Source organism: Aquirufa aurantiipilula (genome assembly GCF_019923745.1).
Taxonomy (GTDB): domain Bacteria; phylum Bacteroidota; class Bacteroidia; order Cytophagales; family Spirosomataceae; genus Aquirufa; species Aquirufa aurantiipilula.
Map to the genome: position 1 here is coordinate 115,343 of NZ_JAANOG010000002.1, position 57,671 is coordinate 173,013.

Sequence of the window (57,671 nt, forward strand, 5' to 3'; positions counted from 1 at the left end):
ATTATTTGGGTAGAAGTTCTTACCTGTTACAGCAAGGCAAGTTTGTAGCGGATATTCTGTATTACTATGGAGAGAATACGAACATTACCTCCAACTTTACCCAATCTTTACCTACCATTCCTTCAGGTTATGAGTATGACTTCGTCAATGCAACTGCTCTAAAAAATGTTATTTCTTCGAGCAATAAGAAACTAACGAATCCAAACGGGGGACAATATGCAGTTTTGGTATTAGATCCAACTGCCAAGCAAATGACATTATCGGTGTTGAATCGTATTTTGCAGTTGGCCAAGTCTGGTGTTCCGGTGGCGGGGCAAGCTCCAGAATATACACCTAGTTTGGTCGATAATGAACAAGAGTTTGCAGGTCAATTGGCTCAATTGAAAAAATTACCTAATGTGCATTTTGGTAAGAATCTGAAAGAAGTACTAGCTAATTTACAGATACAGGAGGATGTTCAAATCAGCCAGCAAAAGGCGGAGATATTATTTGTTCATAGGTCATTGGCTGACAAGCAAATATATTGGTTGAATAGTCGATCTGAAGGGGCTAATTCAGCTCAAGTGTCCTTCCGTGTAACTGGAAAAGTTCCATCTATTTGGAACCCAGAAACAGGAGAAGTGACTAAAGTAGGATATGAGATCAAAGGCGGTAGAACTACATTGAAATTAGATTTTAGCCCATGGGATGCCTATTTTGTGGTTTTCGAAGGAAAGGCTATGGCATTAAAGGTTGATATAGACAAACCGCAAGTGGTAAAAACTCAAGCGATAGATGGACCTTGGAAAGTTCAATTCCAAAAGGATAGAAGTGCACCTGTTGAAATTACATTGAATACCTTGATGCCATTGAATAAACATGAAAATGAGGGGGTTAAATATTTCTCGGGAGTGGCGACCTATAGCAATAAGTATGAATTGCTAAGTATCGCTCGAGGGGAAAGTATTCATCTCGATTTAGGGGATGTAAAAAATTTAGCGGAGGTGTATGTTAATGGAAACAAGGTGGCGACTTTATGGAAAAAGCCATTTGTGGTAGATATCACCTCTCCATTAAAAATGGGTAAAAATACGATTGAAATAAAAGTTATCAACTCTTGGGTAAATCGCTTGGTAGGTGATGCTCAGCCAGGAGTAAATAAAATAACCTTTACTTCTTTCCCTTTAATTCGTCCGAATAGTCCAACCGAGGAATCGGGATTGTTAGGGCCAGTAAAGGTCTCGACTTACAAATAAAATGATAAATGATTGCTTAAAAATCCCCGGTCTTTCCGGGGATTTTTTTTGTGCTTAAATTTTGATTTACAGTGCTATATTCAAAGACGTTGTTTTCTGACTTTGCACTACAATGGCGCTAATTTGCTTTTCTACGGTTACTAAGCCAGTAGCAGTTTCAGAGACAACAATTAAATCATAACTCCCTGCGGCTAAAAAAGCTAAAGTATAGGCTCCTGTTGAACTTACCTTGCTACTTGAAATGGCATTCGCGAAACGTACATTTTCACCGGTTGGTTCAGCACTTTCACTGGCAGTATATTTGTCTTTTTCATAGGTGTAAACCACATATTTTTTGTCCGTTGCCAAATTGCTCACTAATCCTGAAATTGTTCCAGATTGATTATTTACAGCAATTTTAATAGTTGGATTTAAAATGTAGGTACTTCCTGAACCTGTAACCACAATGGATTTTCTCAAGTCGAAGTCGGCCGTAACTTCAACTACCCCATTGATGGGTACAGAGAAGTTTCCGTTTGCCTTATATCCTGATGAAGCACCACTTGGTACAAATAAGGGCATTTTTTCGCCAGTGATTAGTTCAACATAACATCCTGGATTGGAAGGATTATTAGTTCCCTTAGTAGGAGCATCTAATTTGAAGCGTAAACCAGTGTAGTTACCTGATTTTAAAGTGTAATTTCCTAAAAGTGAAGTTTTTCCATTTTGTAAGTCAAGAATATTAACTACTTGTGGGCCTGTAAAATCGGTAGCCGTTTCCCAAGAACCTCCACTATTTTGGTATTCTAAACCTGTGAAGGTAACATAAACGGCTTTGACATTTGCGGCATCAATAGGTGCATCTGTGACACTGAGGGCAAGCTTTCCTGTGCCATTGGTGAGATCATCATTTTTACAGGAAACAAACAAGGCAGAAACGATTAAAAGTGCTGAGAGTTGATTAGAGAGTTTCATTGTTTTTTATAGTTTTAAAATTTCCTATCTAACGCAATCTTGACTGTTAAATTTCATTAAAAAATACTAAATTGTATCAAATAACGCATTTTTGAAGCCTCAATTAGGCATTTTATCATCCCTTTAGTTTTAGTTACAGTCGTCATGAGTTCACTGGTCGTTTTATTACTATTCTTGGCAATAATCGCATTTCTTTATTCATCGGTAGGGCATGGTGGGGCCAGTGGATATTTAGCCGTTATGGCCATGATGGGGGTAGCTCCAGCCATCATGAAACCATCAGCTTTAGTGATGAATTTAGCCGTATCACTCTTTTCATTCATTGGTTTCTATCGTGCAGGTCATTTTAGACTCAAATTATTTTGGCCTTTCGCCTTGGCATCTGTGCCTTTGGCTTATTTAGGTGGAACAATGACTCTTTCTGATTCGATTTATAAGAAGATTTTGGCTTTATGTATTCTGATTTCCATTTTTAGATTAGTCTTTCAATTTCGTCAAGAAAAAGAAGAAATCAGACCTATTTCTATTACTTCAGGTCTAATTTCTGGAGGAGCTATTGGTCTATTATCTGGAATGATTGGAATTGGGGGAGGTATAGTGTTAAGTCCCTTGATGCTTTTGATGCGCTGGGCTACATTAAAACAAACAGCAGCTGTATCGGCCTTATTCATTTTTGTTAATTCACTTTCTGGTTTATTTGGACAAATTCAAAAGGGTGGAATTCAAGTGACCGAACATTTTCAATGGGCCGTAGCGGCAACCGTTCTAGGAGGACTGCTTGGGTCATATTATGGAAGTCAAAAATTCAATGTTCCGACGCTTCGTTATCTTTTAGCCCTTGGTCTTGTCATCGCAAGCGCAAAATTGATTTTTACTTAAACAAATCTTTAAAAGTGGCTTTTGAGGTAACCAACATTGATTTTAAATCTTTGTTACTTCTTGGGTATTTCTAGATATTCAAAATTCATTTTTCAGAAGCTTTCATTTTTTTTAATCTTTTTTTTGAAAATCCGATTTTCGCCTTACATTCGTATATTAATCTACTAAAAAGATAGAGATTATAGGATATAATAAATTAATGAAATAAGATTTTTGAATTATTGTCATCCTTCGACGATTTTGAGCCCTTTTAACGCTACCCTCTATATGATTGTGTTTTATACTGTTTCTCTATAATTCCATTTTTACCTTACCTGCTAGGATAGGCTAGCGGGGGGTAAAGATTGGTGGGGTTTCAGTTTAAAGCATTTGAAATTGAATAAGGAGGTCAAGGAATAGGTCCTGCCTCCTTTTATTTAAGAATAATTATAATTGAATTCTCTCTTTTACAAGGAGGATACATTTTTAATAATGGTTGAAGGTTATAAAACCGCCTTGTTCTACGAGGTGGTTTTATTTTATACTACTAGTATATATACAAGATATCAAATTATTTTAGGTCCGTGTTATTGGGTAGTTTGATCAAGTTTTTATTTTCCATTCATCATATTTCTGCCATTCTTGGATGATTTCTCCAATGAAATACCTAAATTTTTGATTCAACAAAAACGTAAATCGAATGGCGGAAATTAAAATTACAAAAAGCGATATTCTGTCTGATAATTGGTACATATTGCGTAAAATCACTTATGAGTATAAGCAGGCTGATGGCACAGTACAAATACATCAAAGGGAGGCATATGATCGAGGGAATGGGGCTACAATTTTATTGTATAATAAGGAATCAGGTACCGTTATTTTAACTAAGCAATTTCGCTTACCGACTTACATCAATGGAAACAAAGATGGCATGATGATTGAAGCTTGTGCAGGTTTATTGGATCAAGATAATCCAGAGGATTGTATACGTCGGGAAACTGAGGAGGAAACAGGCTACAAAATTACTGAAATACAAAAAGTATTTGAAGCTTATATGTCGCCAGGTTCCGTGACCGAGATCTTGTATTTCTTTATAGCGGCTTATTCTAAATCTATGAAAGTGAGTAATGGGGGTGGAGTGGAACATGAGCAAGAAAATATAGAAGTGGTGGAAATTCCCATCCAACAAGCTTTAGTGATGATTCAATCAGGGGAAATTAAAGATGCTAAAACCATCATGCTTTTGCAGTATATAAAACTTCATGGGATTTTGTAAAAATTATCCATTGGATAAAAAGGAGTTTACTCATTTACCCATTAAAGGTAATTTGTAGTTCAGAAAGGCGTATATTGGAAGGTTGTTATGGATTAATGACACTCCTGTATGTGCTTATATCGAACTCGATTTTGTTTATTTTGGATATTCATCTTATTGTCGTCTGGGCTTAAGGCTCAAACAGAGTATCGTTGGCTAAGTAGACCCCATGCCATCAAAAGTTTGGACAGTCTGTTGCATCAAGCACCTAGCATGGCATTAAAAGCAGATTTTTATCCACATGGTTTTCTAGATTCTTTATTATTAATACCAGCTAAGTCCAGACAATCCATAGATTCCATTAGCTTAGAAAAGAAAATTCAATATTTGGCTCAGTCTTTTTTTGAAGATCTCACTTTCGGGAATCCACGTCCTTCATTTAAGTTTCAAGGTTATGTATGTGAATTACGGAAGAATGAGATTGGTCAATTACTTCATTCGTATTTGGAAAAGCAATCAGTTGTAAATTTAGTTAAATATCTAAATGAATCTTCCTTTGAAGTTAAAACCTTATTGACAATACTTCAGTCAAAGCAAGATAGTGTCATGAATCCATCAAAATTGGCTCAATTGACCTTGTCGATCAACCATTATCGATGGTTACATCACATTCGAAAAAATAAAGTAGTTAGCGTGGTCAATATCCCTGCCGCCCAATTGAAAGTTTATCAGGGTAATCAGATTGCCTTACGAATGAAAGTGGTTGTTGGTAGGCCTGCTCGACCTACTCGGGTATTGACTGCCCAAATTAAAAATATCATTATCAACCCAAATTGGTATGTTCCTCGGAGTATTGCCACGGAAGAATTGTTGCCTGAGATACAAAAGAACCTACGGTATTTTTATGCCAGTCATTTAGATCTTTTAGATCGGAATAATCAGCTTGTAGATGCAAAAACCGTGAATTGGAAAGCTTTAAGTAAGAATTATTTTCCATATACTTTCCGACAAAAAACCGGTGTTTGGAATACCTTGGGAATCTTAAAAATACCCTTTGAAAACCCTTATCGATTGTACTTACACGATACCTCAGAAAAGAAACTATTTTCTTCATCTAAACGATTTTTCAGTCATGGTTGTATCCGTTTGGAGGACCCAATTCGATTTGGGAAAATGCTTTTGGGACCTAATTCTCGGGCTATGGATACTTTAAAAATTGAAGGGCCTTATTATAATATTCCTTCTAAATGGATTAAAGTTAATAAACCAGCGCCACTGATTATTTGGTATAACCTGATTGATTTTGACGAGAAAGGCGAGGTGGTTTATTTGGAAAATGTATATAAATAGTTGTTAGTTATTAGGGGTTAGTTATTAGAATGCGAATTGATACTCAGGCATTTCTACTATATAACTACCTCCTAATAACTAATCCCTAATCCTTAAATACTAAACCTTATAATACTGCTCCCAACCTTTTCTTGGAGCGGCGCCTTTCAATAATGAATTGGCCAATGTGTTGTTGGTAATCTGTTTGGTTTTAGGATCAAAAATCAATTTGGTATTTAATTTCTGTGCCATACATCCCAAGGAGAATACCTGACTTAAAGGCCCTGCAATGGCAAATGGTGAACGAGTTTCCTCTTGTCCCATGCAGGCTTTCAAGAAATTAGCATAATGGTTAGAAGGGCTTTTAGGTACTTCTGGTAATTTAGATGCCATATCCTTGGCTTGTTCTGGTGGGATAATGGACAAGGTACTACCATGAGATCCCCCTTTGAAAGTCAAGTCTTTGGAATAAATGATTTTACCTGGATTCAATTTAGCAGGTTGTATCTTTCCATTACTAGCTGGAGGTATATTAGGATCTAATTCTGTAACGCCATACCCTTGAGGTACCGGTGGGATATTATTAACCCCATCATACCAAGTAATATCTACTGGTGGCATGTTACCTCTTTCAGGAAATTTAAATAAAATCGTAGAAGATTGAGGGTAGAAATAAGGATTATGTCCATCAGCCCTCAACATATTGATTTCTGTAGGTAATCCCAAATCTAAAAATTGGTGAGCAGTATCTATAATATGTGCACCCCAGTCACCCAAAGCTCCTAATCCATAATCAAACCAGCATCTCCATTGACCATTGACAAAATCTTTGTTGTAATCGTGTGGTTGTGTAACGCCCATCCAGATATCCCAATCTAAGGTACTTGGGATGGCTTCTGCAGGAGGAAAGCTCTTAATTTGGGTATTCCATCCATGCCATCTGCGAGCAGAGTTCATATGCGCCGTGATGGCAGTAACATCCTTGATGATACCGGCATCTTTGTAAGCTTTAAATTGGAAATAATTAGCTTCGGAGTGTCCTTGGTTACCCATCTGCGTCACCACTTTGGAATGCTTTTTGGCTGCTTTCATCATCAATTCAATCTCATTGAATGTTCTAGCCATCGGTTTCTCCACATACACATGCTTCCCTAATCCTAGGGCCATCATGGTAATGGCAAAATGGGCATGATCGGGAACTCCAATGGCAACTGCATCAATTTGATTGCCCATCTTATCGAACATAGTTCGGAAGTCTTGGAATCTTGGTACATCTGGGAATTTTTGCAGTACTTCCAAAGTTTGAGGTGCACCCATATCCACATCACAGAATGCCACAAAATTGGCTAAACCCGTTTTATGAAAGGACATTACATCGGAACCTCCTTGATTCCCGATTCCTATACAGGCTAAATTGACTTTATCTCCCGCTTTTTTGGTCGGGATAAATGAAGAATGCTTTTCTGAATTGGTCCAAATGTATGGAAATGCAGAAGCTGCTGTAATTAATCCTGTGTTTTTCAGGAAGGTTCGACGGTCTTGATTTTTTTTCATAATGGCTTAGTTTATCCAAATATATCATTAATTGACCAATACCCATGCGGTATTATCAGGATTGAATTTGTATTTCCTTATCAAGTATTTTCTATTGAGAATCTACTCATTTTAAATTTCCTCATTGTAGAATAGATCCAATTCTCACGAATATCAATGTGGTAATTAAAAAACTAGACCAATAAATTAAATTTTTTTAACAAGTATACATATTCACGTTACGTATATGTCAAACCGTTAACTAAATCAACGCTGAAAAATAGTGCAAATAATGAATTTTTATTGACGTAAAATTTAAACTTTTCATTACAAACTTAATGTACATTTAATAATTTTTTTTAGGAATAATAGGATTTGATTAATATCATTGGCCATTAACTAATCCTATAAAAACCAGTAAAATGGTCAAACTATGCAAAAAAAAATACTCATGTCGTATCGACAAATGAGCCTGAAAGCTGCGTTTCCTATATGGGGCCTTGCACTTACTTGCTTTAGTATGATGCCAGCGCAGGCCGCCCTAGCAGAAAGGGTAGGAGGGCTAAAAGAAACTAAATTGATCAAGGTTGCAGATATCTCTGTTACCGGTAAAGTGACTGATGAGACGAACGCTGGAATCCCAGGTGTCAACGTTATGGTCAAAGGAACAACCAAGGGTGTCATGACAGATGCTAATGGTAGTTACAAGATTGTGGTAGCCGATTCTAGATCGGTTTTGGTATTTTCAGCCATAGGATATATCCAGCAGGAAATTGCCGTTGGTAATCAATCCACTATTAATATCAATTTAAAACCAGATAATAAATATTTGGATGAGATTGTTGTTATTGGTTATGGTACCCAAAAGAAATCAGATTTAACAGGGTCTGTAAGTTCCATTAAAACGGATCAATTATTAGAGCGTCCTGCTACTTCATTAAACCAGGCTCTCTCTGGTAGAATGGCCGGTGTACAAGTTAGTACTAACTCAGGTCGTCCAGGTGGGCGTACTACCGTTCGTGTCCGTGGATTTAGTTCCATTAACTCTTCCAATAATCCTTTGTATGTAGTTGATGGAGTTATGCTACCTCAAGGAACCATGAACCAGTTTAGTTCAGCTATTGATTACCTAAATCCCAATGATATTGTCTCGGTTGAAGTCTTGAAAGATGCTTCTTCTACAGCTATTTATGGAGCAAGAGGAGCCAATGGTGTAATCTTGGTGACCACTAAAAAAGGTAAATCAGGTGAAGGAAGTGTAACTTACAATGCAGACTTTAGCGTCAATGTAGCAGGTCCCAATAAGCCACAAGTTTTGAATGCCAAGCAATATATGGCAGTTGAAGATTTAGCCTGGGCCAATATGGCGAAATATGACCCTGCCGGATGGGCTGCAGGAAGATGGGCCTACCTGAATCCTAAATTGAGAAGAACAGATCCACGTGTATTTGATGCTAGTGGAAATCCATTGTTTGATACAGATTGGTTTGAGGAGTCAACTCAAAATAAATTATCCCAAAACCATCAATTAGGATTCAGTGGCGGTAATGATCGTACTCAATATTCCTTCTCATTAGGTTACAGGGATGATCAAGGTTTGATTAAAACAACCTATTTGAAGCGATATTCAGGTCGATTCACCATTGATGATCAAATCAAAAAGTGGTTGAAAGTTGGGGGAACCTTGGCATACAACAATCAAACAGAAAACCTATCAGATGTCAATGATGCCGTTTCAAGACAGATTGTAGAAGATTTTCCTTTCTTACCTGTGAAATATGCTGATGGAACCTACGCGAATAACCGTGATTTCCCTTTTGCTGAAGGAACCATGAGTTCTGTTCACCGTTTGATGGGTCGTAAGTACATTTTAAATACACAAACGACTACAGGAAGTGTGTATTCTAACATCACCTTAATGAAAGGTTTGGAGATGAAAACCATCTTGGGAGCCAATATCATGACTCAAGAAAACAACCAATCTCAGACGAGAACATTGAACATTGGTGGTCAAGGAAATGCTTCAGCAACCAACCAAACAGAAACGTTTTGGTCATTGGAGAACTTCTTAACCTATACTAAGGATTTCAATGAAAATCACTCCATTAATGCTTTATTAGGTATTTCTTGGCAACAAACTGACTTCTTTAATATTGGAGCGAGTGTGAATGGATTTGCTACGGATTATTTTGGATTCAATAACTTAGGTGCGGGTGCTGTTAACCCAACTGTAGGTTCAGGAGCTTCAAAATTTGCATTTAACTCGTATTTTGGTCGTGTAAATTATACGTTCAAGAATAAGTATTTAGCCACAGTGACTGCTCGTGCCGATGGTTCCTCTAAGTTTGGAGAGAATTACAAATTTGCGATTTTCCCATCTGGAGCTTTGGCTTGGAGAGTTTCTGAAGAGGATTTCTTGAAAGGTAATGCGACCATTTCTAATTTAAAAGTTAGAACTAGTTATGGTTTAACTGGTAACTCTGAAATTCCAGCATACTCATCACTTTCTTTATTGAGCTCAAACTACTCAGCGGTTTACAATGATGGTCGTGTTTCAGGAACGGGTATTTCTAGGTTAGCTAACCCCGATTTGAAGTGGGAGAAAACAGCTCAAACTGATTTTGGTATTGAATTAGGGTTATGGGGAGGTCGCGTTAACATTGAGGCGGATTACTATTATCGTTTGACTACAGACATGTTATTGGATGCGCCAGTACCTCAAACTTCAGGTTATGCGACCATTCGTAGAAACGTGGGTTCAATGGAAAATAAAGGATTTGAATTTTCGATTAATTCGACGAATATCAAATCGAAGGATTTTCAATGGAATACCCAATTCAATATTTCATTCAACCGTAACAAAGTGTTGACATTAGCCACTCCATCGGATATTTTCAATGTGGGAGGACCTAACTTTACAAACCCAACCAACATCATTCGTGTTGGTGAGCCGGTAGGTTCGTTCTGGGGTTTAACTCGTCTGGGTATTTGGGGAACAGCAGAAGCTGAGGAGGCTGCAAAATGGACTTCTTACCGAAATGGTCTTAAGATTTTACCAGGCGATATCAAGTATAAGGACTTCAACGGCGACCGTGCTATTACGGATGCAGACCGTTCCATCATTGGAAATGGTAGTCCAGATTTCTGGGGAGCTATTTCCAATTCCTTCAAGTACAAGAGCTTTGATTTAACCCTTGAAATGCAGTTTAACTACGGAAATGAAGTTATGTTGATGAACCTTCACCCAAGTGAAGACCGTCAAGCTTTAGCCAATAGTTATACATCAGTGTTAAATGCTTGGACTCCAACTAATCAAAACACCATGATTGCTGAAATCCGTGATACGCGTGCTGGTTATGTGACCAACGTGGATACTTGGTGGATCAAAGATGGTTCATTCTTGCGTGGCAGAAACTTGATGTTGGGCTATAATGTACCAAGCAACGTGGTTAGCAAATTGAATTTGAGTCGTTTGAGAGTATATGCAACTGCTCAAAACTTCTTCCTTTTAGTAAAAGATCCGATTGTTGGCGATCCTGAAGTTACTCCAACCAACCAAGGTGGAGGAAACTCAGCGTTCTCACAAGGTATGATTTGGCACAACTACCCTAAGCCTACGATATACATGTTAGGATTACAGGTAGCATTTTAATGAAGGAAAATTTAAAAATGAAACGTAATATGAAATTCAAAATAAATTCCAAAATAAAGAAAGTGGCCCTAGGTGGGGTGCTTTTATTGGGGCAGTTTGGTTGTTCAGATTTCTTGGTTGAAAAAGCACCATCCAATCTAACTCCAGATGCTTTTTATCAAATTCCTGATCACGCAGAAGCCGCATTAGCTTCCGTGTATGCGGATACTCGATTCATGGGTGGTGGTGCAGGTATATTTTCATCTAACTGGCAGTTATTAGAAGCTTTAACGGGTACTTCTACTACTGAAACAGCTCAGAATTCTGACCTAAACAACTTGTATGGTTTGGTACATGATCCAAATACCATTCACGTAGTGAACTATTGGAATGGTTTATACAAGGTTATTGCTCAGGCGAACCAAGTATTAGAAAAGGTGCCACCTATTACTCCTATGGATGAAAACCAAAAGAAGAAAATTTTGGGAGAGGCACGTTTCTTGAGATCATGGGCTTATTTTCAAGCTGTGAGATTATGGGGTGATGTACCTTTAATTACCAAGCCTCAAACGGCTGGATCTGAAGATTTCTTGCCATCCAGAGCTACTTCGGAAAGCGTTTACAAATTAATTGTGGATGACTTATTAGAAGCAGAAAAAGCAGGTTTACCTTGGATGGATGCGAGTGGTCGTGTTTGTTTGGCTGCAGTAAAAGCGCAGTTGGGTAAAGTTTATTTAACGATGGCTGGTTTTCCATTAAATAAAGGAGCAGCTTATTATAAATTATCGGCTGATAAATCTTTGGAGGTAATTACTTACGCGAATGCCAATCCATCCGTTATTAATTTGTTCCCAACGTACAAGGATGTGCATACCGAAGGATTAAAAAACCGTGTAGAGCATTTGTTTATGATTCAGTGTAATACCTTGGTAGCAGGTAATTTTATGGGAAATTTCTTCCCTAACTTTAAGCCAGTTACATATTCTGGTCCTGGAGGAACAGGAAGTTCTGTTCCAACCATCGCTTTTTATAATTCATACGAAAAAGGTGATTTAAGAGCGAAGAATCAAGAGGGGTATTTTTATACTAGCTATTTTACCAATGGTAATGGTGCAGCATTTGATTTAGGGGCTCCTTATGTATTCAAACATTTTAATCAAAAGGCCAATGGTTCTGCTGGTGTAGCTGGTACACGTTTAGATAATTTGAATGTTCCTCAGATTCGCTATGCCGAAGTATTGTTGAATTTCGCTGAAGCTCAGAATGAGGTGGGTGGTCCCTCTCAAGCTGCTTATGATGCATTCAAACGAATTCGTGATCGTGCTACTTTGGAAACTCCTGGTTTAGGAAGCTACACTGCTGCTAGTTTTAGAGAAGCCGTTTGGGTAGAGCGTTGGCATGAATTATGTTATGAGCAGATTACTTGGTTTGACATGGTTCGTTTGCGTAAAGTTTACAATGAAACAACGGGTAAATTTGATAATTTCGTTGGTCACGTAAACTTAAGCTCTAACCGTCCATTGCAAGAAAAGCACTTGTTGCTTCCATTAGGAAAGCAAGAAATGCTGAATAATCCGAATTTGAAACCTCAAAATCCGGGTTATCCTAACTAGATAGTAGATTTTGAGTGGATTGGAAAAAGGAGGGCATTTGCCCTCCTTTTTTTATTTATTTGGTACAAAAAACGCCTAGGATATTCCTGCTAAGCGATGATATAAGTATCTAAACAGATAAATTACCAACCTTTTCTATATTTCCTTTGAATATATTGATTGGCTAATGGGTAATTAGGGAACTTCATTTTTTTGGCATCCCAAAGAAGTAATTGATCTGGAACGCGTATAGCCACTGTTCCTAAAAGTACGGCTTCCGTCATAGGGCCCGATTGAGCAAAATGGGATTCCGTTTTTTCTCCTCCCAAGCAGGCATCCACAAAATGGTGGTAATGGTTTCTATCCGGCTTCAGGGGTGGAGTATATGACTTGAATTTGGATTCTGGAAGCAAAACAGGCATTTTTTGATGCGGAATTAATAAGGCCCCTTCTGTTCCAATAATCATGGCAGACTCTGCTGGATAATCTGTTTCAGAAAATAAGGCTCTAATTTCTTTTGGTGGATAAAATTCCCCATCAAACCACTCCACGGTCAACTTATCCGCTGCTGTTTTCTCATTTCCAGGGAAAGTCCATGTGATGTGATTTCCTTGCGGCCAAGTATCTGCTCTTCTTTCGGGAGATTCTTGCCAAGATTTTTGTACCTCTGCTACCACCGAAATGGGATTTTTCATATCTAAGCCTTTCCACACAGCATCAAATATATGGCAACCGATATCGCCTGACCAGCCAGTACCAAAGTCCTGCCAAGTTCTCCATATTGCTTGATGGTAAATGTTGGGAACATATGGGCGCATAGGTGCTGTGCCTATCCAATTGTCCCAATGCAAATGACTCGGAGGGCTTTCTATACCTTCCGTAGGTCGAGGTCCTACATGTCGATATTTAGCGACAGCACCAGGTCTATTGGAACATAAATAAGCATGTTTCACCTTACCGATGATTCCAGATTTTAAAATTTCTACACCCGTTCGGTCACCTGCCGTAGAGGCAACTTGAGTGCCTAATTGAGTAATTACTCCAGCCTTTGTCGCCTCCAAGGTAAGAATTCTAACTTCGGCAACATCGTGGCACATCGGTTTTTGACAATACACGTGCTTACGTCTTCGAATCGCTTCAATCGCTATGACAAAATGATTGTGGTCGGGAACTGAGACATTCACCGAATCAATTTTGTCACTTTCTTGTTTGAACATCTCACGCCAATCCGTATACGTTCGGGCGTTGGGTAAGATCTCAGATGCTCTCTTAAGATTCTTTTCATCTACATCGCAGATGGCGACTATGTCCACTTGTGCATGTTTTTTGAATTGGTTGAGGTCTCCCCAGCCCATTCCTCCTACACCGATACAAGCATGCTGTAATCGACCACTTGCAGAAGCGGCTTTTGCGGGTTGCCCTAATAAAACGGGAGCAGCTAAAGCAGCAGTAGCGGCCTTCAGAAGAAAGTGTCTTCTGGAGTCAAATTGATTTTTGTTTTTCATTAGTTTAGAGATTATAATTCTTGATTTCAAGGAAATCATTGTATCTCTAATAATAGAAAAAAAGGAGGAATAATTTATACTTTTCTGTGAGTATTTTGTGCCAAATTTCAAAAAAAATAGGGATAAATCTGGTTTCTATCCTAAAATGTATCCCTATCTAAATTTAGTTTTTGCTAATCGTAAATTGATCGTGGATTTCTCCATCACTACCAAGCCAAACTGCTTCCAATTTGTTTTTGCTGATATCTAAAATCATGGATCCTCCCAATTTATTATTGGAGTAAATGGCAGATTTTAATGGAAAACCATCTCGTTGACCACCTAATTGCCCTCCCGATCCATTGACAATATATATGACTCCTTGCCCTTCTTTTCCAACTGTATATTGATTTGGGGCACTGGTTTTTTCTACCACATGTTTTGCCGGATCAAAAGTTGCATTGATACCATAATGTCCTCTTAATGGATGCGTACGTTCATACACGTGGCTATGTCCTGCCATCACAATATCTACCTTGTATTTTTCAAACAAGGGATTTACATGTTGTCTCATTTTTAACATGTCCTTCTCCGTATCCGAATCATGTGAACCCTTAGAATAAGGTGGCTTATGAAAATAAACAATGGTCCAAGGTAATTTATTCGCTGCTAAATCCTTTTCTAACCACTCGTATTGTGCTCCTTTTCCATCCATTACTTGTAATCCTGAAGGCTCCATAAGTTCAGAATCAATAGAAATTAAATGTACCTGACCATAATTAACGGAATAATAGGACTCATTTCCAGAAGGTAAGCCACCCAATTCACCTTGAACAGGCATATTGAATATTTTAAAATAGGGAGGTTCAGATGGGTCATGCTTCCCCGCATAATCATGATTACCTGGAGCTGGATATAAGTTTAAATTTTGGAAAAACTCATCTTGATAAATAGGGAAAACCTTCTTTTGGTATTCCTCATCCAAACCCTTGCTGTAGGCATTATCTCCTAACCAAATCCATGCGTCTGGTCGATGGTCTTTGGTATATTTTACTACTGCATCTTTTACTTCTAACTGGTTTTTAGTACCCGAGCCAAAATCACCTAAAGCCCATATTCTCACAGCCTGGGTAGAACCTAATTTGGGGGCAGTCATAAGAAATCTTTTTTCTGATGCAGCTTCCATGCTTTTGCTAGAACCAATGGTATAATAATATTTTTTGTTTGGTTTCAAACCTGTAATAATGACTTCGTGGTCTAATACGGCTTGCTTTAGTTCGATTACTTTAGTTAACTTTTTAGGACTTTCACCATAAACAACCCGACTATCAGTCGCCTGTTCTGTTCTCCAGCGAACGATTCCTTGATCAGGACTCACACTTTGTAAATAAGGCCCTCGTACTACTTGAGCAATGCTTGCGAATTGAATTAATAAAAAGCATAGGACGAATAAAGATGGTTTACGTATGTTCATGTTAATTATAGGTTTTTGATTGCGCAATATTACAGATTAAAATCTATGCCAAATGAAGGGAATGTGAAATTTTTGAAATGTTATCTGAGGCTATCTTATTTAGCATATTAACCCAATGCAAAATTTTATTATATTAGTACAATTATTCTAAACCTATCAAACATGCAAGCTAATTTTTTATCAGCCGTATTACTTCCTCTTGCCTTGGCCATTATCATGATGGGACTTGGCCTTTCCTTACAACTAGAAGATTTTAAGCGGGTTGTTACTTTTCCTAAGGCCGTAGTGCTAGGACTGTTTTGTCAAATGATTTTGCTTCCTATAATCTGTTATTTTATTGCCCTAGGTTTTGGTCTTTCTCCCGAATTAGCGGTGGGATTGATGTTATTATCAGCCTCGCCTGGTGGTCCTACAGCTAATTTGTATTCTCATATTTCTAAAGGAGATGTGGCACTAAATGTTACCCTTACGGCTTTGAATAGCTTAATTTCTGTATTCTCCATTACGATCATTGTGAATTTTGCCATGAAGCAATTCATGCAATCGGATCAATACGTTCCCTTACAATTTTCCAAAGTGATGGAAGTGGTCATGATTGTTTTGCTGCCTGTTTCAATTGGCATGGTTGTTCGTTCCAATTTCCCCAAATTGGCAGCGGCTTTGGATAAACCCGTCAAAATAGCTTCAGCGATCTTTTTGATTTTAGTCATCGTATTGACGGTTATAAAAGAGAAAAGTCATATTGTAGATGATTTCAAAGCGGTAGGTTTTGCTACCTTGACATTAAATGTGGCTAGTATGGCCATAGGATATTTTGTGCCCTTGTTTTTTCAATTAGGAAAAAAGCAAGCGATTGCCATTGGGATGGAAATCGGTATTCATAATGGAACATTGGCCATCTTCATCGCCTTAACAGTGATTGGAAATAGTACCATGAGTATACCACCCGTTATCTACAGTCTTTTGATGTTCTTTACAGCAGCTATTTTTGGATATTTGGTCAATATTGGCAGAAAAAACGCCTAGGTTTATCTGTTTTTGCTAGAATAGTTTACTTTTTGGAAAGTTTAATTAACTTATTCAGTCGTTTTATGCTATTATTTTGTGCTGTGTTCAACCAATTCACAGTCCATGAAATTGAAGTCTTCCTTTTTGTTTAAAAGCTTACTACTAATCGTCCTTTTTAGTAGCGGAGTTTTTGCCCAAAAAACGAAAGTTACTCCTGAGACAGCGTTGACATCCTACATTCATAATGGGGATGCGACTTTTCAGTGGGAAGTGAGAGATTCTTCTAAGATTGGATCAACGACTGCCTATCAGTTGGTATTGACATCTCAAAAATGGAGAGAATATACTTGGCGCCATCAATTAACGATTTTCGTACCTAAGGAAGTCAAATTTCAAGATGCCATGTTGTTTATTTCGGGTGGTTCAAATAAAAATGAACAGCCCAATTTAGTAGCTGATGAGCGTCTTTGGCCTATTTTAGCCAATATTTCAGATAAAAATAAAGCTATAGTTTCCTTAATTCGTCAAGTTCCCAATCAACCTTTGTATGGGGACAAAACGGAGGACGAATTGATATCCTATACCTTACATCAGTTTAAAGAAACCAAAGATTTTACTTGGCCTTTGCTTTTTCCTATGGTAAAATCAGCAGTTCGAGGAATGGATGCTATTCAAGAGTTTAGTCAAAAGCGTATCAAATCGAAAGTAAATGGTTTTGTGATTTCTGGCTTTTCAAAAAGGGGGTGGACGACATGGTTAACTGCAGCCATTGATGATCCTCGAGTGAAGGCAATCGGACCTATGGTGATTGATATGTTGAACATGCCAGCAACCTTAGATTATCAGTTTAAAACATACGGAGAGTATAGTATTCAAATTCAAGATTATGTGAGTTTAGGAATTCCTCAGGGAAAAGATACTCCAGATGGAAAAACATTAACCGCCTTAGTAGATCCATTTTCTTATCGTGCCAAATTGAAGGTACCTAAAACGTTATTCATTGGAACAAACGATGAATATTGGACAGTGGACGCCATCAAGCATTATTACGATCAAATTCCTGGTAAAAACATGATTCATTATGTACCTAATGCAGGTCATGATTTGGCGGGTGGAAAACAAGCTTTTGAAGCTCTTAGTGGATTTTTTGCAAATACCATTCAAGGAAGAGAATACCCTGTTTGTACTTGGAATGCAGTATCTGCTAAAGCCGGTGCTGACTTACAGGTTCAAGTAGCCACCCAAGATTTAGTGGAAGCTACTTTGTGGGAAACTACTTCGATGGACAGAGACTTTAGAAATAATTTATGGCTTAGTTCTCGTGTGAAATTGGAGAATTTACCACAATTGAAATTGACTAAAGAATATCCTAAAAAAGGATATCAAGCTTTTTATTTGGATTTGAAATATAAAGACGCTTCTGGCGGAAATTATACCATTAGTACTCGTGTATTTGTTACAGATACCGAAAAGATTTTATAATAAACCTCTAACCTATGAAAACCGGTCAGGGCAGATGTCGAAAGATGTTTGCCCTGATTTTTTTTGCTTATTTGATGGTATGTAATGAAAAGAGAAATTCAGAACAGTTGACTAAGCAATGTACCAATGCCGCATAAAAGACATTTTTGGTCTTGATATAGGTATATCCATAAGCCCAACCTGCAACGCTGGCAAGGCCCACAAATATGACTGATCCTGCATGGAAATGTACCAGTCCAAAAAACATACTAGTTATCGCTAATGAAGTATAAGTGCCTGTTTTAGATACCTGATTTTTCTCTAAGAAATAGGCTCCTGCGAATAGAACTATGGAGATTAATCCCGGAAACCAAAATAAGTCTTTGTACATGGCATAACCGGTATAGAAACTCAATATGGTGAAAATCAGGGCTCCCCAGGTCCAAATTGTTTTCCAATTGGCCATTACCGCTATTTTTTTAGCCAAAATATTTTGAATCAATCCTCTGAAAAATAGTTCTTCAAAAAGAGCTGTACCTATATAAACTCGTATCAGTTCACGGATAGCGGCTGGAATCAAAATCCAAGCAAAGCCTGCAAAAGGTTGAGAAATGTTGAAATTCCAAACAATTCCTGCTACGTATACAAATCCCAAAAAGGAGATCCAGGAACCTAAGGCTACGCTCAAATGAGACCATTTCCAAGTAGGATAAAAACCAACATCGGGTAATTTTCTTACCACTGTATATGCATAGGCAGCACCCAGGATAAGCACTATTTTTTGTACTGAGCTAAAACCATCGGTGTCATAAGGAATATCACTGTTTCCAGGAAAATGTATGATGGTAGAAGGAATTAATACCAATAAAAGAATGATTAAATCTGACCAAGAAGCTTCTTGTTGGGGGAAGGCAAGAAAGGCTAATGTTGGAAATAGGCAAAGGAAAAAATAGAGTCCAGAACTTCCAATAAACGGATTAATGCCATGAAATAAATAATGACTAATGAGCAATGAAAATAAAAAGAGAGGAACTAACAGAGCCCTCTCTTTTTTTATGTGAATCAAATCTTGCAGTTTTTCTACCACGGCGGGCCTTCCCAACGTGAATATAAGTGCATACAAAATAAGGAAATAGCCACTTGAAATCACAAGTTCTTGATTGGGTACATCTTTGTTTAAATAGAGGAAGAAGGCATAAAGTAATGCCGTCATGATGCCTCCTTGCTGAATGGATTTCAAATAGCTATTCATGATTATCCGATGAATTTTTGAATATGATGGTAACTTTTTAAAATCAATTCTTCCTCTGTACTATAATTTTTCCGCCAGATACAAGCCGCTGGAAGTAAAGGAGTAAAAGCCTCTACCACTAACCAACCTTTATAATTCATTTTATCTAAACTCTCAAATACGTTTGCCCAATGTACTTGGCCCTCACCTAAGGTAGCACGGGTATTTTCAGACAATTGGAAGTGGCCTACTTCATCTGCAATTCGAATCATGGCTTCCCCAGTATTGAATTCTTCAATATGGGCATGGAAAGTATCAAACATGATTTTGACATGTGGATGATTGATGGCTTTAACTAAGCTGTATAATTGGTCAGCGGAACTTACTACGTAGTTTTCAAATCGGTTTAAATATTCTAAACCCAGCATGACATTCATTTTTTGAGCATGTTCAGCCAAATCCAACATACTCTCTTTGGACCAGTCTAATTCTTGTTGGGTGGGAGCTGCCCCAGAAAATACACCTAAAGCCGAATGATAAGGTCCTGATAACCAAGATGCCCCTAAATAAGCAGTTACATCCACTGCTTTTTTAAGGAACTCTACACCATTTTTACGGACTGCTGGATCCGATGAAATGGTATTAAGGTCTGCACCTAAAAAAGTAACGGTAAAAACCTCTAGACCTAGTCGGTCTATTTCCTCTTTCCAAGGTTTCCAATAGGCCAAATCGGTTTCAAAAATGGGAATTTCTACACCAGTATATCCTACTTCTTTGATGTATGATAAATGAGGGATTAGTGATTCATTCATGTCTGGTCCATAGACCAGCATGTTCATTGCAACGGGATATTTCATATACTATGAGTGATTTATGTCAATATATTTTTATTTCATTCCTCGATATGGAATGTTGATATCTAATTTTCCAGCCCAATGTTGAGGAACTTTTTTACCCAATTCCCAATGAATGGCATTCACAATCAATCGTTGGAATGGTTCTACAGAAAAATCTTCAGGATGTCCCATGGTAGTAAAAAAAACTCGGCCTTTGTAAGGATTAACCCAGGTCCAAGCTATCGGTTGATCTTCTGCTGTTTTATCAGGGTTTACCGCTTTTCCCATGATTAACCATTCTGTTCCCTTAGCCGGAAAGTCTGGTAATACACGGTATAACCAAGAACGGACATGGAAGCTAGGCGCTACGCCCGTTAAAATAGGGTGTTTACTTGCAGAAGGAATTACGCTGGCATCGGTACTAGCATTGTGACCGTAGTGGGTATGTTTTGCTTTTCCACCCCAGCCTGGAGGCGCTCCAAAAGTGGATTCTGCCCAAGCATTGTATGATTCTAAGGGATCACCTTTGGGATAATTGAATGAGTGGGTAGTAGTTCGAAAGCCCATCACCGGTTTGCCTGATTTCACGTAGGCATCTATCATGGCTACTTGGTCAGCAGGTAATAACCTCCAACGAAGAAAAAATACGGCTAAATCAGCTTCCGCTAAGGCTTCTAGCCCAGGGATATTTTTTTCGGCGTTTTGATCAGGATACGATTTCAAGACTTTGGTACGAAATCCATAGTTTTTTTCTAAGATGTCAGCTAAAAGAGGTAGCGTACTTTCGCCACTGTATTCATGATCACCCGCAACAAATACAATCAGAGGTTTTTTAGCTTTTGATTTTTCTTTAATTGGGGGAGTAATTCCAAATGCAGTAAATGAAAACAGGCATATTGATAGGAATACAATCAGCCCAAGGCGACGGTTAATTTTCATAGTTCCAATTTAGTAGGTGATTAAATGATGATATCACCTTGATAGGTTTGTGTATTCTTCAAAACTAAATGATTTTTAACAAAACAATGAATACTTTAGCTAAAATTTATCTAGGATTTCATGGACTTTAGTGTTTTATCATCCCTCGCCTTATTGCTGGTATTTTTGACTTGTACGGTAGTCATTTGGATTGCGGGTGTTAAAATAACTCGGGCAGTGGATGCAATAACCACGTATTTTACCTTAGGTGAGGCATTTGGTGGCATGGTGTTTCTGGCTATCGTTACTAATTTACCTGAAATAGCCATTACTGCTGTGGCTGCTTACCATCATGATTATGACATAGCAGTTAGTAATTTGTTGGGTGGAGTAGCCATTCAAACAGTAGTTTTAGTTTTAATTGATGTCTTTGGAGTGGGTCGGTCAGCTCCATTAACCTTGAAGGGGCATTCCCGCATATTGATTTTAGAAAGTGTTGCCCTAATTATGATTTTAACCCTAGTCATGATGGCCAAACAGTTTCCATCTCAACTAGTCTTTTTTAGAACAACTCCAATAGAATGGCTCATCTTGTTTATTTGGTTAGGGTCTGTTTATTCCATTTCTCGATTAGCCAAGTCAGAAGAAACATTAGCCGAACTTCGACATACTAATTTATCTAAATTACGTCATCCCAAATCACCTTTTCGAGGAGGCATTCAGGAGGCCATGATTGTTTTGGCTGTGGGGGCTGTTTTAACTTTGGTGGCTGGTTGGGCTTTGGAATATTCCGGTGAAATTTTATCCAAACGTTGGCATATCAGTGGTGTACTTTTTGGTGGAACTATTTTGGCCTTGGCGACTGCCTTGCCTGAAATATCTACAGGTATTGCATCGGCTAAAATCAGGGATTATAATATGGCGGTGAGTGATATATTTGGAGGAAATGCATTTTTACCTGTTTTGTTTTTAATGGCTTCCATCATTAGCGGAGAAGCTGTTATCCCTACTTTAAGTAATTCCGATATGTATTTAACAGGCTTGGGGATTTTACTTACTTGTATTTATATGGTAGGAATGGTGCTGCATTCTAGGCGTCAAGTATTCCAAATGGGTATAGATTCTTTATGTGTCCTTTTGACTTACCTTTTAGGCCTGATTGGCTTGTGGGCCATCGCATAAAAAAGGGGCAGTTTTGACTGCCCCTTTTCATTGTTTATTTATTTCCTAATGCTTGAATCCACGTGGCAATTTTCTCTAAATCTTTTTGAGGAACATGGCTCATGGGTGCCATGGGTGTAGCAAAGTCAGGCCAGTTTTGAGGCTTTGGTTCTTTAATTAAAGCAATTAATTGAGCTACACTGTATTTCCTTTTCGCAATTTCCGTGTAGGCGGGTCCAACTGCTCTTTCATTCACCTTATGGCATGCTAAACAGGTATTTTTAGTCAATAGTGCCATAGCTTCTTTATCAGTTACCACTTGTTTGGCAGCTGTTTTCTTCGGTCCTGCCTCTTTTGTTTGGTTATCAGGAGTATTGGCCTTATCACCTGCATCTATCACGTCTTTGGACGGCTTACGCTTAGGCGTTACTAGTGGAATGTTAGCTTTTTCTCCCGTAGGAATTTGGTTTAAAGTATAAAAGCCACTTGCATGAAGCAGTGGAATGTTTTCTTGAGCAGAAAGCACACCATCTGGTTTAATGGCATGCACATAACCTTCACGCATTCCATCAATCACCAATCGAACTCGCAAACCATCTTCACTTAATTTAGCTCCACGGACTGCATTGTCTTTACGGTTAACCATTGGGCTACCATACACAGGGTGGTATTTGTAGGTATAATTAAAGACTTCATAATTGTTGACATCTTCTGCCAATTTCTTGTTCGCAGGCTGTGTAAATTCAATTTCAAATCCATCCACCATGGCACGTATAGCTTTCATCTCAAATGGAATTTTACCCGTATATACCAGGCGTTCAAGTCCATAATCCTCTGAACCAACTGAACCCCAGCCACGGTTGGTTCCACCAACCAGCATTTGTTGGTCTTTACCCCATGCCATACGTAAAACTCCCGAACGAAAGCCTGAGCGAAATTCAAAACTTGCTCCTTGGTATTTGCCGTTAATCTTTTCCAAGAATACGCGAGCAATTTTGGACATACCTTGGTCTCCTACAAACACTTGGCCTGCAAATGGACCAAACTCTCCTTTGGTTTCATCAGTGATAATTTCTGAAGTAGAAACACCCATGATACCATGAGGCAACCAAACAGCAGGAGATTTGATTCCCATGTTAGGATAGGTCTTTTTCCCTAATTCATAAATGGTGGTCATCGCTTCATCCTTTACGTATTCAGGTTTCACGAATGGATTGTCTTTAGGATCTACCTGAGCAAAGACCATTTCTTTTCTCATTTTTACTGGAGATTCAGGTCGGTCTGCCCATTTCAAAGAAGCAGGATGTCCTAAGAAATCTCCTTTTTCAACATGTGAAATGAATCCAGAACCCTGCCAATCTCCCTGGTTATCACCGTAGAAAAATTCTCCATCGACCATACCAATGCCACATGGGGAGCGCATACCTGCAGCAAATGGTTCCATTTTACCGTCAGGTGAAATTTTCATAGTCCAACCTCTCCAAGGAACCAAAGATTTTCCTGCCCACCAATCGCTGTTTCCAAAACCTACGTTTCCTGTCACATAAAATGAACCATCTGGTCCAATTTTTGGTCCAAAAGAATATTCATGGTAATGACCTGAGATGGGCCAAGAGTAAACTGTTTGGTATTTATCTACCTTACCATCTCCATTTAGGTCAATCAATTTAGTTAACTCACCTCGCTGGGCACAATAGAGGTAGCCATCTTTGTAAGCCAAACCCAATATTTCATGTAATCCGCTGGCAAATTTTCGGTAAGTAGGCCTTGGGGATAAATAGTTCTCAATGATGTAGACATCACCACGGCGTGTAGAAACGGCAACATCTCCATTGGGAAGACTGACTAAACCACCAACTTCTAAGGTAATTCCCTCTGGAATTGCCATGCGAACTATTTTATAATAATCGTTTTCTGTAGGAGCTTTTTGTGCTAAAATCGGCTGACAGCAGAGTAAGCCAATCAGAAAGCAGGCTGTAATACTATATGTGAATCGTTGTATGTTCATGACGTATATTCTGAATTTTTACCAAAGGATGGAATAAGTGATTTTTTCGGCTAAAGGAAGGACCAAAATCTGTCCAGTGGAGCTAGTTCGAACGCTCGCTTGAGCTGCTTGGATATAGTAACTTTGACCATCTATGGCGTATAAATCATTACCGAGAGATTGTATTGACTTGGCTGAAACAAGTTTCAACGAAGCATCTGCATTTGGTTTTTTGATGCTTAAGGTTCGCTGGAGGTATTTGTTTTCTATGACCCGAATTTCATCTTGAACTTGAGATCCCCAAATTTCATATTCAAAAGTGGGTAATTCATGGTCATCCACTTCATAGCCTCCAATTTTGAAACCAGCTGATTCCGACATGCTATCACTATCTTTTTCTAGTTCGGAATTCTTAACCACCAATGGGCTAGAACCAAGATTTAAAACAGGTCCTCTAGGTCTAGATGAACCATCACCACGGTTGTCCCACATAGGTGTAGTATCTAAAAAGTCGCCTTTCCAAATTTGGGCGATAGCTCCATTATCCAAATCATAGGTATAATGCAAATGAGCAGGATTTCCCACATTGACAGAATGAACTAAGCGTTTGCGGGCACCGTTTTGTTGAATATCTACGAAAGAACGAAGAAGTGTGGGTTTGGGAGCATCCATTAAAATGATATCCGAAGGACCATTACCTAGGATGAGGGTAGAAGAAGGATGTTGGAAATTGACCATTCGGAAATTAGGTCCTTCTATGCCCAAACCTAACATGGGACTCATGTCTGCATCAGCTTTATAATAAGTAATTTTGATGGCTGAATTTCCAGCGGGTAATTCTACCTCTACATTTTTCTTTCTTCTGTTAGAATAAAGCGTATCAGATGCAATCATTTGACCATTTACTTGTAAGGTATAATTACCTGCACTGATGAGCTCGATGTTATGTTTACCAGCTTTTGGAACGTTGATGTTAGCGGTATAAATAACAGCAAATTCATCATTATTTTTACTGGCATTCCAAGCTAATTGAGCTTGAGTACCGCTTGCATTAGGCTTTTTGTTGATAAAATCTTTAGGTGATTTGAATTTACCGTAATATACCTGATAGTTAACCGGACTTAGACTAGCTGCTTGACCGTCAAAGTCTTTGATTTTCAAGTTTTTGAAGGCAACAGCTCCGTGGTCACCTTGAATCATAATAGGTCCACGTGCCACTTCTTTTTCAGAAATTGGTCCACCGGTTGGGCCACTTAATTCCACATTTTCATGTAAAATGAATCCATTTAATTTGATGAATAGGACTTTGGCATGACTGATTTTATTTCCTTGGGCGTCAAATTTTGGAGCTTGGAATGAGATTTCCATGTGTTGCCATAATCCAGGCGCTAAACAAGCATTTACTCGTGGGGCATGTCCCTCATATAAATATTCTTGAGGGATAAATTTTCTTCTTTTATAAATACCCCCACAATCGCCAGTACTAGGGTTTTGAACACCCCAGCTGTCCATAAGTTGAACTTCATAACGACCTTGTAAATAAAAGCCTGAGTTCGAGTGACTGGCCATCATGAAGTCAAACTCTACATCCATATCACCAAATTCTTTCACTGAAATTAAATTGGCCCGGTTTTGAGGTTCAGGTAAGTTGACTAAAATACCTTGTCCTGGCTGAGTAGCCATGTGTTCTTTTTTGTTCAAATCAGCGGATACTTGACCGGCAATTTGCCAATTATTTTTGCCGCTTACTTTCCAGAAATTTAAATCTTGAAAAGATACGGGCTCTTTTTGGGCGAATAATCCAACTTGGATAAATAGGCAGGAGAATCCCAAGAGCCTAGAAATTAATGTTTTTTGTTTCATTTAGTTTAATGCTAAAAAATAGAAGGTTAAAGGTAAGGAATTTGAAAGATTTTATAAAAAATCCTCTCGAGCAGGATTAAACACATCAATTAGCTCACCGTCTTCAAGGCAAATCACACCATGGATTTCTTGACTTGGCACAAAATATACATCGCCGGCTTGAAGGATTTTTTTGTCACCAGATATAGTCACCTCAAATTTCCCTTTGGAAACATAGGAAGCTTGTGTATGAGGGTGATGGTGTAGTGAACCAATGGCACCTTGTGAAAAACGGACTTTGATCAACATCAATTGATCATTATGAGCCATGATTTTTCTTTGAATACCGGGTTCGATGTCGCTCCAAGGGATATCTTGATCTGGAATAAGTGTTTGCATAAATCGGAAGAATGGTTTTAGGGTAATTTCTGCATGGCGAATGCATATCTTTTGCCTAATTCAGTGGCAGATTGACTGTTAAAATGTATTTGATCGCTTTTGGCACGTAAATCTTGTGCAGAGACTAAGGATGTATGTTGATTTGGTGCATTAAATGAGCTTAACAATTGGTTGAAATCAAGGTAGTTTTGATTGAAATAGCCTAATTCTCCCAGCACAAATGCTAAGCTCGCATCTTGGCTTATGTGTCTAATTTGAGTGATTAGGGCATGTAATTTATCTACATATCCATCTCTTTTGCTTATTTCAGAATCACTTTCTCCTTGGTGCCATAGTATTCCTTTGATGACACCCATTTTTTGAGCTGCCAAAATTCTTTGAATCGCATCATCTAGTGGATGTGTTTTTGTTGCTTCATCGTAGCCATGTATAACCCAAGAATTGATGGAAGAACCACCAACGGCACAAGGAACTAATCCGATTTTTACCGATGGAGATTGCTGGGCCATTTCGATACCAAAACTTATACCCGGACCTACACCAACCACACTAGGTTTGTCAAAGTGCATCGGATGTTTGGCCAAAACAAATTGATTTTGAGCTGTAAACATCCAAACTCTTTCATGGTGTTGAGAAGAGTAGGGCTCAACCATTTCGCCGCGTCCGGCCATATTGGATTGTCCCATCAAAATATAAATATGGAAATTGGGATCGGGTTTAGATTGACTCAACATTGGGAAAATGAGGAAGTTGAGAAGTAAAATGAACAAGTATCTCATGATCATTTGTTTTTCCAATAATTGGCTAAAGTGGAACCATTGATATTCATCAAAGGCCCAAAAATGGCCGCAGGCAAACCAAGAGTAGCCACTTTCCCCATCGCCATGGCTAGGCCAGAAGCTAATCCAGCATTTTGTAAACCTACTTCAATGGCAATGGTTCGACAATCCTTTTCGGGCAAACCAGTGGCTCTTCCACCCCAATAACCTAGAACGAAACCAATGGTATTGTGAAGGAAACAAGCAACTACCAAAAGAGGTCCTACCGATAGCAAGGAATTTCGGCCATTGGCTGTGATGATAATGATGATAAAGGCAATACTAAGCATGGAAATAAGTGGTAATTGCTTTTGAAACCATGGCCATCTTTGTCCAATCAGTTTATTGTAAATGACTCCTAAAATAATGGGAATTAAGATGAGTTTTGAAATTTCCCAAACCATATCCCAGAAATGTATTTCAATTAATTGACCCGCAAGAGTCTTCATTAGGAAGGGAGTAAGAATTGGAGCAAGAAACGTAGCAATGGAGGTTAAAGTCAATGACAATGCTACATTCGCTTTGGCCAAATAAGACATCACATTGGATGCTAATCCGCAGGGCATACATCCTACCAAGATAATTCCAGCGGCAATTTCTGTTGGGAAGTCAAATACTTTGGTTAATCCCCAACCCACTAATGGCATGATGCTAAATTGAAAAAATACACCCAGGAATACCGCTTTGGGTGATTTTAATATTTCTTGAAAATCATGAACCCCCATGGTAGATCCCATCCCAAACATGATGAGCTGCAAAAGAGGAATGATGAATATTTTAAATTGAATACCACCTGCCCCTAGAAAAGGACTAGGATAAATTAAGGTGATGATAACAGCTATGATAATCCAAAAGGAAAAGGAAATGCCACTGATTAATTTTTTCATAGTAGGTATATATTCAAAGCAAATATACGATTTACTAGAAAGAATAAAAGTGGCCTTTTTTTTCAACGCTGTCAAGGTTCTAAACCTTGACAGCGTTAGAACGAATGAGTAATTTAATTTATTTTATCACTCCATTACGTTATCAATTACTTGATTACAGTTAAGCATTTATCTAGAAATTATTAGGGTATCAATTCGATTATATTCCAACCTAAATCCTAAAAATAGAGTAAAGACTTTTCATTTTAAAATGAAAAGCTATCTTTGCTTCCTTTCAACCAACCTATTCTATTATGAAATCATTTCTTTGGGGCCTTTGCGCCTTCTTATTTTGCTTTAGTCTACAAGCACAAGAATCATATCATTTAGTTCCTAAACCAGCAAAGTTGACTCCAGTACCTGGTAAATTCATTTTTCAAAAGAATACCGTTATTACATTGAGTACGCAGGACGAAAGCTTCAAAGCAGTAGCAACCATGCTGAAAGATCAAATTAGTATGTCTTCGGGTTTAAATCTTGTGATTAAATCAGGTTCGGCCACCTCAAAAGGTATCGTTTTTGTACAAAATGCCAGTTTAGGAGACGAGGCTTATCGTTTGAACATTTCAAACAAGAAGATTGAAATTCAAGCTAAATCAGGTAAGGGAGCATTTTATGCTTTGCAAACATTATTCCAATTGATGCCTGCTCAAATTTATTCGAATGAACTTTCTACTCAGGAAATGACGGCTTTGGCTTGTCAAATCGAAGATGCTCCTCGTTTTTCATATCGGGGTATGATGTTGGATGTAGGTCGTTATTATTTCCCAGTGAGCTTTATCAAGCGCTTTTTGGATTTGATGGCCGTGTATAAGTTAAATACGTTTCACTGGCACTTAACAGAAGATCAAGGTTGGAGAATTGAGATTAAAAAATATCCAAAATTGACGAGTGTTAGCTCTATCCGTAAAGAAACTATGGTGGGGCATTACAGAGATCAAAAGTTTGACAATAAGCCATATGGAGGTTTTTATACTCAAGAGGAAATAAAGGATGTAATTGCTTATGCCTCTAAAAAGTTCATTACCATTATTCCAGAAATTGAAATGCCAGGTCACTCTCAGGCGGTATTGGCAGCTTATCCTGAATTAGGTTGTAACCCAGACAAGATTTATCAAGTAGCCACAAAATGGGGTATTTCTGAAGATGTGCTTTGTCCAAGAGAAGAGACATTTACTTTTATGGAAAATGTGTTGACAGAGGTAATGGCTTTATTCCCAGGTCAATACATTCATATTGGTGGAGATGAGTGTCCTAAGAAACAATGGAAAGAAAGTCGCTTTTGTCAGGATTTAATTAAGAAATTGGGATTAAAAGATGAACACGAATTACAAAGCTATTTTATTCGTCGAATAGACAAATTCGTTACTTCCAAGGGCAAGAAATTATTGGGATGGGATGAAATTTTAGAAGGAGGATTATCACCCAACGCCATGGTGATGTCATGGAGAGGTACCAAAGGAGGCATTGAAGCAGCCAAACAAAATCACGATGTGGTGATGTCGCCCAATAGTTTTTTCTATTTAGATTATTACCAAGCTGATCCTAAGACCCAGCCATTAGCCATTGGTGGAAATTTAACTTTATCTAAATCTTATTCTTTTGAACCAGATCTTCCAGAGCTATCTGCAGAGGAGGCTAAGCACATTGTGGGTATTCAAGCCAATGTATGGACTGAATACATCAGTACGCCAGCTTATGCAGAATACATGACATTCCCAAGGGCTTTAGCCTTATCGGAAATTTCTTGGTCACCTAAGCAGCCAAAAGACTATGATGATTTTCTTCGTAGAGTGAAAGGTATATTACCCGGTATGGATGCGCTTAAAATCAATTATTGTCCTGTAGGATTGAAATAAAAGTAGAATTGTTGGTTTTTTCCTAAACGTCGTCAAGGTTCCAAACCTTGCCGACGTTGATTTTTAATAGTTTCTGATTTTTTCATTCAAAAAACCAACGAATGAAAACTGACATTTATTTCTCAACTAATTGATAATCTCCCAATCCGGAATTTTTGCTCTGCGGTGTTCACGTTTTAGGATATCATCTAGTTGTGGAATCAATTCCGGATGTTGATCAGCAATGTTAATCTTTTCAAATGGATCCTTATCCAAATCATAAATTTCCCAAGGAGCCTGCTTGTTTTTCTTTAAGTTGGATTTAACACCTTTAAATTGTTGGATTCGAATAGCAACCTGCCCTGTTTTTTCTGGAAATTCAAAATAAATGAATGATCGTTGTTTTTGCTCACCTTTTTTTAAAATACTGGGTAAAAAAGAAATTCCATCGGTATCTGAAACTTGTTGCCCTGTTAACTCAGCCAAAGTAGCCATCATGTCATATTGCACTGATGGGAGGTGATTAATCTGACCTCCAGGAATAACCCCAGGCCAAGACACGATCAATGGTTCGCGAATTCCACCCTCATAAACGTCTTGTTTTCTCCCTCGCAATCCTGCAGTACTTTGAAAAAACTCCGTATCAACACCCCCAACATCAAAGGTTGCTCCATTGTCAGATGAAAAGAAAATAATAGTTTGAGTGTCGATTTTATGCTTTTTTAAGGCCTCTACAAGTCGCCCAACCTGGGTATCTAAATAGGAAATCATTCCAGCATAGGTAGCTCTTGGATGTGCCGTAGGTGTATATCCTTTTTTGCCTAAATAAGCGCTATCTGGGAATGCACCTAAATATGGCTTGATGGCCTCATCGGGTGCTTGTAAGGATAGATGCGGTAAGGGAAGTGGCAAGTAGAGGAAGAAAGGATTGTTTTTGTTTTTTTCAACAAAGTTCAATGCTTTATCCATCATTTTATCCACGACGTATTCTTTGCCTTGAAACTGCTTGAAATCAATATCCGAAGGAGCTCCTTTACCTTGGAATTGGTGAACATTCATATATTTATTATTCAATGTGTCCCATTTCCCATTTTCCCATAAATGCGTTGAATAATAATTATGTGCTTGTTTTTGATCCAATAAACCATAAAAATAGTCGAAACCATGTGCATTAGGATTTCCTGTTCCATTGGCCATGCCTAATCCCCATTTCCCGATAGCTGCCGTTTGGTATCCCGCTTTTTTCATCAATGATCCCAAAGTAAAAGTATTTACTTCCAAAGGCATTTGCCCTCTTTCAGTTTCATCCGTAAAACCTCCTAATTCATGATTACCACGAATTTGTGAATGACCGGCATGTTTACCTGTCAATAACATACAGCGTGCAGGGGCACAAACTGGGGCAGAGGTATAGTGTTGCGTAAACTTAATCCCTTGTTTGGCTAAGACATCTAAATAGGGCGTTTTGATGATTTTTTGGCCGTATACTCCCAATTCACCATAACCCAAATCATCCGCATAAATATAGACTACATTAGGTTTTTTAATTTGGCCAATTTCCCGATTCTCCTTTCCTTTTTTTTGTGTTAAATCATCGCCCAACTCCTCTCTAGCCTGATCGGCTAATTCTAAAAGTTCTTTTACTTTATCGGGATATTTCGTTTGTACATCATAGCGCTCACCTGGATCTCTCCTCAAATCATATAACCCCTGTTTGATGGGAAAATTTTCATTAACCTGACCCGCTAAGCCATCGTTTGCCGGTAGAAAACCTTCATAAGTTCTTCCTGGGTGGGGTAACACTAATTTCCAATCCCCTTTTCTAACTGCTTCTAAGTTATTTTTGCGGTAATAATACAAAAAGTTTTTCCTGGGCTCAGCCTTGTTGTCGCCCTGCAAGATTGGCCAAATACTTACGCCATCAATTTTCTTTTTGGGTAATTTAGCTTGTGTTACTTGAGCAATGGTTGGTAGTACATCAATAGCCGCCGCTAATTTATTGGATATTTGACCCGCCTGAATTTTACCTTTCCAATAGGCGATGAATGGCACCCTTTGGCCTCCTTCAAATGAAGTACCTTTTCCTTCTCTTAATCCACTCGTGGAACCTGCATGATTTCCATAATTGATCCAAGGACCATTGTCGCTAGTGAAAATGACTAAGGTATTTTCTTCCAAATGGTTCTTCTTTAATGTTTTGATGATTTCTCCAATGGACCAATCTACTTCCATCATCATATCACCAAAAAGGCCTTGTTTACTTTTTCCTTGAAATGCAGGAGAAGCCGCAATAGGAACATGGGGCATGGAATGAGGCAAATAAACAAAAAATGGTTTATTTCTATTTTTCTCAATGAATTGCACCGAACGCTCAGTCAGTACGCGAGTGATTTGTTCTTGATCTTTTAAATTTCTTAAATAAATACTAGGTTCATTGCCTTCATATATAGAAAGTACTGGCAAATCTTGTTTGTAGGCACCTAGTTTAGTGATCGGATTTCCCTCTAAGTCCACTGGCCACATATCATTTGAATAGGGGATACCCACATATTCATCACAACCTTGCTGCTTAGGTAAAAATTCTTTTTTATCACCTAGATGCCATTTTCCAAACATCCCGGTGGCATAACCCTGATCTTTTAAAATTTCGGCAATGGTCTCTTCATCTGGACTTAATCCAACAGGAGAATTAGGAAAAAGAGCCCCCGAAATACCCACTCGATTAGGGTAACAACCTGTCAAAATTCCTGCTCTTGAAGCACTACAAACTGCTTGAGCGGATAAATAATTAGTGAAACGAATTCCTTGATTAGCCAATCGATCTATATTGGGAGTTTCGTATTGAAGCGCACCATAACAACTCAAATCTCCATATCCTAAATCATCCATTAGGATTAAAATGACGTTCGGTTTTTTGGATTTTGATGCTTGTGAAAAACAGACAAATGCGCTAAAAAAGGCTATTGCAGTAAGTAGTGTGATTTTCTTCATAAACTAGGTTTAGTTTTCGAATTTAAATAATATAATTTGATATTACACCGTATCAGTGATTGGTAGAATCCAATGCGATAATTAGATATTAAAAACAAAACATGGCTATACAAGAGCACTGCTCCTATATAGCCATGTCAGGATAGGAATGAAAGAAAATTAGTTGTTCAAAGCGCCAGCATCTATCCAGGATTTGATTTGACTGATTTCACAGTTGGATATTTTGGTAGCGGCATTTGGCATTGGTACAAATCCTGCACTATGATTGACAGATCCATATAGCTTTCCATTACTAACTACCTTTAAAACATTGGCATGGGTACTTAGATCAATGCCACCCGAAGCGCTAGTGCCACTGTGGCAACCTATGCAATTGGTTTTTAAGATGGTTTGAATAGTGCTGGCAAAACTAATATTGGTAGTGACACAAGCACTTCCGCTTGGCTCACATGAATTATTAAGTGCACCTTGCTTGATCCAATTGAAAATAGCTGTTTTAGTATCTGTACTCAATGGGGCCATAGGAGGTACAGGCATACGTTCATTATCTGTTCGGATGATGCTTTTGTATAATTTACTATTGGTAGGATCTCCAGCTCTGACCACCTTCATGATATTGCTATAATCGGTCAATTGTACACCTTCTTTTTTACTAATAGCATCATGACAACCACTCATGGCACAATTTGAGATGATGATTGGAAGTATTTTTTGTTGGAAATAGACCAAACTAGGGTCACATGTCACCGTAGGGGGTGTTAGTGGTGGTTCGCTGGGTGTAACCGTGACGATAGGATTTACTGGATTACTTGGATTCAAATTAACTAAAATACTACCTGATGGGTAAGAGCCAACTATCCATTTCCTAATTGTGCTAACATCGCATTTGGACAAAGTCGTGGTTGCGTTGGGCATGGGTGAATATCCAGAGGCATGGGTGAGGGAACCATAGAGTTTCCCATTTTTTATATAGGGTATAATTTTGTCGTAGGTGCTGAAATCAACCCCACCCGATATAATGGCACCACTATGACAAGAGGTGCAATTATATTGGAGTATGGGCCAAACGGATTTATCAAATGTGATGGTATTCGTATCACAAGTAGAGGTAGTATTCGGTAATTCTACCCCCGTATTATTTCCAGTACTAGTTTCAGTAACTGGCAAAGGACTGTTTTTATCACTTAGGCAAGCCACCATTGTTAAGGTGACTAAGGTTATTACAAGGAACTGGTATTTCATTTATTTTTTTTGAGAAAACTGTATTTTACTTTTTACTTCTATGACTTCGGCAATTTTAGCAAATACAATTTTGGGTATATCAATTTGATAATCTTGTAAACGAATGTCGAATTGACTACTCAATTGCAATTGGTTTCCGTCTGATACTATGGTTCCCTTTAATTCAATGGGTTTAGTTACTCCATGAATACTTGCTGTACCTGAGGCTGTTACGGGATAAGTCCCCGCTTTTTTTAGATCGACTGCCTCTTTGATTTTTCCTTTAAATGAGGCCATCGGGAATTTTTCACTTTCCAAATAATTCTCATTGAAGTGTTCCTGCATCAATTTATTGGGAAATACGAATGATGTAATGCGCATTTGAACAGCAATCTCATTGGTTGCCACATTGATGATGCTATTGACGCTTTTAGATACGGCATCAATATTTTCTAATGGAGTTTTAGAAAAAAACGAAATTTCTCCGTTCTGCGCTTGGTACAATTGAGCGTGTGCGGTATGGAATACCGCCACTGTGCTCATCAGTAAAGTTGACAGGAATATACGTTTCATAAGGGGTTTATTTATGTGTTTTTTTTGCTTCTGGGTCAAAACTAAAAGTCCTGGCTATGTTGAATCCATAAAATATGTCTCCATTAGCCCAAGTGCCTGTTGTTTGACCAATAAAATGTTTTTCAATCATCCCTCGAGAATTAGAGAAATGTAATTGAAATACGTGTCCGCCTGTTTCAATATCAAATCCTAAGGCAAACGAATCTTGATAAGGATAAACCTGACCTGATTTTGCTAGGTAAGCATTTTTATCTACCAAGTTTTTATAATATTCAGCCGAAATACTCAATCGGTTACTCAATTTATATCTCCCTCCGAATCCAAGTGAAGTGATGTCATTTTCATGGTAAGGAGATTCACTCAAGTTATTATGTAATATGGTAGGCATTACTTGTATGGAGAGCTTTTCACTCATCTTCCGAGCAATTAACACTTGCCCCACATAACTTTGCCTTTGCTGATTATTGTAAAAACGCATCAGTGTCCCAGTCGGCATGGTATACCCAGTCGGCATAGAATTAATCACAAGGCTACCATAAGCTGCTACGCTAATGGGCATTTGGTTTGATTGTCTCAAAATCTTGTATTTGGTATAAAAGTCATAGCTTTTTTCAATGGAAGAGCGACCAGCTCCCAATAACCATTGATCCGTAATACCATATTCAATACCAAGTCGAATTCTAGCTTCATCTAAACCAAAAAAGTTTTCTAAAAATCCAGAATTGACAGCACCAAAACGGTGTGAAATCCAAAAATTTAAATGTTTTTTAGCAATGGTCTCCATCGTTTGCCCATTGATTAAACGGGAACCTTTGAAGGTCGCTTGGGTATACACTTTATCTTTGGATGCTTCTTTATCAAGCATGGCCATTAAATCATCTTGGGCCATAGAGGTAGTGGCCATACTACTTAAGAAGAGCAGTAGGAAGGATATTTTCTTCATATATATGTTATTTTAAGAGAATACTCTCAGGTTGGTACCTGTTAGGGCTGTTTTATATGTAGTTAATCCTCTACTTCCATTGGCATTTAAGCCTTTTCCATTAATGTCATACATGGCGCCATGTACTGAACAATTAAAACCACCATTCGCATAACTAATGGCAACATTTCCCTCGTGGGAACAAACTTGGGTCACTGCTGCAAAAGTGGTGGAGCTAACACGAACTACCACGATTTGATTCACAATGACAAAACCTTCAGGATTATTCAATTTGGAATAATCGGTTTTGGTTAAGTCCAGTGTAAAGTCGATACCCGTAGCTGGGGTACCTGCTTTTACGTTAGAAGAAGCAGTAACATTTTCTTCTTTTGAACATGAACTTAGGCCGGAAGCAGCACAATAAACTGCCATGAGGGAGGCTCCTTTGAATCCTAGAGACTTCAAGAATTCATTTCTGTTAAGATTGTTTTTCATATTATTATAGAACATAAAGGGTTATTAAACGGTTAATGTTAAACAATCTTTTTGAAAAACAATAATAATCTAGTAGAAATATAGAATTAGGAGTACACTCTCAGAGAATTTCCGGTTAATGTTGTTTTATAAGTAGTTAAGCCTCTGCTTCCATTGGCATTTAGTCCTTTTCCGCTGGTATCAAATGTCGCGCCATGCTCTGGGCAATAAAATCCTCCTCCACTGTATATGACTGCGGCTCTTCCTTCGTGGGAACAAACTTGTGTTACTGCAGCAAAAGCTGTACTTGAAACGCGGGCCACAACCACATTTTGAGTTACCACATAAGATCCAACTGTATTAAGTTTCGAATAAGCTGCCTGACTTAAATCCAATGTGAAATCCGCTGAAGAAGAAGGGGTAATTCCTGTTTCATTTTTACATGAACTCATCGCCGAGGCTCCGCAATATACGGCAACTAAAGATGCACCTTTGAATCCCAATGATTTAAGGAATTCGTGACGTTTAATTTTATCCGACATAATTTGACAAGGGGTTTATAATGCTCAAAACTACTCAATCAAACGATTGTTTTAACTGATCGATATCAGGTATTGAAATGATTTAGATGAATGAGAGGAACATGGCTAGCATCGGGCAAACTGTGCCGATTTTTGTAATAGAATGGTAAATCAATCTTCTGTGATTTATTTCAAAATGAAATTAATTGGTTTATGTGTTTAGTTTCTGTTATTTTCCCTACGCGTTAGGCTATATGTTTCAATGAATAGATACCAATGATTACTGTAGAGAGAAGAGTTTTTATATTTTTACTCATGTTATGTTTGCCATATTTTTTAGTGGCGCAATTGAGTCAGCGTCAGAAGGATTCATTGGCTGCTTGTCATGTGCCAATGCCCTCCAAAAGGGGATTAGTCAAGGCTAATTTGATTCAAAAAAATCCGGTCAAAGCTACCATCGTGCAGGGAATGAAGAAAATCCCAGCAGGTGTGTTTGATATGGGAGCTCATGATGAAAAAGGTCGAACTGATGAATATCCTGTACATCGTGTTGCAGTAAAGTCGTTTTGGATGGATGAAACCGAAGTGACTAACGCCCAATTTGCTGCATTTGTACTAGCTACTGGATATGTGACTACCGCAGAAAAAGCCATATCATGGGAAGAATTAAAAAAGCAAGTACCCGAAGGTACACCACGGCCTCCTGATTCCTTATTAGCACCTAGTTCCTTGGTTTTTGTACCTACAACTGGTCCAGTAAATTTAGCGGATTATAGCCAATGGTGGCAATTTGTTCGAGGGGCTGATTGGCGTCATCCAGAAGGCCCACATTCCTCCATAGTGGGTAAAGAAAATCATCCTGTTGTACAAGTATCTTGGGATGATGCACAAGCTTATGCTCGTTGGGCGGGAAAAAGATTGCCCACTGAGGCAGAATGGGAATGGGCCGCACGTGGGGGTTTGAAGAATGCCGAATTTCCTTGGGGGGCTGAACCGATTGAATCGGGACTTTTTAAGGCCAACACTTGGCAAGGTAAATTTCCTTACAAGGATGAAGCTAAAGATGGATATCTGCATACAACGGCACCAGTTAAACAATTTGCCGCCAACGGATTTGGATTATTTGATATAGCAGGAAACGTTTGGGAATGGTGCTCCGATAATTACCGCCATGATTACTACGCCACGTTAAAAAAGAAAGGAAGTCTTGTTCAAAATCCCAAAGGACCCCTAAATAGTTACGATCCTGACGAACCAGGCATTCCTAAAAAAGTGATGCGCGGTGGTTCTTTTTTATGCAATGATTCTTATTGTGCATCTTATCGTAGTTCCGCTCGCATGAAATCTAGTCCAGATTCTGGTCTCATGCATACTGGATTTCGCTGCGTGAAGGACTTTAACTGAGCTACTGAAAAATCAAACAATTAAATCTTTGAATGATTTATTCGAGAATTTGTCTTTCCAACATGGTGTAAAGGGTGAAAGTTGGTAAATGAATTACCAAAATGTACAGGGTAGTTAATAAGATTTTTTTCATCCTTAGGTTTTTTGTTTTAAAGCTATGTCAAATTGTGATAGAGTAAATACTACGTATTTGCTTACAAAACAACAAGGGCGAACCTAGATTCGCCCTTGTTGGAGAGTTAAAAACTGTTAAGCATTAACATCTTTTAAGAAATTGATTATTAGTCGCTTAGTATTTTAATTGGCACCTTTAACACGACCTTTTTCATCATCCAAGCCTGTATTTCTATTGCGTGCCCCTTTCACAGCCGTATTACCAAATCGATAGGTGAAATTGAATCGAACGACACGTGTATCATTTCTATTTCTAACAGTAATATCAATGTCGCTGTATTTAATCGTTGCCATTGGGTTTTGAGTATACAAGATATCACTAGCATTCAAACGTATTGTTCCTTTTTTGTTGAAGACTGATTTTTGAATCCCAACGTTCAATGAACCTCCTGGGCCAAAATTAAAGGCTTGATCCAATCCTCCAGAGAAATACTGTCCACCCATTTCTAATTTGATACCATTATTCAAACTAAAGGTATGGTTGGAGTTGATGTAAAACATATTTCCTACTGGATTGATTTGTGCTTGATCTACTTTACCAGTTAATTCATTGCGATTCAATTGGATATCGGTATTACTTGTCCACCATTTCGTTACTGGGATAGGTAATGAGAAGCTTAAACTATAAGACGTTCTTTGAGCTAAGTTTGCGGATGTTTGATAGGTCTTGCGGGCTTCCGTATCTTGTTTCAATAATTGAGTGATTACATCATCGGTATGACTATAGCCAAAAGTGGTATTGAATGCCCCTTTGAATGTATGTGTTAATTCAAATGAGTTGGTTAATTGTGGCATCAACATCGGGTTACCTACTTGGTAGGTATAATTATCCAAGAAGAAAATGAAAGGATTTAAGTCGGAATAACCTGGACGATTAATTCTACGGCTGTAGTTTAAACCAAAAGTATGATTTTTGTTTGCTTCATATTGAACAAAGGCACTTGGGAATAATTGTTTGTAGTCGCGGTGGAAAGAAGAATCTGAAGCGGCATTTCCATAAGCCATTGATTTTCCATCAGCAATTGTCCATTCCCCACGTAAACCAATCTGATAGCTCCATTTGCCTAATTTGCGTTCTGTATTTAGGTAAACAGCATGGATTTGTTCTTCATACATAAAGCGGTTGCTTTGTTTGTTTAAGAAAGTATAGTCGACATCGCCAGCTGTTTTTCCTCTAAATTGAAGGTCATTATCTGTTTTTACATAGCTAGATTTCACTCCCATTCCCCATTTACTGGTTTTACTGATTGGTAACACATAATCAGATTTGAAAGAGTATTGATCAATGTTTGAGAATGCCCCTGTTCGTAAAAGAGAGTCGTTTTTGATTTTATTAAACTCAGAACCATACCATTGCGTCAAATAATCATTTTGGTTTTTGTCGACATAACGTGCATAATCTAAATCAATAGTTAATTCTTTTCCTGTACTATCAAATGTATGTTTGAAGTTGACGTTATTGGCAAAGTTATGGAATGGATTATCCATGGTGTTGTAAGTATCTAATTTACTCATGATTGCATTGGTAGCCAGATTACGTTGCGTAGATTGATTTAAACCATTATTTAAATTTGTTTGGTTTAATCCTCCTGAAAATAATATACCTAAGGTCGTTTTTTTGTTGACAGTCCAGTCTGCACCTACTTTTATAGAAGTATAAGTGCCTTTGAAAGGGAAATCGGTTGTAGAATTCCAAACTTCATTTTGGGCACGAAAGTAGCGAGTGATGTTGTTTTGTTGAAGGTTGTTTCTTCCAAAATACGAGGCGTTACCGAAGATGTTCCAACCGTTATTGCGGTAATTTAAATTTAAACCTGCGCTTGAACGAGTATAAACCCCTTGACCGATAGTTCCGTTTACAGATCCATTCATTCCCATATTAACATTCTTCTTCATTTTGATGTTGATAATACCTGCTGTACCAGCGGCATCGTATTTAGAAGAGGGGTTGGTCATGATTTCCAATTGTGAAATTTGATCAGCGGATAGATTACGTAAGAAGTTGCTCAAATCATTTCCTGATAAATAAGAAATTTTACCATCAATCATGACTTTGACTCCTTGCTTTCCTCGTAAGCTGATGTTACCGTCTTTGTCAACAATAACTCCTGGCGAGCGTTCTAATACTTCCATGGCCGAATTACCAGCCGCCATAACGGAGTTTTCAACATTGACTACGGTCTTGTCTAATTGTCTTTCGATAAATGGTTTAGTCGCTTTAACTACTACTTCATTTAATTGGGTAGAAATTGGTTCTAGGGTAATAATGCCCAAATCCAATTGGGTGGTCGCATTGACTTCTCCTAATTTTTTAGAATAGGCTTTATAGCCCGTAAATTGAATTTTTAGCGTAAAGTTTCCTTGGGGTAAAGCGTTTGCTTTTAATTCACCGTTTTCATCAGTGATAAATCCTTTTACCAAAGTGGAGTCCATGGTTTTTCTTAATAATACAGAGGCAAAAGGAACCGGCTGATTTTTTTCATCTCGGATTTTTGCAGAAAGTCCATTATCAGCAAATGCGAGGAGCGGGGCAAGAATGGAAAATAGGGTTGATAGAATAAAAGTTTTCATTAGGCGGATTGAATTGTTTTTTGGTTGTTTAACAGAGAACGAGTCGTAGATGCCAACATGAGCCCTAGGGTTGCATGTCTCTCTTTTGACAATGCAAAACTATACTAGGTACTTTGTTATACATAGTACTATATGATAAACAATAAAATGATTTGGATGAGTGGTAAATAGCTAGGGCAAAAGATAAAATGCCTATAAGGATAGGGTATAATTGATTATCAATAAATTGGACAATAGATATGAATTCTTATTCGTTTGGCATGTAAAAAAACAACGCTGGCAAGGTTCCAAACCTTGACAGCGTTGTTTCAAACAATCCAAAAATTTTAGCTTACTGTGGTCTCAAACGGAAAACCATACCTGGGTTTTCTACCCCTACATACAAAAATCCATCCACACCCATTTTTACATTACGCATGCGGCCTAGGTTAACCAGTACTTTTTCTTGCGAAACGACTTTGTTATTCTTAACCACTACTCGGTTCATGTAATTAAAGCGTAAAGAGCCGATCATTAAATTACCTTTCCAAGCTGGGTATTTATCGCTATTGACAAAAGCTAAACCAGAAGGAGCAATGGATGGTAGATAATAAGTGATGGGTTGCTCCATGCCTTCTTTCTTCGAAATGCTGGTGATGGGTTTACCATCATAATTAATTCCATAAGAAATCGTTGGCCAACCATAATTCTTACCCGCTTGGATAATGTTGATTTCATCTCCTCCGCGAGGACCATGTTCTGTTTCCCAGATGTCTCCTGTAGATGGATTCAGGGTTAAGCCTTGCGGGTTTCTTTGGCCATAGGAATAAATGCTATGGTGAAATTTAGCTTTATCCTTTCCAACAAATGGATTGTCTTTTGGAATACTACCATCATCATTTAAACGGTGAATTTTACCATTATCATTATCGGTTTCTTGAGGGAATACTTTTTCCATTCCTCTTTCACCTACACTAAAGAATAAATATCCTTGTTTATCGAAGGCTATACGTGAACCAAAGTGGTGGAAAGTCTTTGTATAAGGAAGGGATTCAAAAATGTCTTGTGATTCAACCCACTCGTTGTTTTTGATTTTACCTCGTACAATTCCCGTAGCAGTGACTGTTTGTCCACCTTCGGTTTTAAATTTGGAATACGACATATAAACCCATCCGTTGGCAGCATAATTAGGATGTAAAACGACATCCAATAAGCCACCCTGACCTTTTGCCATCACAGCTGGGGTTCCTTTAATGGCAGTTTTATGTTGTTTTTGGTCTACCAAATACAAAGTGCCTGCACGGTCTGTTACTAAATAATCCTTGTTAGGTAATTGTGCAAATCCCCATGGACTTTCTAAACCAGTAACAATGGTATCCAATACCACAGTCATTCCTTCTGATTTGAAAACATTGGAACTCGGCTTATTGGCAAATTTATATTGATCTACACTAGCTAATTTCTCGGTAATTAAATCGGCTAATTTTTCAATATCCTTGGCACTTAACGCTGCTTTCCAGGATGGCATACCTAAATCTGCATAGCCATTGGTGATGGATGCAATCAATTCAGGTTTACTTTTTCCGTGTTTCCAAGTACGATCCACAAAAGCATCAACCTTTTCTCCATGGCAACTGGAACAATATTGGGTATAGGTTTTTTCCGTGGATTCATCCACTAAAGCTTTTTTAGGAGCATTGGTTAAAGACATGATGCTGATGGATGCCACCGCAATTCCGCCCAAAATACTGAGTCTTTTATGCATTTTAGTAAAATTAAAGGGTCAATTTTCTTTTCAATTCTAGCACTAAGCTAAAAATAATTTGTCGAAATTTTATCTAGGTCTATCGGCTTAAAAAAGAGGAAGATTTCTAGATTTTTTTTACATTACAGTTTCAAACCTATTAAATCATGAAAAAGTTTCTATTGATTTGCCTTGGGCTAATCTCTTGGAGTGTTTCCGCGCAGGATTCATCCAATTCTTGGAACATCATCACATCACAGCAAGCTGCCCAAAAAAGACATGAAAGCTCCATGGTGGAATGCGATGGAAAATTTTATGCTTTAGGTGGAAGAGGAAAAAGACCCATAGAGGAATTTGATCCCAAAACCTCTAATTGGACCGTCTTAGCGGATGCCCCGATGGAATTCCATCATTTTCAGGCTATTTCTTTTCAGCATGAAATTTATGTGATTGGAGCACTAACAGGAAACTATCCTCACGAAAAACCTATTCCACAGTTTTTGATATTTAACCCTAAAACGAAAACTTGGAGAGAGGGAGCCTCCATTCCGACAGATCGATTGAGAGGCTCTGTTGGCGTTTTTACACGAGGCCATAAAATTTATTTAGTTGCTGGTATTATTGATGGCCATTATGATGGACATGTTAGTTGGTTTGATGAATATGATACCCAAACGAATACTTGGAAAAAACTTCCCGATGCACCTAGAGCGCGAGATCATTTCCAGGCTGTGATGGTTGGCAAAGATAAAGCCTATGTGGCGGGTGGTCGTACCTCTCATGCCAAGATTGGTAAAGTACTTGATCTTTGCATCAAGGAAGTGGATGTTTTCGATTTCAAAAGCAATCAATGGTCTACGCTTGCGGAAGGTCTTCCGACCTTACGTGCTGGTACTTCTTCCATTGCCAAAGGTCCTTTTCTCGTGGTTATGAATGGAGAAAGTGTCAAACAAGTTCCTGCCCATTCTGAAGTGGAAGTTTTGGATACTCGAACGGGAACTTGGTCTAGTTTACCCAATCTTCTGCAAGGAAGACATGGTACAGGGGTGGTATATTGGAAAGGTAAAATATATGTAGTTGCAGGTAGCGCCAACCGTGGTGGAGGGCCAGAACTCAATGAAATGGAATCCTTATCGTGGAAATAATCGAAAAAAACAGGATAAATATGCGCCTAATAGCCATTCGAAATATTCTTATTTTATCTGCTTTTAGTATACTAGCTTACACCAGCTGGAGATGTACTAGCTCGAGGGCTGATGATACAAGTATTCCTGATGTTGTGGATTATAATTACCACATTCGGCCTATTCTATCTGATCGTTGTTTTAAATGTCATGGGCCAGATGCCAACAAGCGGGAAGCCAATTTGCGTTTAGATACTCCAGAAGGGGCTTATGCGGCATTTAAAGATAATGCCAAAGCGCATGCAATTGTACCTGGTAATCCAGATGCTTCTGAATTGATGGCCAGAATTACCGCCAAAGATACTTCCCAGCGGATGCCTCCTATGAAATCCAATTTGACTTTAAGTCCTCATGAAATAGAACTTTTAGAAAAATGGATTGAACAAGGTGCCAAATACAAACCACACTGGGCCTTTATTGCGCCCAAATCTCCAGAAATTCCTGAAGCAGACGCTTCTTGGGTACGTAATCCCATCGATCATTTTACTTATGCTAAAATGAAAGAGAAAGGACTCAGTCCAAGTGATGAGGCCGACAAAGAGCGTCTCTTAAAGCGGGTGTGTTTTGACCTAACAGGTCTTCCACCTAGCTTGGAAATGCAAGATCGCTTTTTGAAAGATAGCAGTCCCAAAGCTTATGAGAAGATCGTAGATGAATTATTGGCCAATAAGCACTATGGTGAAAAAATGGCCACCTATTGGTTGGACGTGGCTCGTTATGCGGATTCCCATGGATATCAAGATGATGGATTAAGGACCATGTGGCCTTGGCGAGATTGGGTCATTCATGCCTTTAATTCCAATTATTCCTATTCCAAATTTCTGACTTGGCAGTTGGCCGGAGATTTAATTCCTCATGCCACCAAAGAAATGGTGTTGGCTACAGGCTTTAACCGTAATCATAAAATCACCCAAGAAGGTGGAGTTATTGATGAAGAATACCGAGTGGAATATGTGAATGACCGTACCAGTACTTTTGGGAAAGCATTTTTAGCACTCACTTTTGAATGTTCCAAATGTCATGATCATAAGTATGATCCCATTTCTCAAAAGGACTATTATAGTACTTATGCTTTTTTTAATCAAGTGCCAGAAAAAGGTCTTTTCGGAACCATAGATGCTTCTTTTGCAGATCCTCCCAATATCAAAATTACCAGCCAAGAAGTGTCTTCAATTTTAAAATTCATCAACAAGCGGGATACTGCCGCAGTAGAAGTTATGGTGATGAAGGATTCCAGTAATTGGCGACCAACCTTTGTGCTTAATCGAGGAAATTACGATGCCCATGGAGAACCTGTAGGTGTAGGTATCCCCAAAAGTATATTGCCTTTTTCTCCCCAAAAATATGGTAAGAACCGTTTAGGTTTGGCCAAATGGTTAGTCGATGATCAAAACCCACTAACAGCGCGGGTTTTTGTCAATCGGGTATGGTTTCAGTTTTTTGGAAGGGGGATAGTTAAAACGCTGGGCGACTTTGGTATGCAAGGAGAATTACCGACACATCCCGAGCTTTTGGATTGGTTGGCCGTAGATTTTAAGTCGCACCATTGGAACATCAAGCGTTTGGTGAAACAAATTGTAACTTCTGCTACCTACCGCCAATCATCAAGTATTACATCTTCGCATATAAAAGTGGATCCAGATAATGTGTATTTATCTCATGCACCTCGTTTACGTATTCCAGCGGAAAATGTCCGCGACCATGTGTTGGCCAGTGCTGATATTCTAAATCCTGAAATTGGTGGACCCAGCATTAAGCCATATCAACCAAAGGGGATTTGGGAAGTAGCATCTTCGGGTCGAGGGTCTTTGATGACTTACATCCAAGATCACCGCCAGGATTTATACCGAAGAGGAATGTATGTCTTTATCAAACGTACGGTGCCGCCACCTTCCATGTTGATTTTTGATGCCAGTAATCGAGATCAATGTGAGGTACAAAGGGGCAGAACCAATACTCCTTTGCAAGCCTTGGTGATGATGAATGATCCCCATGTTTCGGAAAGTTCCCGTGTGCTGGCTGAAAATATGGCAAAGCTGAAACTTCCAGTCGATGAGGTGTTGAGTCAAGTCTTTCGAAAAATTGTATGTAGAAAACCTCAGGCTAAAGAATTGGCTATACTAAAAAAGTACATGGAAGCTGAACAATTGGAATTTCAGCAGAAACCTGCCAAAATCAAGCAATTGATGAAAGTGGGAGAATATCAAAAGAATCAGGCTTTGTCCAATCCATTTACAGCTGCATTGATGCAAACAATTCAGATGATTTATAATATGGAAGAAACCTTAATGCGGGTATAAATAAACCTTTTCATCTATGGAAAACGAGTTTTTTAAAAATAGACTGAATATCACCAGAAGGCATTTCTTTGGAAAAGCCGCTGCGGGAATTGGTGGATTAGCCTTAGGGTCTTTATTAATTCCAAAAATTTGGAAAGGAGATGGAACAGATGTTTCTTCTAGTCCTTTAGGATTGGCGCAATATGCCCCTAAGGCGAAGAGAATCATTTATTTATGTCAAAACGGAGCACCTTCCCAATATGAAACCTTTGATTACAAACCCTTATTGACCAAAATGATGGGTCAGGATTTACCTGAATCCATTCGTGGTGGTCAACGCTTAACGGGTATGACGGCTAGTCAAACCAAGTTCCCTTTGATGGGCTCTTATTATAACTTCCGACAACATGGACAATCAGGTGCCTATATCAGTGATTTATTACCCAATATTGCTAAAATAGCTGATGATATTTGTATTGTTCGGACGATGAATACCGATGCGATCAACCATGATCCTGCTTTGACATTTTTGCAAACAGGTGCTCAAGTAGGAAATAGACCAAGTATGGGAGCCTGGATGAGCTATGGTTTGGGTAGTGAGAATAAAAATTTGCCCGCTTTTTGTGTGTTATTATCTCGTGGAAGAGGAAATGGCCAAGGGGTTTATTCCAAACTTTGGACCAATGGCTTTTTAGATTCGACCCATCAGGGAGTAGTATTTAGCTCCAGCGAGGATCCAATTTTGTATCTGAATGATGCCGAAGGAATTGATAAACAAGACCGTCGTAGGATGTTGGATCATTTAGCTGAATTAAACCAATTGGGATTTGATGAAAGTGGAGATCCTGAAATTCAGGCGAAAGTTCAACAATATGAAATGGCTTATCGCATGCAAACTGCGGTGCCCGAATTGACTGATTTATCCAAAGAGCCTGATCACATCATTAAAATGTATGGTCCTGATTGTTTGGTACCTGGTACCTATGCTGCCAATGCTTTATTAGCGAGGAAACTTTCTGAATCGGGCGTGCGTTTTGTTCAATTGTACCATCAAGGTTGGGATTCTCATGGAAATTTACCGAACGAAATGGGTATGCAAGCACAGGATGTAGACCGCGCTTCGGCGGCATTAATTACTGATTTAAAGCAAAGAGGTCTTTTAGATGAGACTTTGGTTATTTGGGGAGGTGAGTTTGGCAGGACAAACTATTGCCAAGGTAATTTCACTCCTGATAATTATGGACGTGACCACCACCCAAGAGCATACAGTATTTTCATGGCAGGAGGAGGCACTAAACCAGGTACTGTATATGGAGAAACAGATGAATTTGGATACAATGTGGCAAAGGATCCTGTCAATATTCATGATTTTCATGCTACGGTTTTGCACTTAATGGGAATAAACCACGAGCAATTAACCTATAAACATTTGGGAAGAAGGTACCGATTAACCGACGTTTCGGGTAATGTTATCCCAGGACTTTTGGCATAAATGGGATGAATAAAGAACAATTGTCTTCTTGGTACAGCGTCTTGTTGAGTAGTTTAATCTTTCTACATGCCTTGTTGCTCTTTCTGCTTTTTTGGCAAGATCAAGTGAATTTGCCTTGGGCCTTTCAGTTGTTAGGTCGCTTTCATCCATTGATTTTACATATACCCATTGGATTAGGGATTTTACTTCCTTTTGTACACCTGTTGCGGAGGCCATTGGGAGAGCATGCTTTTTATCTTTCTTTTAGATTTGTCCTTTATTTAACGGCCTTTTTTGCTGCCATTACGGCCTTATTTGGTTTCTTTTTATCCCAAGAATCTGGATTTGAACCTGAGTTATTGGTGTTTCATCAATGGTCAGGATTGGCCGTTGCCTGGATATACTTAGTGTTTTTACTTTTGTTTGATCGTTTATTGGTCAATCCTTCTCAAGCATTTATTGGTTCACTATTGGGTGTAGTCATCCTAGCTGCCGCAGGTCATGGTGGGGCCAATATTACCCACGGAGAGAATTACCTACTGGAATTATGGCGGCCAGAAAAAGAGATTAAAGCCCCCACGGGAGAATCCGCATTATTTGAAGGGGCTATTCAGCCCATCTTGGAAAAGAAATGTGTTTCCTGCCATAATGATCAAAAAACGAAAGGTCAACTAAACATGAGTTCAGTTGCCAAGATGCTTGAAGGCGGAAAGCATGGCGACCTATGGAAGGCAGGAGATGTTAGCCAAAGTTTATTCTTAAAGCGGGCTCATTTACCTATGGAGCATAAGGAGCACATGCCTCCAAAAGGGAAAAGTCAGCTGACTCCTGATGAAATTTTGCTTTTGGAAGCTTGGGTAAAAGATGGAGCATCCATGGATAAAAAGATCAAGGCCTACGCACCTGCATTGCAAGTTAGTCAGCTCGTAGCGCGCTTATTTGCTACTCCAGCAAGTATTGAAATTCCCAAACGAGAATATCCTTTTTCTGCCGCTAGTGAATCAGATTTGGAAGAAGTGAATAGTCCATTTTGTTCCGTTTATCCCTTATCAAGTGATGCTCCTGCTTTGCAAGCGGATTTTTACGTAGCAAAACGATTTGAGCTGAAGACCTTGGAGAATTTGTCGAAAGTAGCCGAGCAAGTAGTAGGAATTAATTTGGCCAAAATGCCAATCAAGGATGAAAATCTGAATATGTTGTCTCAGTTTAGCAATTTAGAAAAGCTGAATTTGAATTTTACGGAGATTCAAGGAGCAAATTTGAAAGCATTGTTAGCCAATAAAAAACTGCTTTCCTTATCGCTTTCTGGAACGAAAATTACCGCCAGTCAATTGCAAGCACTGATTTCTCAGTTACCTCAATTAAAAGAGGTATTTATCTGGAATACCAATATCCCATTGGAACAAATAGCTAGCTGGAAAAATACATATCCTAAGATTCGTTGGGAACAGGGATTTGTACCAAGTGAAGAAAAACTGATGATTAATCCACCCATTTTGGTGAATGAGAATTTCTTTTTGGGACCCCAGGAAAAAGTGATTTACAAGCATACCATTCAAGGAACTAGCATTCATTATACCTTAGAGAAAGATCAGGAACCTGATTCCTTGGGGACTTTGATTACCACTGGACCTATTGATATTCCCTTCTTTACAGTAGTAAAAGCCTTGGCAACTAAACCCGGCTGGCTGGCTAGTAAAGTGGTGAAAAATACGTTTTACAAATATCGTTTTGTTCCAGACTCGGTCTATTTAATGACTAAGCCGGAATTGAAATGGCAAGCAAAAGGAGGTTCAACCCTGAAAGATTTGGTACAAGGCAAACGCGATACCCGTGGATTGGCTAATGATACGTGGATCGGATTTCAGCAACAAGATGCTGATGCTTTGTTTGAATTTAAGCAAGCCAAGAATATGAAAGGTATCACGGTTAGTTATTTAAGAAAGCAGGATTCTAATATTTTTCCACCTCTTGAAATAGAAATTTGGGGAGGAAATTCAGCTACATCTTTGAAGAAATTAGCCTCTGTGAAACCTGAACAACCAGAAGAGAATGGAGGATATTCCCCTCAAGCAATTAATATACCCCTGCCCTTGGGCACATATACCCATTACCGCATGCTGGCCAAACGTATTAAGCGTTTTCCAGCTTATGTCAAAGACAAGGCAAATCCTGCAATTATCAAGTTGGATGAAGTGTTGTTTTACTAAATTGCTTTAAAACCTAAACCTATGACTAACCGAAGAAAATTTGTACAATCCCTAGGCCTGATGAGTAGTGCCTTTTCAGTTTCAAGTCTATTCCAACAAAACCATGCGGCTGATTTTAAGCGCATCTTGGAAACTAAGCAGCATCTTTCTCCTGCTGCATTGGCGGAAGACGAGGATTTTTGGGCATTTGTACAACAAGGATACACAACCAGTCCCAACATCATCAATTTAAACAATGGGGGAGTGAGTCCAAGTCCTAGGATTGTTCAAGAAGCAGTAGAACGTTACAATAAATTATCCAATGAGGGTCCATCGTATTTCATGTGGCGTGTTTTGGATCAGGGACGTGAACCTTTGCGGGATAAATTAGCCGAATTGGCTGGATGTGATAAGGAAGAAATTGCCATCAACCGAAATGCAACAGAGGCATTAAATACGGTGATTTTCGGTTTAGATTTTAAAGCAGGAGATGAGATTATTGGGACCAAGCAAGATTATCCGAATATGATCAATGCTTGGCGACAAAGAGCTCAGCGAGATGGAATTGTTTATACCCAATTGAGTTTTGATTTTCCCATTGAAAATGATGCCCAGATAGTAGATGCTTTTGAAAAAGCCATTACTCCTAAAACCAAATTGCTTCACATTACCCATATCATCAATTGGGTGGGGCAAATTATGCCGGTTGCTAAAATCTGTGCCATGGCGAAAAAACATGGTATAGAAGTGCTGGTTGACGGCGCCCACACCTTTGGATTGTTGGATTTTAAGATTCCAGATTTAGGATGTGATTATTTTGGCACTTCATTACATAAGTTTTTATCCGCGCCTATTGGTTCAGGTATGCTGTGGATTAAGAAAGATAAAATTGAGAAAATTTGGCCTTTGGTATGTAATGATAAGCCGAGGGGAACAGATATACGTAAGTTTGAAACACTTGGAACCCGAAGTTTTCCCATCGAACAAGGCATTGGGGAGGCCATTAATTTTCATAATGCGATTGGCTCAAAAAGGAAGGAAGAACGTATCCGTTATTTGAAAAATTATTGGACTACACAAGTAAAAGATGTGCCTGGGGTAAAGATTCATACTTCTTTTAAGTCGGCCTATTCTTGCGCCATTGCTGGTGTGAGTATTGATGGAATGACCATTGCAGAGCTGGATAGTGCTTTATTTACCAAATACAAAATCCATACCGTGGGTATAGTTTGGGAAAATATCTCTTGCGTTCGTGTAACTCCACATGTTTATACTCGACTGAAGGATTTGGATAAAATGGTATATGCCATCAAAGAATTAGCCGCACTAGCAAAAACAAAGAAATCATAAGTAAAATGGCTTGAATTAGCCCAATTATTATTGATTTTAGCCATTTTATATACCTTTGTGAATTATCTAAACCTAATTATATGTCTACCCTACCTCATTTAGATCAAAATAGTTTAAGCTCCAATCGCCTATATTCATTAGATGCCCTACGCGGTTTCGATATGTTTTGGATCATGGGAGCTGATGAAGTTTTTCATACCATGTTTAAGGCTACCGATTCTCCTTTTTGGGGTTTCTTGGCACATCAGTTCTCACATCCAGCCTGGCATGGCTTCCGTTTTTATGATTTAATTTTTCCTCTATTCTTGTTCATGGCTGGTGTGGCTACCCCTTTTTCTTTAGGGAAAGAAATTGAAAAAGGTAAAAATCGGGAACAATTATTGCTGAAAGTGATTAAACGAGGATTAATTCTAGCCGCTTTAGGTGTCGTCTATAATAATGGATTGGAAATTAAACCGATTGAAGAAATTCGTTTTGGGAGTGTGTTGGCCCGCATAGGTCTAGGCTATATGTTTGCAAACATCATCTATTTGTATACCAAAAAACCAACGATTCAAGCAATTTGGTTTGGTGGAATTTTGATGTTTTATTATTTGCTATTGAAGTTTAATGCTGCACCGGGTTTTCCTGCAGGAGATTTAAGTCAGGAAGGTAATTTTGCCTCCTACATGGACCGATTAATCATGCCAGGTCGATTGTACAAAGGGAATCATGATCCAGAGGGATTAACTTCTACCATACCAGCTATTTCAACAGGCTTATTAGGGATTTTAACAGGTAATTACCTGAAAAATGATCCAAGTGAAGGGGTTCAAAAGACAAAACGCATGGCCATGTTTGGTGCTTTGTTCATCGTGTTGGCTTTGATTTGGAATATCGATTTCCCTATTAATAAGAACCTCTGGTCTAGCTCTTTTGTCTTGATGGTAGGTGGTATTAGCTTATTACTTTTGTCCTTATTTTATTATATCATTGATGTCAAAGGCTATCAAAAGTGGTCGTTTTTCTTCCGTATCATCGGCATGAATTCCATCTTGATTTATATGTCAGGCGTATTTATTAATTGGGAATACAGCACAGACAGTATTTTTCATTGGTTAGGCCAATTGCTGGGAGATCCATTTAATGCCGTGGCTATGGCGATTTGCTATACAGGTATCAAATGGTATTTCTTGTATTTTATGTACCAGAAAAAAGTATTCCTGCGGGTCTAATATGTATATACGTATAGTTGCTGATAGGAATTTTAATCGATTTCTGTAACTTGAAAAATATTGAAACTATTCATCATTTCCCTTCTACGATTACCATGAAAAACTTTAAAACAAGTATGAGCCAATTTACTTTGGCAACATTAGCCTTGGGCATGTTAATGTCGAACAAACCCGCGGCCAAAATGCTAGCGGATGAGTCGGCCGTTAAGGTGCCAGCTGGATTTAGTACCAAGATTGTAGCTACAGATTTAGGTGCCACACGCCATTTAACCGTGGCTAATAATGGGGATATTTATGCCAAATTATCCAAGTTTAAGAATGGCAAGGGTATTGTTCATTTGCGAGATACCAACCAGGATGGAGTAGCAGATGAAACCAATTATTTCGGTGATTTTGTGGGTACAGGAATCCAAATCCATAATGGCTTTTTATATGCGTCCTCAAATTCGGGTGTCAACCGTTTTAAAATGAACGATAAATTGGAAGTGGTAGATAAAGAGCACTACGAAAATATTGTGAGTGGATTAATTGACAAAGGTCGTGATAATGCCAAGCCTTTTGTCTTTGACAAGCAATCCAATATGTATGTAACGATTGGTTCTTGGAACGATGCTTGTCGTGTACCCGGTACAGGTCAAGGTATGGTCCCATGTTCTGTTTTGGATTCAGCTGGAGGTATTTGGAAATACAAAGCAGATCAACTAGGTCAGAAATTTCAAGATGGAAAGCGATATGTCACAGGATTGAAAAATGCAGTAGGTATAACTTGGAATACCAAGACCAATAGCTTATTTGCAACTTCACATGGACGAGGATTCTTCCATGATTTTTACCCTCAATATTATACTCCCAAGCAAAGCGCTGAGATTCCAGCGGAATGTTTGTATGAGATTCATGAAGGTGATGATGGGGGCTGGCCAATCATTTATTACGATCAATTTCAAAGTAAGAAAATCTTAGCTCCAGAATACGGTGGCGATGGAAAGAAAACAGCAGGAGAAAAAGCAATTAATCCCAAAGTGGCTTTTCCAGCGCACTTAGGCCCGAATGATGTTTTATTTTATACAGGAAATCAGTTTCCTGCTAAATATAAAAACGGTGCGTTTGTCGCTTTTCATGGACAAAATTCTGAATTGAAAAAAGGATATTTTGTGGCTTTTGTGCCATTTGTGAACAATAAGCCATCAGGTAAATGGGAAATCTTTGCTGATAATTTTTCAGGAATAGATTTAGCCAAACCAACGGGCCCAGTGCAACACCGTCCTTGTGGTTTAGCACAAGGTCCAGATGGTTCTTTGTATGTGGCGGATGATTTGGGAGGAACAATCTTCAAAATCACTTACAAGAAATAAGTAATTATGATTTAATTTGACAATGAAATGAGATGGACAAACAATGTTTCATCTCATTTTTTTTAAACCTAAAACCTATGAAAACTATTCGTTTTATACTGCTATCTATGATGAGCTTCGCACTAGGCTTTTCTTCAGATGCACAAATCAAAACCAAGCGTTATCTCTATGTGGCTACTCCAGGAATAAGAGATTATGTGGGATATGGCGGACATGGAATATTGGTCTTTGATGTCCAAAATAAGCATCGATTTGTCAAACGAATTAAAACCCAAGGTTTACATCCGAATGGAAAGCCCTCTAATGTGAAGGGGATAGCTGTTAGTATTCCATTAAATAGTATTTATGTGAGCACTTTGGAGTCATTGCAACGCATTGACTTAGCTACAGAAAAAATTATTTGGGAAATACCTTTTGTGGGAGGTTGTGATCGTATGTCGATTTCACCTGATGGTAAAACCATGTATTTACCTTCTTTAGAAAAGGATTTTTGGAATGTGGTAAATTGTGAAACGGGAGTCATCATTCAGACTTTGAAGGGCTTTAAAAGAGCGCACAATACATTGTATGGTTTGTCGGGGCAATATGTTTATTTGGCTGACATAGGTAATCCTTGGTTGTATCAAGTGGATGCTCAAAAACATACCTTGGTGCAGAAAATAGGACCATTTGCGAATTTTGTAAGACCATTTACTGTCAATGGAAAGGAAAGTATTGGCTTGGTTACGGTGGATAGTCTTTTGGGATTTGAAGTTGGAGATTTAAAAACAGGCAAAAAATTGGCGAGTTTGGTTGTGGAAGGATGGAATAAAGGGCCTGTTCGTAGGCATGGAAATCCTAGTCATGGGATAGCATTTACACCTGATGAAAAGGAAATTTGGTTATGCGATGGATTTAATATGCGTTTGCATGTATTTCAAGGAAAAGCGCCATATCAGCAGTTGACGAGTATTCCATTGAAAGATATGCCCGGTTGGATTAGTTTCTCCATGGATGGTAAATACGCTTATCCTTCCAGTGGGGAAGTAATTGACCCAATTACTAGAAAAGTATTGTACCATTTGGAGGATGAACAGTACAATTACGTTTCCAGTGAAAAATTAGTGGAAATTGAGTTTCAAGAGAATAAAGCCATTCGGGCAAGTGATCAGTTTGGTAATGGAAAGGTTCGTTAATTTTGACGAGCTTTTTCAATCAATTCTTGCGCTTTTTGATCCGCTTCTTCCAATAGGGCATCTGCTTTCCGATCGGCCTCTTTTTTGAGTCTTTCAGCAATTTTTTGGGCAGCAATTTTAGCAAATGGATTCTTGGCTTCTTCCACCAAACGGTCGGCATTAGCATAAGCTTCTTGTCTCAATTTCTGAGATAGAGCTTCTGCTTCTTTTTTCAAGACTTCAGCCTTCGCTTTGGCTTCATCCAATTGCTTATTAATCTGTTGTTTCGCTTCTTGTTTTACCAATTCCTTGGCTTGAGTGGTCACAGATGCATTGCTATTCGTAGTCTGGGAATTGATGATATTTACTTTAAATTCGGGCTTTTGGACAGTACCACTCACCGTTATTTGCATTTTTAGGGCTTGTTGGATTTTCTCCAGATTTAGATTGGGATTTAATTTGGCTAATTGCTGATTCAAACTAGCAGCTACTCCAGATTGTAAGGATTTAGCAGGAATATCCGTTAAGATAGTATATGCCAAACTTTGGTCTAATCCGTTGGAACCATTGACGTGGAATTTGGTCAAATTCGTTTGCACTTCAAAGGGTTTGAATTGAAGTCTTCCTTGTTTAATTTGAAAATTGAGATGCGTGGGTTTTAACTCCAAATTTTTCAATTGATTCCACTGAGTCAAACTTAGTAGTTGATTGAAGCTGGCCGAATTTTTCAAATTGAAATCCACCAAATCCATGTTGCCTACGGCTGTCGTACTCATGATATTGGGAGAGAAATCGGGATTCAAAGAGCCAGCATAGGTAAAATCAACATCCACTTTTCCTTGAGCAGCGGCAGCAATTGGAGCAAATTTTTGTACTAGGCTAAAATATTTATGAGCTTCTTGTATGTTTAAATGTTGGATGGAGAAGGCAAATTGTACCAATGGATTTTGGCTCTCCTGTAGATTGATGGACCCCTTTGATTTCCAAGCGGCATTGGCCAATTGAAAGGACAAACCCTCTAGGGAAAGTATTTGGTCAGCAACACGCATTTTTCCTGCTGCTTGACTTATGACTAAATCTTTGAAAAGTAATTTGTCAATGTTGGATTGAATCGTGAAATCAACGTTTTTAGGGATTTTCAAATCCGCCGATGAAGAGGTAGAAGCCGAAGTATTACTTCGGCTGTTCTTATCCGTATTCCCACCTCGGTTCTGCATCCATGGGTTTAAATCCACTAAAGGCGATTTCAAGCTTAAATTTCCTGTGATTTTATCATTTTTCAAGAAGTAAAGGACATAGTTTTGTAAGCTACCACTGGCATAAAACTGGGTATTAGCAAGTTTTGCCGATATGTTACGAATAATCAAAGATTTTGGGTTAATACTTGCTGTGGCTTCTTGGATACGAATGTCTTGTTTTGTCTCACTGTTAGTATATTGTATTTGATGCGCATTAAAATACCCACTAGCTTTCCCTTGGGCTTGCTTAAATGCTTGTACATAGCCATCCAATTGTATGTCACTTTGAATGGTACCGCTCATTTGAGTATTTTTTTGTGGGATTATTTTTGCAATTTCTCCCAAATTCAAAACGCCTTTTAGACTTGCAGTAAGGTAAGGGTTTGAAACAGGTGTTTTTAAGAACAAACTAGCTTGTATAGGCTGCTTGTTCATGTATAATTGCAATTTTTTTAAGTCAACAAGGGTATGATCTGGGATCCCATCCGGATTATCAATGTGCAAATCGAGTTCCATTTGTTTAACGCCAACTGGGACCTTCGCATAGCTAAACGCACCTTTTGAAATACGTAAATCCATCCCAAAACCGGGCATAGATTGACCATTCATTTTACCTTTGGCATAACCATTGAGAGCAAAATCACCTGATGCTTGAAGATCTTGGAATGAGTTTTGGTAAAGTAGAGGTACCAAAGATAAGAAATCTTTTAGGGGAGATTTCAAGGCATGGAATTTGATATCCATATCAATAGAAGTATCGGGCATAGCCACCCAAGCATCAAAATGAATGGGTAAATCGTTCAAAAATAGATCATTGTTTTTAAACGCAAATTCCATTTTTGAGAAATTCATTTCAATAGGAGCTTCAAGTTTACTTTTCACTTCAGATAGATAGGTTTTTCCTAAGAATTCTAGACTTAGTTTTTCAACTTCTGTTCGCGTTTTTAGTGTAAAAATGTCTTGTGAAAAATCACCGGAACCTTCATGATTCAATTGTATTAATTGAGTTGAAAAACCCCTCATTTCGTCGGTGTAGTGAATGTCAGCATCTATGAATTGATAATGTTCTAAGGAAATCCTCGTGTTTTGATTGGATTTTGCTTGTGGGCTTTCTGAAGGACCTGCTTGGTAAATATCCCAATTCATTTTTCCATTGGGCAAGATATGTAAGTTCAGCTTCGCCTTTTCAATCATCACATCTTGTATGTCAATTTGGTGGTCCAATAAATAGGCAAGAGGGGCAATTTGTATTGTCAGCTTCTGTATTTGTGAAAGGGTATCGTTTTTAAATTCGTTTTTCCCAATAATGGAACTGTTTTCCACCTCAATACTTAGGCTAGGGAAGTGGCGTAAAAGGCTAATGGAGGCATCTTCAAATTGGAATTGTGCTTGAAGCTTCTCATTGGCAGTTTTGGTGATTAAGTCCTTGATTTCATTTTTATATAACAAGGAAATCCCCATCGCAGCTAGGATGAAAAACAAGGTAATTCCTAATAGAGCAAATAGGATTTTTTTTAACATGGGATGAAAGATTGCGGCGGTTTAATCTATTTTAAATGAATTTGGGATCGCAGTTGATTTAATTGGGTAAATCAGGAAGCATAACTTAAATTTACAATTATTTTCTGTGTGAAAACCATCTCCATTGTTTGATTTATATGAAACGTTCTATTCCAGTATACGGTATAAGTAGTCTAATTATTCTTTTTGGCACATTGTTTATGATTTCATGTGCTCAAAATGCCTTGACAGGTAAAAGTCAATTATCTCTGGTGTCAGAGCAGGAAATTCAAGCACTTTCTTTGACCCAATATCAAGAATTTTTAAAAACGAGTCAGGTTATTTCCCCTGCTAAAGATGCGCAAGCACAAATGGTACAGCGAGTGGGTAAGAAAA

The 57,671-nt window shown here is 38.5% G+C and carries 41 protein-coding genes (2 of these 41 running past the window's edge); 20 read left to right on the forward strand and 21 right to left on the reverse strand.

Translation table 11 applies throughout. The features are described 5' to 3' along the window. Nucleotides 1-1,235, forward strand: the 3' end of a protein-coding gene (locus G9H60_RS02465; protein ID WP_223142533.1) for a glycosyl hydrolase. Its footprint begins 2,074 nt before the window's first position; only the last 1,235 of its 3,309 coding nucleotides appear in the window; its start codon lies beyond the left edge, outside the window; the stop codon is at nt 1,233-1,235. A gap of 66 nt (nt 1,236-1,301) precedes the next feature. Here G9H60_RS02465 and G9H60_RS02470 read toward each other — a convergent pair whose 3' ends face one another. Further along, nucleotides 1,302-2,189, reverse strand: coding sequence for a DUF4382 domain-containing protein (locus tag G9H60_RS02470; RefSeq protein ID WP_223142534.1), 888 nt, complete (start codon nt 2,187-2,189; stop codon nt 1,302-1,304). Nucleotides 2,190-2,333: 144 nt separating this feature from the next. Here G9H60_RS02470 and G9H60_RS02475 point away from each other — a divergent pair, with 144 nt between their 5' ends. The 3 genes from G9H60_RS02475 (at nt 2,334) to G9H60_RS02485 (ending at nt 5,652) form a co-directional block, all read left to right on the forward strand. Beyond that, the gene (locus G9H60_RS02475) at nt 2,334-3,068 is read left to right on the forward strand and encodes a sulfite exporter TauE/SafE family protein (RefSeq protein ID WP_223142535.1); all 735 of its coding nucleotides are present in this window, start codon (nt 2,334-2,336) and stop codon (nt 3,066-3,068) included. Between the two features lie 679 nt (nt 3,069-3,747). Then, nucleotides 3,748-4,323 (forward strand): GDP-mannose pyrophosphatase NudK, encoded by a 576-nt coding sequence (nudK, locus tag G9H60_RS02480; RefSeq protein WP_223142536.1) that lies wholly within the window; start codon nt 3,748-3,750, stop codon nt 4,321-4,323. A gap of 108 nt (nt 4,324-4,431) precedes the next feature. After that, nucleotides 4,432-5,652 carry a L,D-transpeptidase family protein gene (locus tag G9H60_RS02485; RefSeq protein ID WP_223142537.1) on the forward strand — a complete coding sequence of 407 codons (1,221 nt, stop codon included), beginning with the start codon at nt 4,432-4,434 and terminating at the stop codon, nt 5,650-5,652. Nucleotides 5,653-5,751: 99 nt separating this feature from the next. Here the strand turns inward: G9H60_RS02485 and G9H60_RS02490 are convergent, their stop codons facing one another. Continuing rightward, a complete protein-coding gene (locus tag G9H60_RS02490; protein ID WP_223142538.1) occupies nt 5,752-7,185 on the reverse strand; it encodes a Gfo/Idh/MocA family oxidoreductase in 1,434 nt (477 codons plus the stop codon). 412 nt (nt 7,186-7,597) lie between these two features. On the opposite strand from G9H60_RS02490, the gene G9H60_RS02495 reads away from it, so the two are divergent. Together G9H60_RS02495 and G9H60_RS02500 are read left to right on the forward strand one after the other, a co-directional pair. Continuing rightward, nucleotides 7,598-10,816, forward strand: coding sequence for a SusC/RagA family TonB-linked outer membrane protein (locus G9H60_RS02495; RefSeq protein ID WP_394369768.1), 3,219 nt, complete (start codon nt 7,598-7,600; stop codon nt 10,814-10,816). 29 nt (nt 10,817-10,845) lie between these two features. Beyond that, entirely contained in the window at nt 10,846-12,408 is a 1,563-nt protein-coding gene (locus G9H60_RS02500) for a RagB/SusD family nutrient uptake outer membrane protein (RefSeq protein WP_223142539.1), read from the forward strand. 122 nt (nt 12,409-12,530) lie between these two features. Here the strand turns inward: G9H60_RS02500 and G9H60_RS02505 are convergent, their stop codons facing one another. Beyond that, entirely contained in the window at nt 12,531-13,892 is a 1,362-nt protein-coding gene (locus G9H60_RS02505) for a Gfo/Idh/MocA family protein (protein ID WP_223142540.1), read from the reverse strand. Nucleotides 13,893-14,055: 163 nt separating this feature from the next. Beyond that, complete coding sequence (locus G9H60_RS02510) at nt 14,056-15,345, reverse strand: purple acid phosphatase family protein (protein WP_223142541.1); 1,290 nt, start codon at nt 15,343-15,345, stop codon at nt 14,056-14,058. A gap of 162 nt (nt 15,346-15,507) precedes the next feature. Between G9H60_RS02510 and G9H60_RS02515 the strand changes: the two genes are divergently transcribed. Continuing rightward, nucleotides 15,508-16,371, forward strand: coding sequence for a bile acid:sodium symporter family protein (locus G9H60_RS02515; protein WP_223142542.1), 864 nt, complete (start codon nt 15,508-15,510; stop codon nt 16,369-16,371). Between the two features lie 105 nt (nt 16,372-16,476). Next, nucleotides 16,477-17,835 (forward strand): PhoPQ-activated pathogenicity-related family protein, encoded by a 1,359-nt coding sequence (locus G9H60_RS02520; protein WP_223142543.1) that lies wholly within the window; start codon nt 16,477-16,479, stop codon nt 17,833-17,835. Nucleotides 17,836-17,902: 67 nt separating this feature from the next. Here G9H60_RS02520 and G9H60_RS02525 read toward each other — a convergent pair whose 3' ends face one another. The 3 genes from G9H60_RS02525 to G9H60_RS02535 are packed head-to-tail and all read right to left on the reverse strand — an operon-like array spanning nt 17,903 to nt 20,820. After that, on the reverse strand, nt 17,903-19,066 hold the full coding sequence (locus G9H60_RS02525) for a CPBP family intramembrane glutamic endopeptidase (protein ID WP_223142544.1): 1,164 nt from the start codon (nt 19,064-19,066) through the stop codon (nt 17,903-17,905). Between the two features lie 2 nt (nt 19,067-19,068). Then, complete coding sequence (locus tag G9H60_RS02530) at nt 19,069-19,902, reverse strand: sugar phosphate isomerase/epimerase family protein (RefSeq protein ID WP_262899921.1); 834 nt, start codon at nt 19,900-19,902, stop codon at nt 19,069-19,071. Nucleotides 19,903-19,932: 30 nt separating this feature from the next. Continuing rightward, entirely contained in the window at nt 19,933-20,820 is an 888-nt protein-coding gene (locus tag G9H60_RS02535; RefSeq protein ID WP_223142545.1) for a ThuA domain-containing protein, read from the reverse strand. Nucleotides 20,821-20,940: 120 nt separating this feature from the next. Here G9H60_RS02535 and G9H60_RS02540 point away from each other — a divergent pair, with 120 nt between their 5' ends. Continuing rightward, nucleotides 20,941-21,981 carry a sodium:calcium antiporter gene (locus G9H60_RS02540; protein WP_223142546.1) on the forward strand — a complete coding sequence of 347 codons (1,041 nt, stop codon included), beginning with the start codon at nt 20,941-20,943 and terminating at the stop codon, nt 21,979-21,981. Between the two features lie 34 nt (nt 21,982-22,015). Here the strand turns inward: G9H60_RS02540 and G9H60_RS02545 are convergent, their stop codons facing one another. Genes G9H60_RS02545 through G9H60_RS02565 form a run of 5 tightly spaced genes read right to left on the reverse strand, consistent with a single transcriptional unit; the run spans nt 22,016 to nt 27,893 of the window. Continuing rightward, nucleotides 22,016-23,968: a c-type cytochrome gene (locus G9H60_RS02545; RefSeq protein ID WP_262899922.1), complete on the reverse strand. Its 1,953-nt coding sequence runs from the start codon at nt 23,966-23,968 to the stop codon at nt 22,016-22,018. Nucleotides 23,969-23,986: 18 nt separating this feature from the next. Then, nucleotides 23,987-25,810: a family 16 glycoside hydrolase gene (locus tag G9H60_RS02550; protein ID WP_223142547.1), complete on the reverse strand. Its 1,824-nt coding sequence runs from the start codon at nt 25,808-25,810 to the stop codon at nt 23,987-23,989. Nucleotides 25,811-25,861: 51 nt separating this feature from the next. Then, on the reverse strand, nt 25,862-26,188 hold the full coding sequence (locus tag G9H60_RS02555) for a cupin domain-containing protein (RefSeq protein ID WP_223142548.1): 327 nt from the start codon (nt 26,186-26,188) through the stop codon (nt 25,862-25,864). Between the two features lie 17 nt (nt 26,189-26,205). After that, nucleotides 26,206-26,967, reverse strand: a complete 762-nt coding sequence (locus G9H60_RS02560; protein WP_223142549.1) for a sialate O-acetylesterase — start codon at nt 26,965-26,967, stop codon at nt 26,206-26,208. Nucleotides 26,968-26,969: 2 nt separating this feature from the next. Then, complete coding sequence (locus tag G9H60_RS02565) at nt 26,970-27,893, reverse strand: bile acid:sodium symporter family protein (RefSeq protein WP_223142550.1); 924 nt, start codon at nt 27,891-27,893, stop codon at nt 26,970-26,972. A 293-nt stretch (nt 27,894-28,186) separates the two neighbouring features. Here G9H60_RS02565 and G9H60_RS02570 point away from each other — a divergent pair, with 293 nt between their 5' ends. After that, complete coding sequence (locus G9H60_RS02570) at nt 28,187-29,791, forward strand: beta-N-acetylhexosaminidase (RefSeq protein ID WP_223142551.1); 1,605 nt, start codon at nt 28,187-28,189, stop codon at nt 29,789-29,791. A 126-nt stretch (nt 29,792-29,917) separates the two neighbouring features. Here G9H60_RS02570 and G9H60_RS13535 read toward each other — a convergent pair whose 3' ends face one another. The 6 genes from G9H60_RS13535 to G9H60_RS02600 all read right to left on the reverse strand — a co-directional run bounded on the left by G9H60_RS13535 (nt 29,918) and on the right by G9H60_RS02600 (nt 36,493). Continuing rightward, on the reverse strand, nt 29,918-32,761 hold the full coding sequence (locus tag G9H60_RS13535; RefSeq protein ID WP_223142552.1) for a sulfatase-like hydrolase/transferase: 2,844 nt from the start codon (nt 32,759-32,761) through the stop codon (nt 29,918-29,920). A gap of 159 nt (nt 32,762-32,920) precedes the next feature. Next, on the reverse strand, nt 32,921-34,003 hold the full coding sequence (locus G9H60_RS02580) for a c-type cytochrome domain-containing protein (protein ID WP_223142553.1): 1,083 nt from the start codon (nt 34,001-34,003) through the stop codon (nt 32,921-32,923). After that, the gene (locus tag G9H60_RS02585; protein ID WP_262899923.1) at nt 34,004-34,555 is read right to left on the reverse strand and encodes a YceI family protein; all 552 of its coding nucleotides are present in this window, start codon (nt 34,553-34,555) and stop codon (nt 34,004-34,006) included. 7 nt (nt 34,556-34,562) lie between these two features. Beyond that, a complete protein-coding gene (locus G9H60_RS02590; protein WP_223142554.1) occupies nt 34,563-35,498 on the reverse strand; it encodes a DUF5777 family beta-barrel protein in 936 nt (311 codons plus the stop codon). 12 nt (nt 35,499-35,510) lie between these two features. After that, nucleotides 35,511-35,972 carry a QcrA and Rieske domain-containing protein gene (locus tag G9H60_RS02595; protein WP_223142555.1) on the reverse strand — a complete coding sequence of 154 codons (462 nt, stop codon included), beginning with the start codon at nt 35,970-35,972 and terminating at the stop codon, nt 35,511-35,513. 86 nt (nt 35,973-36,058) lie between these two features. Continuing rightward, the gene (locus G9H60_RS02600; protein ID WP_262899924.1) at nt 36,059-36,493 is read right to left on the reverse strand and encodes a Rieske (2Fe-2S) protein; all 435 of its coding nucleotides are present in this window, start codon (nt 36,491-36,493) and stop codon (nt 36,059-36,061) included. 255 nt (nt 36,494-36,748) lie between these two features. On the opposite strand from G9H60_RS02600, the gene G9H60_RS02605 reads away from it, so the two are divergent. After that, nucleotides 36,749-37,876 (forward strand): formylglycine-generating enzyme family protein, encoded by a 1,128-nt coding sequence (locus G9H60_RS02605; RefSeq protein WP_223142556.1) that lies wholly within the window; start codon nt 36,749-36,751, stop codon nt 37,874-37,876. Between the two features lie 297 nt (nt 37,877-38,173). Here G9H60_RS02605 and G9H60_RS02610 read toward each other — a convergent pair whose 3' ends face one another. After that, nucleotides 38,174-40,621, reverse strand: coding sequence for an outer membrane beta-barrel family protein (locus G9H60_RS02610; RefSeq protein ID WP_223142557.1), 2,448 nt, complete (start codon nt 40,619-40,621; stop codon nt 38,174-38,176). 331 nt (nt 40,622-40,952) lie between these two features. After that, nucleotides 40,953-42,365 carry a PQQ-dependent sugar dehydrogenase gene (locus tag G9H60_RS02615; RefSeq protein WP_262899925.1) on the reverse strand — a complete coding sequence of 471 codons (1,413 nt, stop codon included), beginning with the start codon at nt 42,363-42,365 and terminating at the stop codon, nt 40,953-40,955. Between the two features lie 146 nt (nt 42,366-42,511). On the opposite strand from G9H60_RS02615, the gene G9H60_RS02620 reads away from it, so the two are divergent. The 8 genes from G9H60_RS02620 to G9H60_RS02660 all read left to right on the forward strand — a co-directional run bounded on the left by G9H60_RS02620 (nt 42,512) and on the right by G9H60_RS02660 (nt 54,558). Continuing rightward, the gene (locus tag G9H60_RS02620) at nt 42,512-43,489 is read left to right on the forward strand and encodes a Kelch repeat-containing protein (RefSeq protein WP_223142558.1); all 978 of its coding nucleotides are present in this window, start codon (nt 42,512-42,514) and stop codon (nt 43,487-43,489) included. 20 nt (nt 43,490-43,509) lie between these two features. Beyond that, nucleotides 43,510-45,828 (forward strand): PSD1 and planctomycete cytochrome C domain-containing protein, encoded by a 2,319-nt coding sequence (locus G9H60_RS02625; protein WP_223142559.1) that lies wholly within the window; start codon nt 43,510-43,512, stop codon nt 45,826-45,828. Nucleotides 45,829-45,844: 16 nt separating this feature from the next. Next, nucleotides 45,845-47,299 (forward strand): DUF1501 domain-containing protein, encoded by a 1,455-nt coding sequence (locus G9H60_RS02630; protein WP_130924757.1) that lies wholly within the window; start codon nt 45,845-45,847, stop codon nt 47,297-47,299. A 5-nt stretch (nt 47,300-47,304) separates the two neighbouring features. Continuing rightward, nucleotides 47,305-49,488, forward strand: coding sequence for a c-type cytochrome domain-containing protein (locus tag G9H60_RS02635; RefSeq protein ID WP_223142560.1), 2,184 nt, complete (start codon nt 47,305-47,307; stop codon nt 49,486-49,488). Nucleotides 49,489-49,509: 21 nt separating this feature from the next. After that, complete coding sequence (locus tag G9H60_RS02640) at nt 49,510-50,817, forward strand: aminotransferase class V-fold PLP-dependent enzyme (RefSeq protein ID WP_223142561.1); 1,308 nt, start codon at nt 49,510-49,512, stop codon at nt 50,815-50,817. An 80-nt stretch (nt 50,818-50,897) separates the two neighbouring features. Then, nucleotides 50,898-52,031, forward strand: coding sequence for an acyltransferase family protein (locus G9H60_RS02650; protein ID WP_223142562.1), 1,134 nt, complete (start codon nt 50,898-50,900; stop codon nt 52,029-52,031). Between the two features lie 152 nt (nt 52,032-52,183). Further along, on the forward strand, nt 52,184-53,383 hold the full coding sequence (locus G9H60_RS02655; protein ID WP_394369769.1) for a PQQ-dependent sugar dehydrogenase: 1,200 nt from the start codon (nt 52,184-52,186) through the stop codon (nt 53,381-53,383). A 77-nt stretch (nt 53,384-53,460) separates the two neighbouring features. Next, on the forward strand, nt 53,461-54,558 hold the full coding sequence (locus G9H60_RS02660) for a YncE family protein (RefSeq protein WP_223142563.1): 1,098 nt from the start codon (nt 53,461-53,463) through the stop codon (nt 54,556-54,558). Here the strand turns inward: G9H60_RS02660 and G9H60_RS02665 are convergent. Next, nucleotides 54,555-57,296, reverse strand: coding sequence for an AsmA family protein (locus tag G9H60_RS02665; RefSeq protein WP_223142564.1), 2,742 nt, complete (start codon nt 57,294-57,296; stop codon nt 54,555-54,557). The two genes, G9H60_RS02660 and G9H60_RS02665, sit on opposite strands and share 4 nt — an antisense overlap. Before the next feature lie 137 nt (nt 57,297-57,433). On the opposite strand from G9H60_RS02665, the gene G9H60_RS02670 reads away from it, so the two are divergent. Beyond that, nucleotides 57,434-57,671, forward strand: partial view of a M48 family metallopeptidase gene (locus G9H60_RS02670; RefSeq protein ID WP_223142565.1) — the 5' end (the start) only. Its footprint extends 590 nt past the window's final position; 238 of the gene's 828 nt are visible here — the first part of the coding sequence; its start codon is at nt 57,434-57,436; its stop codon lies beyond the right edge, outside the window.

Bases quoted from the DNA above. Each gene is read 5' to 3' on its own strand.
- G9H60_RS02470 (WP_223142534.1), bottom strand. From the start codon at position 2,189: ATGAAACTCTCTAATCAACTCTCAGCACTTTTAATCGTTTCTGCCTTG.
- G9H60_RS02475 (WP_223142535.1), top strand. From the start codon at position 2,334: ATGAGTTCACTGGTCGTTTTATTACTATTCTTGGCAATAATCGCATTT.
- nudK (WP_223142536.1), top strand. From the start codon at position 3,748: ATGGCGGAAATTAAAATTACAAAAAGCGATATTCTGTCTGATAATTGG.
- G9H60_RS02485 (WP_223142537.1), top strand. From the start codon at position 4,432: ATGTGCTTATATCGAACTCGATTTTGTTTATTTTGGATATTCATCTTA.
- G9H60_RS02490 (WP_223142538.1), bottom strand. From the start codon at position 7,185: ATGAAAAAAAATCAAGACCGTCGAACCTTCCTGAAAAACACAGGATTA.
- G9H60_RS02495 (WP_394369768.1), top strand. From the start codon at position 7,598: ATGCAAAAAAAAATACTCATGTCGTATCGACAAATGAGCCTGAAAGCT.
- G9H60_RS02500 (WP_223142539.1), top strand. From the start codon at position 10,846: ATGAAATTCAAAATAAATTCCAAAATAAAGAAAGTGGCCCTAGGTGGG.
- G9H60_RS02505 (WP_223142540.1), bottom strand. From the start codon at position 13,892: ATGAAAAACAAAAATCAATTTGACTCCAGAAGACACTTTCTTCTGAAG.
- G9H60_RS02510 (WP_223142541.1), bottom strand. From the start codon at position 15,345: ATGAACATACGTAAACCATCTTTATTCGTCCTATGCTTTTTATTAATT.
- G9H60_RS02515 (WP_223142542.1), top strand. From the start codon at position 15,508: ATGCAAGCTAATTTTTTATCAGCCGTATTACTTCCTCTTGCCTTGGCC.
- G9H60_RS02520 (WP_223142543.1), top strand. From the start codon at position 16,477: ATGAAATTGAAGTCTTCCTTTTTGTTTAAAAGCTTACTACTAATCGTC.
- G9H60_RS02525 (WP_223142544.1), bottom strand. From the start codon at position 19,066: ATGAATAGCTATTTGAAATCCATTCAGCAAGGAGGCATCATGACGGCA.
- G9H60_RS02530 (WP_262899921.1), bottom strand. From the start codon at position 19,902: ATGAAATATCCCGTTGCAATGAACATGCTGGTCTATGGACCAGACATG.
- G9H60_RS02535 (WP_223142545.1), bottom strand. From the start codon at position 20,820: ATGAAAATTAACCGTCGCCTTGGGCTGATTGTATTCCTATCAATATGC.
- G9H60_RS02540 (WP_223142546.1), top strand. From the start codon at position 20,941: ATGGACTTTAGTGTTTTATCATCCCTCGCCTTATTGCTGGTATTTTTG.
- G9H60_RS02545 (WP_262899922.1), bottom strand. From the start codon at position 23,968: ATGAACATACAACGATTCACATATAGTATTACAGCCTGCTTTCTGATT.
- G9H60_RS02550 (WP_223142547.1), bottom strand. From the start codon at position 25,810: ATGAAACAAAAAACATTAATTTCTAGGCTCTTGGGATTCTCCTGCCTA.
- G9H60_RS02555 (WP_223142548.1), bottom strand. From the start codon at position 26,188: ATGCAAACACTTATTCCAGATCAAGATATCCCTTGGAGCGACATCGAA.
- G9H60_RS02560 (WP_223142549.1), bottom strand. From the start codon at position 26,967: ATGAGATACTTGTTCATTTTACTTCTCAACTTCCTCATTTTCCCAATG.
- G9H60_RS02565 (WP_223142550.1), bottom strand. From the start codon at position 27,893: ATGAAAAAATTAATCAGTGGCATTTCCTTTTCCTTTTGGATTATCATA.
- G9H60_RS02570 (WP_223142551.1), top strand. From the start codon at position 28,187: ATGAAATCATTTCTTTGGGGCCTTTGCGCCTTCTTATTTTGCTTTAGT.
- G9H60_RS13535 (WP_223142552.1), bottom strand. From the start codon at position 32,761: ATGAAGAAAATCACACTACTTACTGCAATAGCCTTTTTTAGCGCATTT.
- G9H60_RS02580 (WP_223142553.1), bottom strand. From the start codon at position 34,003: ATGAAATACCAGTTCCTTGTAATAACCTTAGTCACCTTAACAATGGTG.
- G9H60_RS02585 (WP_262899923.1), bottom strand. From the start codon at position 34,555: ATGAAACGTATATTCCTGTCAACTTTACTGATGAGCACAGTGGCGGTA.
- G9H60_RS02590 (WP_223142554.1), bottom strand. From the start codon at position 35,498: ATGAAGAAAATATCCTTCCTACTGCTCTTCTTAAGTAGTATGGCCACT.
- G9H60_RS02595 (WP_223142555.1), bottom strand. From the start codon at position 35,972: ATGAAAAACAATCTTAACAGAAATGAATTCTTGAAGTCTCTAGGATTC.
- G9H60_RS02600 (WP_262899924.1), bottom strand. From the start codon at position 36,493: ATGTCGGATAAAATTAAACGTCACGAATTCCTTAAATCATTGGGATTC.
- G9H60_RS02605 (WP_223142556.1), top strand. From the start codon at position 36,749: ATGATTACTGTAGAGAGAAGAGTTTTTATATTTTTACTCATGTTATGT.
- G9H60_RS02610 (WP_223142557.1), bottom strand. From the start codon at position 40,621: ATGAAAACTTTTATTCTATCAACCCTATTTTCCATTCTTGCCCCGCTC.
- G9H60_RS02615 (WP_262899925.1), bottom strand. From the start codon at position 42,365: ATGCATAAAAGACTCAGTATTTTGGGCGGAATTGCGGTGGCATCCATC.
- G9H60_RS02620 (WP_223142558.1), top strand. From the start codon at position 42,512: ATGAAAAAGTTTCTATTGATTTGCCTTGGGCTAATCTCTTGGAGTGTT.
- G9H60_RS02625 (WP_223142559.1), top strand. From the start codon at position 43,510: ATGCGCCTAATAGCCATTCGAAATATTCTTATTTTATCTGCTTTTAGT.
- G9H60_RS02630 (WP_130924757.1), top strand. From the start codon at position 45,845: ATGGAAAACGAGTTTTTTAAAAATAGACTGAATATCACCAGAAGGCAT.
- G9H60_RS02635 (WP_223142560.1), top strand. From the start codon at position 47,305: ATGAATAAAGAACAATTGTCTTCTTGGTACAGCGTCTTGTTGAGTAGT.
- G9H60_RS02640 (WP_223142561.1), top strand. From the start codon at position 49,510: ATGACTAACCGAAGAAAATTTGTACAATCCCTAGGCCTGATGAGTAGT.
- G9H60_RS02650 (WP_223142562.1), top strand. From the start codon at position 50,898: ATGTCTACCCTACCTCATTTAGATCAAAATAGTTTAAGCTCCAATCGC.
- G9H60_RS02655 (WP_394369769.1), top strand. From the start codon at position 52,184: ATGTTAATGTCGAACAAACCCGCGGCCAAAATGCTAGCGGATGAGTCG.
- G9H60_RS02660 (WP_223142563.1), top strand. From the start codon at position 53,461: ATGAAAACTATTCGTTTTATACTGCTATCTATGATGAGCTTCGCACTA.
- G9H60_RS02665 (WP_223142564.1), bottom strand. From the start codon at position 57,296: ATGTTAAAAAAAATCCTATTTGCTCTATTAGGAATTACCTTGTTTTTC.